The sequence below is a fragment of the Proteus sp. PR00208 genome, from assembly GCF_016238545.1.
Lineage (GTDB): Bacteria > Pseudomonadota > Gammaproteobacteria > Enterobacterales > Enterobacteriaceae > Proteus.
In genome coordinates, this window is the sequence record NZ_JAEHQE010000017.1 from 55,862 (window position 1) to 97,365 (window position 41,504).

At 39.0% G+C, this 41,504-nt stretch carries 32 protein-coding genes and 1 pseudogene (1 of these 33 cut by a window edge); 14 read left to right on the forward strand and 19 right to left on the reverse strand.

What is annotated here, in order from left to right:
- Window positions 1–141: the beginning of a tyrosine-type recombinase/integrase gene (locus JEP36_RS12565; protein WP_109402803.1), read on the reverse strand. It extends 942 nt beyond the left edge of the window; the window shows 141 of its 1,083 coding nt (coding positions 1–141); the start codon lies at window positions 139–141; the stop codon falls past the left edge of the window.
- Window positions 142–237: 96 nt separating this feature from the next.
- Between JEP36_RS12565 and dusA the strand changes: the two genes are divergently transcribed.
- A complete protein-coding gene (gene dusA, locus JEP36_RS12570; protein ID WP_198630292.1) occupies window positions 238–1,272 on the forward strand; it encodes a tRNA dihydrouridine(20/20a) synthase DusA in 1,035 nt (344 codons plus the stop codon).
- Between the two features lie 46 nt (window positions 1,273–1,318).
- On the opposite strand, the gene JEP36_RS12575 is transcribed toward dusA, so the two are convergent.
- Together JEP36_RS12575 and JEP36_RS12580 are read right to left on the reverse strand one after the other, a co-directional pair.
- A complete protein-coding gene (locus JEP36_RS12575; RefSeq protein ID WP_109373166.1) occupies window positions 1,319–1,633 on the reverse strand; it encodes a hypothetical protein in 315 nt (104 codons plus the stop codon).
- 191 nt (window positions 1,634–1,824) lie between these two features.
- Window positions 1,825–2,808, reverse strand: a complete 984-nt coding sequence (locus tag JEP36_RS12580; RefSeq protein ID WP_198630293.1) for a quinone oxidoreductase — start codon at window positions 2,806–2,808, stop codon at window positions 1,825–1,827.
- Between the two features lie 155 nt (window positions 2,809–2,963).
- Between JEP36_RS12580 and dnaB the strand changes: the two genes are divergently transcribed.
- From dnaB to JEP36_RS12595, 3 genes are read left to right on the forward strand one after another with little or no spacing between them, the layout of a single operon-like run.
- Window positions 2,964–4,373, forward strand: coding sequence for a replicative DNA helicase (gene dnaB / locus JEP36_RS12585; RefSeq protein ID WP_023583065.1), 1,410 nt, complete (start codon window positions 2,964–2,966; stop codon window positions 4,371–4,373).
- A gap of 40 nt (window positions 4,374–4,413) precedes the next feature.
- Window positions 4,414–5,505, forward strand: coding sequence for an alanine racemase (gene alr, locus JEP36_RS12590; protein ID WP_198620612.1), 1,092 nt, complete (start codon window positions 4,414–4,416; stop codon window positions 5,503–5,505).
- A 53-nt stretch (window positions 5,506–5,558) separates the two neighbouring features.
- Window positions 5,559–6,755 carry an amino acid aminotransferase gene (locus JEP36_RS12595; RefSeq protein WP_198630294.1) on the forward strand — a complete coding sequence of 399 codons (1,197 nt, stop codon included), beginning with the start codon at window positions 5,559–5,561 and terminating at the stop codon, window positions 6,753–6,755.
- A gap of 105 nt (window positions 6,756–6,860) precedes the next feature.
- On the opposite strand, the gene JEP36_RS12600 is transcribed toward JEP36_RS12595, so the two are convergent.
- The 3 genes from JEP36_RS12600 to uvrA all read right to left on the reverse strand — a co-directional run bounded on the left by JEP36_RS12600 (window position 6,861) and on the right by uvrA (window position 13,109).
- A complete protein-coding gene (locus JEP36_RS12600) occupies window positions 6,861–8,210 on the reverse strand; it encodes an L-cysteine desulfidase family protein (protein WP_198630295.1) in 1,350 nt (449 codons plus the stop codon).
- A 64-nt stretch (window positions 8,211–8,274) separates the two neighbouring features.
- Window positions 8,275–9,606, reverse strand: a complete 1,332-nt coding sequence (locus JEP36_RS12605) for an amino acid permease (RefSeq protein ID WP_109373160.1) — start codon at window positions 9,604–9,606, stop codon at window positions 8,275–8,277.
- A gap of 668 nt (window positions 9,607–10,274) precedes the next feature.
- Window positions 10,275–13,109, reverse strand: coding sequence for an excinuclease ABC subunit UvrA (uvrA, locus tag JEP36_RS12610; protein ID WP_198620615.1), 2,835 nt, complete (start codon window positions 13,107–13,109; stop codon window positions 10,275–10,277).
- Between the two features lie 252 nt (window positions 13,110–13,361).
- Between uvrA and ssb1 the strand changes: the two genes are divergently transcribed.
- Both ssb1 and zur read left to right on the forward strand, forming a co-directional pair.
- Entirely contained in the window at window positions 13,362–13,889 is a 528-nt protein-coding gene (gene ssb1, locus JEP36_RS12615) for a single-stranded DNA-binding protein SSB1 (RefSeq protein WP_088494417.1), read from the forward strand.
- Between the two features lie 204 nt (window positions 13,890–14,093).
- Complete coding sequence (gene zur / locus JEP36_RS12620; RefSeq protein WP_109373158.1) at window positions 14,094–14,624, forward strand: zinc uptake transcriptional repressor Zur; 531 nt, start codon at window positions 14,094–14,096, stop codon at window positions 14,622–14,624.
- A gap of 46 nt (window positions 14,625–14,670) precedes the next feature.
- On the opposite strand, the pseudogene JEP36_RS12625 reads toward zur, so the two are convergent.
- From JEP36_RS12625 to JEP36_RS12640, 4 genes and pseudogenes are all read right to left on the reverse strand, one after another.
- A pseudogene (locus JEP36_RS12625) lies at window positions 14,671–14,968 on the reverse strand (type II toxin-antitoxin system RelE family toxin).
- On the reverse strand, window positions 14,958–15,212 hold the full coding sequence (locus JEP36_RS12630; RefSeq protein WP_023583073.1) for a type II toxin-antitoxin system RelB/DinJ family antitoxin: 255 nt from the start codon (window positions 15,210–15,212) through the stop codon (window positions 14,958–14,960). Before JEP36_RS12630 ends, JEP36_RS12625 begins: the two are co-directional and overlap by 11 nt.
- Window positions 15,213–15,373: 161 nt before the next feature.
- Window positions 15,374–15,985: a transcriptional repressor LexA gene (gene lexA / locus JEP36_RS12635; protein WP_109373157.1), complete on the reverse strand. Its 612-nt coding sequence runs from the start codon at window positions 15,983–15,985 to the stop codon at window positions 15,374–15,376.
- A 127-nt stretch (window positions 15,986–16,112) separates the two neighbouring features.
- Entirely contained in the window at window positions 16,113–16,484 is a 372-nt protein-coding gene (locus tag JEP36_RS12640; protein ID WP_006536373.1) for a diacylglycerol kinase, read from the reverse strand.
- A gap of 130 nt (window positions 16,485–16,614) precedes the next feature.
- Between JEP36_RS12640 and plsB the strand changes: the two genes are divergently transcribed.
- The gene (gene plsB, locus JEP36_RS12645) at window positions 16,615–19,098 is read left to right on the forward strand and encodes a glycerol-3-phosphate 1-O-acyltransferase PlsB (RefSeq protein ID WP_109373156.1); all 2,484 of its coding nucleotides are present in this window, start codon (window positions 16,615–16,617) and stop codon (window positions 19,096–19,098) included.
- A 103-nt stretch (window positions 19,099–19,201) separates the two neighbouring features.
- Here plsB and ubiA read toward each other — a convergent pair whose 3' ends face one another.
- The 3 genes from ubiA to pgi all read right to left on the reverse strand — a co-directional run bounded on the left by ubiA (window position 19,202) and on the right by pgi (window position 22,462).
- Complete coding sequence (gene ubiA, locus JEP36_RS12650; RefSeq protein ID WP_088494414.1) at window positions 19,202–20,056, reverse strand: 4-hydroxybenzoate octaprenyltransferase; 855 nt, start codon at window positions 20,054–20,056, stop codon at window positions 19,202–19,204.
- A gap of 28 nt (window positions 20,057–20,084) precedes the next feature.
- Window positions 20,085–20,594, reverse strand: a complete 510-nt coding sequence (gene ubiC / locus JEP36_RS12655; RefSeq protein ID WP_023583078.1) for a chorismate lyase — start codon at window positions 20,592–20,594, stop codon at window positions 20,085–20,087.
- Between the two features lie 221 nt (window positions 20,595–20,815).
- A complete protein-coding gene (gene pgi / locus JEP36_RS12660) occupies window positions 20,816–22,462 on the reverse strand; it encodes a glucose-6-phosphate isomerase (protein ID WP_198630296.1) in 1,647 nt (548 codons plus the stop codon).
- A gap of 265 nt (window positions 22,463–22,727) precedes the next feature.
- On the opposite strand from pgi, the gene lysC reads away from it, so the two are divergent.
- Together lysC and JEP36_RS12670 are read left to right on the forward strand one after the other, a co-directional pair.
- Entirely contained in the window at window positions 22,728–24,107 is a 1,380-nt protein-coding gene (gene lysC, locus JEP36_RS12665; RefSeq protein ID WP_198630297.1) for a lysine-sensitive aspartokinase 3, read from the forward strand.
- 155 nt (window positions 24,108–24,262) lie between these two features.
- Window positions 24,263–24,907: a hypothetical protein gene (locus JEP36_RS12670; RefSeq protein ID WP_198630298.1), complete on the forward strand. Its 645-nt coding sequence runs from the start codon at window positions 24,263–24,265 to the stop codon at window positions 24,905–24,907.
- A 40-nt stretch (window positions 24,908–24,947) separates the two neighbouring features.
- Here the strand turns inward: JEP36_RS12670 and JEP36_RS12675 are convergent, their stop codons facing one another.
- Together JEP36_RS12675 and metH are read right to left on the reverse strand one after the other, a co-directional pair.
- A complete protein-coding gene (locus JEP36_RS12675; RefSeq protein WP_232797642.1) occupies window positions 24,948–25,526 on the reverse strand; it encodes a hypothetical protein in 579 nt (192 codons plus the stop codon).
- A gap of 133 nt (window positions 25,527–25,659) precedes the next feature.
- Window positions 25,660–29,337 (reverse strand): methionine synthase, encoded by a 3,678-nt coding sequence (gene metH / locus JEP36_RS12680; RefSeq protein ID WP_198630299.1) that lies wholly within the window; start codon window positions 29,335–29,337, stop codon window positions 25,660–25,662.
- A gap of 255 nt (window positions 29,338–29,592) precedes the next feature.
- On the opposite strand from metH, the gene iclR reads away from it, so the two are divergent.
- The 3 genes from iclR (at window position 29,593) to JEP36_RS12695 (ending at window position 33,314) form a co-directional block, all read left to right on the forward strand.
- Complete coding sequence (iclR, locus tag JEP36_RS12685; protein ID WP_075673076.1) at window positions 29,593–30,429, forward strand: glyoxylate bypass operon transcriptional repressor IclR; 837 nt, start codon at window positions 29,593–29,595, stop codon at window positions 30,427–30,429.
- Window positions 30,430–30,738: 309 nt separating this feature from the next.
- Window positions 30,739–32,595 (forward strand): phosphogluconate dehydratase, encoded by a 1,857-nt coding sequence (edd, locus tag JEP36_RS12690; protein WP_198620620.1) that lies wholly within the window; start codon window positions 30,739–30,741, stop codon window positions 32,593–32,595.
- 77 nt (window positions 32,596–32,672) lie between these two features.
- Window positions 32,673–33,314, forward strand: a complete 642-nt coding sequence (locus tag JEP36_RS12695) for a bifunctional 4-hydroxy-2-oxoglutarate aldolase/2-dehydro-3-deoxy-phosphogluconate aldolase (protein ID WP_198620621.1) — start codon at window positions 32,673–32,675, stop codon at window positions 33,312–33,314.
- Between the two features lie 89 nt (window positions 33,315–33,403).
- Here the strand turns inward: JEP36_RS12695 and aceK are convergent, their stop codons facing one another.
- The 3 genes from aceK to aceB form a co-directional block, all read right to left on the reverse strand.
- Window positions 33,404–35,113 carry a bifunctional isocitrate dehydrogenase kinase/phosphatase gene (gene aceK, locus JEP36_RS12700; RefSeq protein WP_409281908.1) on the reverse strand — a complete coding sequence of 570 codons (1,710 nt, stop codon included), beginning with the start codon at window positions 35,111–35,113 and terminating at the stop codon, window positions 33,404–33,406.
- 87 nt (window positions 35,114–35,200) lie between these two features.
- Window positions 35,201–36,508, reverse strand: coding sequence for an isocitrate lyase (gene aceA, locus JEP36_RS12705; RefSeq protein ID WP_109373146.1), 1,308 nt, complete (start codon window positions 36,506–36,508; stop codon window positions 35,201–35,203).
- A 69-nt stretch (window positions 36,509–36,577) separates the two neighbouring features.
- A complete protein-coding gene (aceB, locus tag JEP36_RS12710; RefSeq protein WP_198630300.1) occupies window positions 36,578–38,170 on the reverse strand; it encodes a malate synthase A in 1,593 nt (530 codons plus the stop codon).
- A 338-nt stretch (window positions 38,171–38,508) separates the two neighbouring features.
- Between aceB and metA the strand changes: the two genes are divergently transcribed.
- On the forward strand, window positions 38,509–39,438 hold the full coding sequence (gene metA, locus JEP36_RS12715; protein ID WP_198630306.1) for a homoserine O-acetyltransferase MetA: 930 nt from the start codon (window positions 38,509–38,511) through the stop codon (window positions 39,436–39,438).
- Window positions 39,439–39,493: 55 nt separating this feature from the next.
- Here metA and JEP36_RS12720 read toward each other — a convergent pair whose 3' ends face one another.
- Entirely contained in the window at window positions 39,494–40,597 is a 1,104-nt protein-coding gene (locus tag JEP36_RS12720; RefSeq protein WP_109373143.1) for a glycerol dehydrogenase, read from the reverse strand.
- 322 nt (window positions 40,598–40,919) lie between these two features.
- Here JEP36_RS12720 and idi point away from each other — a divergent pair, with 322 nt between their 5' ends.
- On the forward strand, window positions 40,920–41,456 hold the full coding sequence (gene idi, locus JEP36_RS12725; RefSeq protein WP_198620624.1) for an isopentenyl-diphosphate Delta-isomerase: 537 nt from the start codon (window positions 40,920–40,922) through the stop codon (window positions 41,454–41,456).
- Window positions 41,457–41,504: the final 48 nt, after the last annotated feature.

Sequence of the window (41,504 nt, forward strand, 5' to 3'; positions counted from 1 at the left end):
CCATGTTTTTGCATGAGCCTGTTTGGTGAACGTTCTGCTTTCATTATAAATTCTCTTTCCACCAGCTTTCACAGAAACGGAACATCTGTATCGAGCAGTGCCGTCTGCTCTATCGCGTTTTGATATGGTATAGTAAGCCATCTCTATATAAATCCTCTCTCACTCTCAGCAGGACACCAAATTTTGGTGTCCTCACTGGTGTCCTGATAAAGAGAAAATACACTAAAATGGGTTATAATGCACGAAAATACACCAACCGATAAAACACTAGAAAACAAGCAAACACAGGGCACTCAAGGGAATTACCCGTTGAACCGCTTCTCTGTTGCGCCGATGCTCGATTGGACTGATCGTCATTGTCGTTATTTCTTTCGTCAGCTCAGTAAAAATACACTGCTTTATACTGAAATGGTCACAACAGGTGCCATCATTCACGGTAAAGGCGACTATCTAAAATACAGTGAAGAAGAACATCCAGTCTCTTTGCAGTTAGGTGGAAGCGATCCTCAAGCTTTAGCGCAATGTGCAAAATTGGCACAAGAGCGTGGCTATGATGAAATCAATTTAAATGTGGGCTGCCCTTCAGATCGCGTACAAAATGGGCGTTTTGGTGCTTGTTTAATGGGAGATGCACAACTCGTTGCAGATTGTGTGAAAGCCATGCGTGATGTCGTTGATATTCCTGTTACGGTAAAAACCCGTATTGGTATTGACGAGCTAGATAGCTACGAATTTCTATGTGATTTTATTGATACTGTTAGCCGTGATAATAACTGTGATACCTTTATTATTCATGCCCGTAAAGCATGGTTATCGGGTTTAAGTCCAAAAGAGAACCGTGAAGTTCCACCTTTAGATTATCCTCGTGTTTATCAATTAAAACGCGATTTCTCGCATCTCACTATGGCAATTAACGGTGGTATTAAGTCACTAGAAGAAGCCAAAGAGCACTTAAAATATATGGATGGCGTTATGGTAGGTCGTGAGGCTTATCAAAACCCGTCAATTCTAACGCATGTTGATCATGAGCTTTTTGACAACCAGCTACCTATTGCCAATGCAGTCACTGCGGTAAGAGCAATGTATCCTTATATTGAGAAAGAGCTCTCACAAGGTACTTATTTAGGTCATGTTACACGTCATATGTTGGGGATTTTCCAAGGTATTCCAGGCGCTAGACAATGGCGACGTCATTTAAGTGAAAATGCCCATAAACAGGGCGCTGATTTATCTGTTTTAGAAAATGCACTTAAATTTGTAACTGAAAAATAACGATATTAAAAATAAAACCAGCCACATTGGGCTGGTTTTACTTTCATTAAAGTAATGAGAAGAAGCGATTATAATTGGCAACTAAATAAGCAATTTGAAATTCAAATGCTTCTTTAACTTCACGTTTACCTTCTTCTGTTCCTTCTTTCTTTTTAATATCAAAAAAAGCATTTTGCATTAATTGAACTGATACATCCATTGATTTTTGGAATGCAGATAAATTATTATTTTCACCAAGGCGTTTAAATAATGCTTCTGTTTTTTCATCTGCGACATCACGAATAAATTGTAATTCAACATTACTGACTTTATTATCTTCATAAATAAAATCAATAAAATCCTTTAATTCATCTTTTTGCATAAACACTCCATATTCTATTAATAAAAATCACGAAAACGTAAATTAAAAGAGATAGAGTTAAAAATAAATCTAAAATAAAAATAAGGCTTTTTTTTGATAATCAAACTTGAAATTATTTATATTTATTAATAATAAATATTAAAAACCTATTTAATTTATTTTAAATAGGTTTTAGTTTTTATAAATAATAATTAAGGAATAAGTAAACTCGATCCTTGAGATTGTCTACTTTCAAGATAACGATGAGCATCTTTCGCATCTGCTAAAGCAAATTTCTGATTATCTGGCACACTTACATCAATTTTACCGCTACCAATTAATGCAAATAGCGCTTCACTTGCAGCATCTAGCTCTTCACGCGTTGTGATATAACCCGAAATAGATGGGCGCGTCACATATAGAGAACCTTTTTTATTAAGAATACCTAAATCGACACCTGTTACGGCACCTGATGCATTACCAAAACTCACCATTAAGCCACGGCGCTGCAAGCAGTCTAACGAATCTAACCACGTTGCTTTACCAACAGAGTCGTAAACAACAGGCACTTTTTGGTTATTAGTTAGCGCCAAAACACGTTCCACAATCGACTCAGTCTGGTAATTAATCACTTCCCATGCACCTGCGGCTTTTGCTTTGGCAATTTTTTCATCACTACCTGCTGTACCAATCATTTTTGCACCAATGGCCTTCGCCCATTGGCTAGCAATTAAACCAACACCACCAGCTGCTGCGTGGAATAAGAAGGTTTCACCCGCTTGTAATTTATAAGTTTCATTGAAGAGATAATAAACCGTTAATCCTTTTAAGAAAGAGGCTGCGGCTTGTTCAAAAGAGATATTATCAGGCAGACGTGCTACTTTATTTTCTGGTACATTATGCGTATCGCTATAAGCCCCTAGCGGAGATTGCGCATACACAACTCTGTCCCCTTCTTTTAGTGAAGTCACTTTAGCGCCTGTTTTGATAATAATGCCCGCAGCTTCAGTGCCTAATCCACTTGGGAATTGGCTTACAGGATATAATCCGCTACGTACATAAGTATCAATATAGTTAATACCAATTGCCTTATTGGCAACTTGAACTTCATGATCGCCAAGAGGAGCGGGTGTAAATGTTGCTAACTCAAGAACATCTGCATCGCCATGAGTTGCAAATTGAATACGATTAGCCATTACTATCTCCTTTGTAGGATGAGAGGTTAAATAAGCGAGCGCAAAAAGACCTTTGGAGATAATGACAAAGGATAGCTATTTCTACAAGGCACAGATAATTGGGTTAGCGTATACTAATACGCTGACTGACACTTTTTCGATTTTATGCAGGATTTATGGCCAGAAACAAGACCACTGACAAGCTGATGTCTGATATTAAAGACCGACAAATGGAGGGATTAAAGCTACCTCCCCATTCGCTGGAAGCAGAGCAGTCCGTGTTAGGCGGTCTGATGATAGATAATGAACGTTGGGATAATGTTTCTGAACGCGTCACCGCCGAAGATTTTTATAGCCGACCTCATCGTACTATCTTCTCGCAAATGCAACGTTTGTTGGAATTAGGCAAACCTATCGACCTGATTACGCTATCCGAAGCATTAGAACAAAATGCCGAGTTAGACAGTGTAGGTGGTTTTGCCTATTTAGCAGAACTTTCAAAAAATACGCCAAGTGCGGCGAACATCAACGCTTATGCGGATATTGTCCGAGAGCGTGCGGTTGTTCGCGATATGATAAAAGTTGCCAACGAAATTGCAGATGCGGGTTTTGATCCTCAAGGACGCACCAGTGAAGATCTGCTCGACTTTGCTGAATCAAGAGTGTTCCAAATTGCTGAAACACGCGCCAATAAAGACGAAGGCCCTAAAGCAATAGATGCAATTTTAGAAGAGACTGTTGAAAAAATAGAACAGCTCTATCAAAAACCTCATGATGGTGTCACAGGGGTTTCAAGTGGTTATCAAGACCTTGATAAAAAAACCGCAGGATTACAAAAGTCAGATTTAATTATTGTTGCTGCACGTCCTTCTATGGGTAAAACCACATTTGCCATGAACTTATGTGAAAATGCAGCAATGACGGAAGAAAAACCCGTACTTATCTTCAGCTTAGAGATGCCCGGCAACCAAATCATGATGCGTATGTTGGCATCATTATCTCGTGTCGATCAGACAAGAATTCGTACAGGCCAGCTTGATGATGAGGATTGGGCACGTATTTCAAGCACCATGGGTATTTTGCTTGAAAAACGCAATATGTATATCGATGACTCATCGGGTTTAACACCAACAGAAGTACGCTCTCGTGCTCGCCGCATCTATCGTGAACATGGCGGTTTAAGCCTTATCATGATTGACTACTTACAGTTAATGAGAGTACCTTCATTATCTGAAAACAGAACACTAGAAATTGCTGAAATTTCTCGTTCTTTAAAAGCGTTAGCTAAAGAATTACAAGTTCCTGTGGTTGCTCTATCACAGTTAAACCGTAGTTTGGAACAACGTGCTGATAAACGCCCTGTTAACTCCGACTTACGTGAATCAGGCTCTATTGAGCAAGATGCTGACCTTATCATGTTTATTTATCGTGATGAGGTTTACCACGAAAGTAGTGATTTAAAAGGGGTTGCAGAAATCATCATCGGTAAACAACGTAACGGTCCAATTGGTACAGTAAGGCTTACCTTTAACGGCCAATGGTCACGCTTTGATAACTATGCGGGCCCTGCTTACGACGATGAATAATCACTAACCTTGACTTAATGAAAGGAAGTATTGGAATAATATGAAAGCGGCAACCGCAGTGATAGATCGCCGCGCTCTGCGTCACAATTTTCAGCATGTGAGAGACTATGCCCCACATAGCCACCTGATAGCTGTCGTGAAAGCAAACGCTTATGGTCATGGGTTATTAGAAACAGCATATACCTTAATGGACAATGCTGATTGTTTTGGTGTTGCACGTATTGGTGAAGCATTAACCTTACGAAGTGGGGGTATTGTAAAGCCCATTCTTCTGTTAGAGGGCTTTTTTGATATCGTTGACCTACCTATTTTAGTCGTCAACCACATTGAAACGGTTGTTCATAGCCAAGAACAATTAGAAGCATTAGAACAGGCCGACTTAGATGAACCCGTCAAAGTATGGATGAAAATCGATACGGGGATGCACCGTTTAGGCGTGCGTCCTGAAGATGCGCAAGCCTTCTATTTACGACTTTCCGCCTGCAAAAATGTACAACAACCTGTCAATATTGTGAGCCATTTTAGTCGCGCTGATGAGCCTGATGTTCCTGAAGCAACACAAAAACAAATCACATTATTTCAAAATTTTATTCAAGATAAAGCCGGTGATAAGTCTATCGCAGCGTCTGCGGGTATTTTATTTTGGCCTCAAGTTCATTATCAGTGGGTTCGCCCCGGTATTATTACTTATGGTATCTCCCCCACTGGTGATGAAAGAACAGGTAAAGATTTTGGCTTAACCCCTGCAATGACACTGAAAACAAGCCTGATTGCTGTTCGTAAACATAAAGCGGGTGAACCTGTTGGTTATGGTGGAACATGGGTAAGTGAAAAAGACACTTATCTTGGTGTGATCGCTATTGGTTATGGCGATGGTTATCCTCGTAGTGCACCTTCAGGTACTCCTGTGTGGATCAATGGTCGAAAAGTGCCTATTGTTGGCAGAGTTTCGATGGATATGATCAGCGTCGATTTGGGGACTGAACTGATTGATAGTGTTGGTGATGAAGCTATTTTATGGGGAGATGTGTTGCCCGTAGAAGAAATTGCCAAATATAGTGGTATTAGCGCCTATGAGTTGATTACAAAATTAACCTCGCGCGTCATCATGGAATACCTAGACGAACAATAATACACACGATATTGTATCCCTATGACACACTAAAAGTGATTGGAGAAGAAGCCGTGTTTCAACAGGTTGAAGCGTTTCCGGGAGATCCGATTCTCTCATTGATGGATGTTTATAACAAAGACCCACGTCAGGATAAAATTAATTTAAGCATTGGTCTTTATTATGACGAAGAAGGCAAGACCCCTATTTTAGGAACAGTTTCAGTTGCGCGTCAGCAACTTAATGCCATGACCCCCACCGCAACACTTTATTTACCAATGGAAGGGCTGGCGCCTTATCGCAGCGAAATTCAAGATCTCCTTTTCGGTGCAGATAATCCTCTAATTGCAGAAAAGAAAATTGCCACAATCCAAACATTAGGTGGATCAGGCGCATTAAAAGTAGGTGCTGATTTTCTCCATCGCTATTTCCCAAGATCAGAAGTGTGGATAAGTGATCCGACTTGGGATAATCATGCTTCTATTTTTGCGGGCTCGGGTTTCAAGGTAAATTATTACCCATACTTTGATCCTGAAACCAAAGGCGTAAAATTTGAAGCACTACTCGATTGCTTTAAAAAACTGCCTGAAAAAAGCATCGTATTGATGCACCCATGTTGCCACAACCCAACAGGCTCTGATCTGACTAAAGATCAATGGGATCAAGTCACTGAAGTATTAAAAGCTCGCCAAGCAATTCCATTCTTAGATATTGCTTATCAAGGCTTTGCTGAAAATTTAGATGAAGATGCTTACGCTATTCGTACTATGGCAAAAGCAGGATTACCGATACTTACCAGTAACTCTTTTTCAAAAATATTTGGGATCTACGGTGAACGTGCTGGTGGCTTATCAATTGTGTGTGAAAATGCCACTGAATGCGAACATGTATTAGGTCAGTTGAAAGCAGGTGTACGTCGTATCTACTCAAGCCCTGCAAACTATGGTGCGCAAATTGTCAATAAAGTGCTATCAGACCAAGTTTTAACTGCACAATGGCAAAAAGAAGTCGCGCATATGCGTGATCGCATTAAAGAGATGCGCGTTACTTTAGTCGAAGCTTTAAAAGTTGCTCTACCTGAAAAGAATTTTGATCATCTATTAACTCAACGCGGTATGTTCAGCTATACCGGCTTTACACAAGCGCAAGTTGATAGATTACGTGACGAATTTGGTATTTATCTTGTCGGTACTGGCCGTGTTTGTATGGCAGGTGTTAATACAAGTAATGTTCAGCGCATTGCGCAAGCCTTTGCGGCTGTGAGTATTTAATCTAATCAACGCAATTCCATGATAAAAAAATACCTGCCTATTTTTATAAGCAGGTATTTCTTTTTACTGCATCACAACATCACTGCCGCTTTAGGTTTTCGCCTTTTATATATTGACAGCTTGCTTCTTTTCCCCAGCATTACGACGCGCTTTTTCTTCCATAATCTCAATGATTTGAATATCTGTATGTTGCATTGCACGACTGGCTAATGCACAGAGATTCGCTATTGAACTATCGACATCGTCACTGACAATACCATCAGTACCCGCAACACTTTGATTTTGCATCGCCATTAATACTGCTTTATAGGCACTCGCTGCACTACTTGATACTTTCATTGCACAGCTATTCGATGCGCCATCACAGATAATGCCACTGATATCACCAATCATACTGTTGATAGACATACTGACAGTGGTGAAATCTTTTGTGAGTAACCATGCCATTCCTGCGGCTGCTCCCATTGAAGCGGTTGTTGCAGCACAAAGGGCGGAAAGTGGTGGAAAATGGCTATGAACATAAATTGCCATTAAGTGAGATAAAACCAATGCACGCAGTAAGGTTTCATCATCGGCTTTAATAAATTCAGCAACCACCATTACAGGCAATGTTGCGGCAATACCCTGATTACCTGAGCCTGAATTACTCATTGCAGGTAATACCGCCCCACCCATACGAGCATCAGATGCAGCTGATGCTCTGATCATGATTTCATTAAGTAAGTCTTTACCTAACAAACCTTTCTCTTGTTGCAGAATTAAGGTACGACCAATGGCTAATCCATAGGTGTTTTGTAGTCCCTCTTCTGATAAAGCGCCATTTAAACGAGCGGCATTGAGCATAAATTCAATTTCACTCACTGGTACGTTAAGTGCGAAATTATAGATATCTTCAGCACAAACATCAGTAAAAGGTTTTTCATCAGTAGATTCACAATTATTGGTAAGCGCTGATTTATCTTCCTCAAAAACAACGTTACCGTTACATTCACAACGAACAACATGTGTATGCTCTCTTGCGATACTGACGATGGCATAACCAGATTGGCTATACACTTTCGCTTCAGAGTAAAGAACATCTTCACAAGGTGCTTTTACACCCACAGTGACTTTACCTTGAGCAACCAGTGTCTTAGCTTGAGCAACTGCATCAGCGGATGCTTTTAACAAGACCTCCAACCCAGCATCAGGATCTCCTCCTGTCGCACCTAATGCTGCTGCAATAGGTAGCCCAGCCATTCCCGTTCCCGGCACTGTTACGCCCATTCCGTTTTTCATCAAGTTTGGTGAAACCCAAGCTTCGACACGAACAACAGGCTCGCCTAAAAGCGCAGTTGCTTTCGTTGCTGCCAATGCTAATGAAATTGGCTCAGTACAACCCACTGCTGGCTTAACACCTTCACGTAACTGACGAACAAACTGTGACCATAAATGAGAATTTTTGTTCTGGCTCATAATCTAACACCTTGGATTAATTTAGTTTTTAAAAACAATGCCTAACTAGAACCGAAGTCGGCGACTATGAGAATGCCAAGAACGGAGAGATAACGAGCAGTAAACCGGTAAAAATAATCAGGTAGAGCGATGCACCTTTGTATTTGTGTAACATTGGTACTTTGTACACTAAGTATGCAGGGATAAGACAACCCACCATACCGAAGATTGGGCTACAAATTGAGGTAAAACTCAGTACTGGTGCATTCAGAATGATTGCACCCCATGCTAAAAGCACGGCGAAAATCATGATGCCGTTTTGTACCCATTTTTGGTTGATTTTTTCTGCTGGAATATAGCGTTGCAGAATATTCATAACGATCCCTTGTGTCGCTTCACGGAAACCTAGGTAGACACCAAAGAATGCAGTCATTACGGCGAAGATATTTAGCATAACGCTTACAACAGTTACCCAACCACCAGGGAAGAATTTTGCAGCAATCGCTAATGCAGAGATATTTTGTTCATACGCTTTAACTGCTTCATCATGACCCATTGCTAATGTGAATGAGATTGCATAGAAGAAAACAGTACAGAACAACACACCGAACGCGATGTTCATTGCACGTAACGCTTTGTGACGAGCAACTTCACGGTTTTTATTACGACCACGGTAAGAGATAACCATTGGACTTAATGTTTGGATAAACAGAATTGAAGTCAGGGTAAAAGGTAATGTAATGATTGCTTCTTTGATTAAACGTCCAGCGGGTGGTAATGCTCCCACGTTATAAAGATGCCACATACCAATCATGGAGATCCCTAACGCAGCAACAACAAACAGTTTAGTTAGTACCATAAAGCTTGATACTTTAAACAGTAATTGTTCACCACGAGAAGAGATAGCGACTAAAGCACAAATCAAGATCAAACCATAGAATGGGTTTTCTGACAGTAAACCTTCCGTAACACCAAATGTTTGTAAGTAAGAAGCGCTGTCATTGGTGATTGCCGTTGAGTAAACAAACATCCAAATGACTAGCATCACAAAGTAGAGTGCTCCTAATAAAATACCCCAGTTTTTACCGAGATAACCAGTGATAACACTTGGGTAGTCTTTACACTCTGGAGATTCAGCCAACGTATTAATAAATAGGCGTTGGAAAAGGTACATCGCAGGATAACCAATGATCGAGGATAGTAGGAAAACCCATAATCCCATCAGACCTACCTGCACAGGTAAAAACACAATACCTGCACCGATAGCCATACCGATACTCATGATAACCCAGCCCACATCATTGCCGTCGAATTTAATTGCAGCACGCCATTCTTGTTCTGTCATACCTGCGCGGCGAGCGCCAGCACTAGTTGCGGGATAGCTTGTTGTCTCTATTTTTGAGGAAGCCGTTTCCATATTAGTACTCACTTTTTATATTGTAATTGTTAATAGCAAAACGAATTTTTGGGGGTAAAAAAAGTCTATCTAACATTGCGATGTCGAAATAGCCTTACTCTTTGCAGGTATTATTTATTATGGGTAAATGATAGGGAATATTACGGAGAAAAAAGTTGTTATAAATCGTGATAGCCCGAAATGATTTGGAAAAAAATTCTATCGTAAGGAGAAAAATAGGATTATCTGTTCAAAGAGCATAGTAAATAATAACCTTCCCTCTATTGCAACCTTTATAAACAAATAAATAATTGATTAATAATGAAAAATAACTATTGTTATACAATAATAGTCAAGTATAACAATTGAAACAAATCACCAAATAAACTGTGCTGTCTATCACGATATACTATGATAATCCTTTCTATTTAGCTTTGTTATCTCGTATTTGGTTAAAATACTGTTACTAAACAGCACAATTAACCATTTGATCTGTTTTTTATAAAAATAGGTGGCTAATAAGATAAAAATAGATAAGGAAGTGTATAACCCAAAGAGAATACTTTTTTCGATAGAATTAAATTCTATCATATCCCATGGATTTACTTTTCTTGAAGAAAGTGCGCTACAAACCGTAAAGGGTTTATTGTTCGTAGCGCTTAGATCATAAGGGAATAAGCGGTGTGCTCTTAATAACCGCGCTCTAAGATTGGTTTTAAGAATCTTGCAGTATGTGAGCCTTCAAACTCTGCGACTTGCTCTGGTGTGCCTGACACTAAAATTTGACCGCCACCACTTCCGCCTTCAGGGCCAAGATCCACAATCCAGTCCGCTGTTTTGATCACATCAAGATTGTGCTCAATAACAACAATGGTATTACCTTGGTCACGTAATTGATGAAGTACTTCAAGTAACAACTCAATATCAGCAAAGTGAAGCCCTGTTGTAGGCTCATCAAGAATATAAAGCGTCTGTCCCGTACCACGTTTTGACAACTCTTTTGCTAACTTAACTCGCTGTGCTTCACCACCCGATAAAGTCGTTGCTGATTGCCCCAAGCGAATATAAGAAAGACCAACATCAATCAATGTTTGTAACTTACGAGCCAGCGCTGGCACAGCATCAAAGAACTCCCTCGCCTCTTCAATGGTCATATCCAACGCTTCGTGAATGTTTTTCCCTTTATATTTTATTTCAAGGGTTTCACGGTTATAACGCTGACCTTTACATTGATCGCAAGGTACATAAACATCTGGCAAAAAGTGCATCTCAACTTTTATTACGCCATCACCTTGGCAAGCCTCACAACGACCACCTTTTACGTTGAAACTAAAACGACCTGGCGTATAACCACGAGTACGCGATTCAGGTACACCCGCAAATAACTCACGAATAGGTGTAAATACCCCTGTATAAGTTGCTGGATTTGAACGAGGTGTTCGACCAATCGGGCTTTGGTTAATATCAATGACTTTATCGAAATGCTCTAAACCTTCAACGTCTAAATAAGGTGCAGGAACACTATTTGTAGCACCATTTAATTGGCGTTGTGCAATAGGGAATAACGTATCGTTAATCAACGTTGATTTACCTGAGCCTGAAACGCCCGTAATGCAGGTAAATAAACCCACGGGTAATTTCAGATTTACGTTTCTTAGGTTATTACCTTTAGCACCTAAAATCGTCAGCATTTTCTCACGATCAACTGGAACGCGTTGCTCTGGAATAGCAATACGACGTTCACCACTTAAGAATTTGCCTGTTAATGAATTCGGATTATTGATGATATCTTCAAGCGTACCTTGAGCAACAATTTCACCACCGTGAACGCCCGCGCCTGGGCCAATATCGATAACATGATCTGCTGCACGAATAGCATCTTCATCATGTTCAACAACGATCACCGTATTACCCAAATTACGTAAGTGGATCAGTGTTTCAAGTAGACGATCGTTATCTCGTTGATGTAACCCAATTGAAGGTTCATCCAAGACATACATTACGCCAACTAATCCAGCACCAATCTGGCTGGCTAAGCGGATACGTTGCGCTTCACCGCCTGACAAGGTTTCAGCCGAGCGAGAAAGTGTGAGGTAATTTAAGCCTACATTGACCAAAAATTTAAGTCGATCACCAATCTCTTTTAAGACTTTTTCTGCGATCTTTGCTCTTTGACCACTGAGCTTGAGATTTTGGAAAAAGGTCATCGCATGACCAATGCTGTAATCTGCAATTTCAGGTAATGTAGTATTTTCAACATACACATGGCGCGCTTCACGGCGTAAACGCGTACCACCACAAGAAGCACAAGGACGATTACTAATATACTTAGAAAGTTCTTCACGTACCGCGCTTGATTCTGTCTCGCGGTAACGGCGTTCCATATTATTTAATACGCCTTCAAAAGGATGATGACGAACAACAACATCACCACGATCGTTTGTGTATTTAAATTCAATATTCTCTTTGCCTGAACCCGTTAAAATGACTTTTTGAATATTATCTGGTAACGAATCAAACGGCGCTTCAACATCAAAATGGTAATGTTCACCCAATGAGCGAAGCATTTGGAAATAATAGAAGTTACGGCGATCCCATCCTTTAATTGCACCACCAGCAAGAGAAATCTCTCTATTTTGGATCACTAATTCAGGATCAAAAAATTGCTGAACACCTAAACCATCACAAGTTGGGCAAGCCCCAGCAGGGTTATTAAAAGAGAATAAACGAGGCTCTAGCTCGCTCATGCTATAACCACAAACAGGACAGGCAAAGTTTGCAGAAAAAATAATATCATCTGCATTGTTATCATCCATATCAGAGATAACAGCAGTACCACCAGAAAGTTCTAATGCTGTTTCAAAAGATTCTGCTAAACGTTGGGCGAGATCGTCACGCACTTTAAAACGGTCAATCACCACCTCAATGGTATGTTTTTTCTGTAATTCTAATGTCGGCGGATCAGAAAGATCACACACTTCGCCATCAATACGCGCACGAATATAACCTTGGGCAGCAAGATTATTGAGTAACTTAATATGCTCGCCTTTACGCTCTTTCACCACAGGCGCTAACAGCATTAAGCGCTTGCCTTCTGGCTGCTCAAGTACATTATCAACCATTTGGCTAACTGTTTGAGCGGCTAATGGAATATCGTGATCAGGACAGCGAGGTTCACCAACGCGTGCAAATAAGAGCCGTAGGTAGTCATGAATTTCTGTAATCGTTCCCACAGTCGAACGCGGGTTATGCGACGTAGATTTCTGCTCAATCGAAATAGCGGGAGACAAACCTTCGATGTGATCAACGTCAGGCTTTTCCATTAACGAAAGAAACTGACGAGCATAGGCAGAAAGCGATTCAACATAGCGTCGCTGTCCTTCTGCATAAAGCGTATCAAAGGCTAAAGAGGATTTACCAGAGCCAGAAAGTCCCGTAATAACAATAAGTTTATCGCGGGGAATGACCAAATTGATATTTTTTAGATTATGGGTGCGAGCGCCCCGTACTTCGATTTTATCCATGAACATATCCCGGATTGAGAGAGTCGCCGAAAAAGAAAGAATCGGATAATTATGACACAAAGTTAACTGAATGGATATACAGTATATATAGTGAAATTGAATGACGATGAAAACCTGTCATTTTGAGACAAAAAAATTTCGACAATGTTCACAAATGAGAAATTCATCACGCGTCATATTCAAATTTTAGCGTACGTGATAAACTTATTCGCTTATGATTTCAAAAAATTTACTTTCGCAGGAGTACCGCACATGGCGAGCAGAGGCGTAAACAAAGTTATTCTTATCGGTAATTTAGGGCAGGATCCAGAAATCCGTTATATGCCAAGTGGTGGTGCAGTTGCAAACCTGACACTGGCAACATCAGAAAGCTGGCGCGATAAACAAACCGGTGAAATGAAAGAAAAAACCGAGTGGCACCGTGTGGTAATTTTCGGCAAACTGGCAGAAATTGCAGGCGAATATCTGCGTAAAGGTTCACAAGTGTATATCGAAGGTCAATTACAGACACGTAAATGGCAAGACCAAAGCGGTCAAGACAGATATAGCACTGAAGTTGTGGTCAATATCGGTGGCTCAATGCAGATGTTAGGCGGCCGTGGTGGTCAAGATGGCGCACCTTCACAAGGTGGCCAAGGCGGTTGGGGTCAACCACAACAGCCACAAGCATCACAACAATTTAGCGGTGGCGCACAATCTCGTCCTGCACAACAACCTGCAGCAGCACCAGCGCCAAACAATGAACCACCAATGGATTTTGATGACGATATTCCGTTTTAACGGTCACCTGAAACCTAGTTTCAGAAAAAATTATCTTAAAACCATCTAAAAAATTAACCCAGCTTAGGCTGGGTTTTTTGTTGATGATCATGCAGAACACTATGAAAAGTTATTTTCACAAAACCCCACTTTACACAAAGGTTTGCTTTCAAAAAATATGGTAAGATCTGCGCCATTAACAACGTCTGAGAGCATCTGATCCCCATGAATGAAGAGAAATTGCTCGCTCAGGCAGAAAAGATCTGCCAGAAACGAGGTGTTCGCCTGACTTCACAACGTCTGGCAGTATTGCGTCTGATAGTGCAGCAACCTTCTGCTATCAGCGCATACGACTTATTGGATTTACTACGCCAAGTTGAACCACAAGCAAAACCGCCAACGGTTTATCGTGGATTAGAATTTTTACTTGAGCAAGGATTTATCCATAAAATAGAATCCACCAACAGCTATGTACTTTGTCATCATTTTGATGATGTTGAACACACATCAGTAATGCTAATTTGTGACCGTTGTTTATCTGTCACTGAAAAAAATAGCCATAAAATCGAAAATTCTATTTCATTACTGGCACAAGAGAGTGGATTTCATTTACGACATAGCGTAATCGAAATTCATGGATTATGTTCACAGTGCCACGAAGCACAAGAGTGTACTCATCCTGAAGGTTGTCATCATGATCACAGTATGGATGATAATCTTAAGCAGAAAAAAACCGGTGACTATAAGCCTCGTTAAGCTTATAAAATACAAAAAGCCAGCTAAATGCTGGCTAATACGTGTTCTACTTTTGAATTCTCATTTCAGCTAATGAATACGCTTTACTTTCTTCACGCTTACCAATAGCAATAACTAAAATAACGACTTCTGAATCAATGATTTGGTAAACCAATCGAAAACCAGATGCTCGTAATTTAATCTTATAGCAACCCGAGAGATAACCTTTTAAGCGAGCAGACTCACTCTATATAAGGGTTTTCCTGTAATTTTTTTAATTTCTTTTTAAATTGTTCTTTAATGCTTTGATCGAGTTTCTACCATTCTTTTAATGCACGCTTATCAAACTCAATATTAAAGATCATCAATATTTACTCTTATACGTTTACATGGTTTCTTCAAACGCTCACGTACAACAGCTAAAATATCCTCATCTTCATCTTGTTCACCAACAACGACAGAAACTTCAGAGAAAGGTAACTTTTCATTTTCAGAAACATAACGTAGAAACAATCTTATAGCATCTGAAGGAGACAGGTTCATTTTTTCAAATACTTGATAAGCTTCTTTTTTTAGCTCATCGTCTACTCTAACTTGTATTGTTGTCATAAACACCTCCATAATTAAAACTCATCATATTGTAATTACATTTGTAGTGCAGTGGTGTTTTTTTATACAAATTAAAAAATAAAAAATGCAGATGATTTTGTGCTTTTACACATCATCTGCATCTTTATAAAATAAGTTGTGTTGACTTACTTTGGTACAAATTACAGCCATTCACCGTTACGAATAACCCCGACTGCTAAACCTTCCACAGTAAAGTTTTGTTCGCGTAAATCGACGATAATAGGTGAAAATTCTGGGTTTTCTGCATGAAGTTCAATTTTATTACCGCTTTTCTTAAGGCGCTTTACTGTCACTTCATCTTCAATACGAGCCACAATAACTTGCCCGTTGTGAACATCTTGCGTTTTATGCACGGCAAGTAAATCGCCATCCATAATACCGATATCTTTCATTGACATACCATTAACGCGCAATAAAAAATCTGCACTTGGTTTAAATAGCATTGGGTCAACTTGATAATGGCTTTCAATATGCTCTTGCGCTAAAAGTGGTTCACCAGCTGCGACTCGCCCAATTAATGGCAATCCTTCTGGCTCTTCTTCCATTAGCAAACGGATACCTCTGGATGCACCAGAGACAATTTCTATCACACCTTTACGAGCAAGAGCTTTTAAGTGCTCTTCTGCCGCATTTGGTGAGCGAAACCCAAGTTGGGAAGCTATTTCAGCCCGTGTTGGTGGCATACCCGTTTGCGAAATGTGATCACGAACCAAATCGTAAACCTGCTGCTGCCTTGCAGTTAATGCTTTCATTCCGCCCCCTGTTTGTTTATACAGTCAGACTGTGAGTATATACAGGTATATGACGATTTGAAACCTCAAATGAATATAAAACACGCATCTTTGGATTATTTTTCGACAAAAATCGAATTTTTTAACTTTATGCGAAGAAATGCCCCCAAAGAATGGTTACCCAAGTAAATAATCCCAATATAATAGCAATCAGAACGGCGGCAGAACCCATATCTTTTGCACGTCCAGATAATTCGTGGTATTCAGATCCAATTCGATCGACAACGGCTTCTATTGCACTATTTACCAGTTCCAAGATCACAACCAACACAACGGAACCAATGAGTAAAATGCGCTCTAGACCACTGACATCGATGAAAAATGAAAGGATAATTGCAACCAAGGTCACAATAGCTTCTTGTCTAAAAGCGGCTTCATTAATCCAAGCGGCACGAATGCCTTTGTATGAATAGCCACCAGCTTTAATGATTCGGGTAAGACCTTTATTTTGATTAGCCATAATAAACTCTATCGAAAACAAACGATTATTTTGCCACTTTTCTCTATTAATATTGTCACAGCACCACAGATCTACGAAAGACTTTCTGTTATGCTTTCGAAGTATTGCTAATAAGAGGCTACAACTATTTATGTCAGCTTGGCGTAAACTATATTATAACACATTGAATTTACCACTAAAATTACTGGTAAAAAGCAAACGAGTTCCGACTAACCCTATCACTGAATTAGGATTAGATACGTCGCGATCTTTTCTTTATGTTCTGCCTTATCATTCCAAGGCGGACTTACTGACTTTAAGACAGCAATGTCTATCATTAGGATTGCCAGATCCACTGCAACCTATTGAAATAGGCGGAACAAAACTTCCTGCATACGTCTTTATTGATGACGGCCCAAGAGTATTCCGTTACTACTCGCCCGATCCTCGAAAAGATTCCGTGAAGACATTCCACGCTTATCTTGATGCACATCGTAATAACCCACATCTTGATATTGAGATGTTGCCAGTTTCTGTGATGTTTGGACGCTCTCCAGGTCGTGAAGGCCATAATGGTGTTCCACATTTACGTGTGCTTAACGGTATCCAAAAATTTATCGCTATCCTCTGGTTAGGTCGTGATAGTTTTGTTCGTTTTTCACCCACTGTATCAATGCGTGAAATGGCGAACGAACACGGCACTGACACCAGTATAGCTCGAAAACTCGCTCGCGTTGCGCGTATCCATTTTTCACGTCAGCGTTTAGCGGCAGTTGGCCCTAAATTGCCAGCACGCCAAGATCTCTTCAATAAATTGCTTTCATCGAAAGCCATTGAAAAAGCAATTGAAGATGAATCAAAAGCGAAGAAAATCTCACTTGATAAAGCACGTAAAAATGCCACTGATATCATGGAAGAAATTGCAGCTAATTTCTCATATGAAGCGGTGCGTATTAGTGATCGTGTATTAAGTTGGACATGGAATAAGCTCTACCAAGGTATTAACGTTTATAATGCCGAACGCGTGCGTAAACTCGCGCAAGATGGGCATGAAATCGTTTATGTTCCTTGTCACCGTAGCCACATGGACTACTTGCTGCTTTCTTATGTGCTTTATCACCAAGGTTTAGTACCCCCACATATTGCGGCAGGTATTAACCTCAACTTCTGGCCAGCAGGTCCGATTTTCCGCCGTTTAGGGGCATTCTTTATCCGAAGAACCTTTAAAGGTAACAAGCTTTACTCCACCATTTTCCGCGAATATTTAGGTGAGCTATTTACACGAGGCTACTCCATTGAATATTTTGTTGAAGGTGGACGCTCTCGCACAGGTCGATTGTTAGATCCTAAAACAGGGACACTTTCAATGACGGTACAAGCCATGTTACGCGGTGAAACACGCCCTATCTCTGTTGTTCCAATTTACATTGGGTATGAGCACGTAATGGAAGTGGCAACCTATGCCAAAGAGTTACGTGGAGCAACAAAAGAGAAAGAAGGTTTTATGCAGATGGTCAGAGGATTACGTAAATTACGTAACCTTGGTCAAGGCTATGTGAACTTTGGTGAGCCGATTTCTGTTGTACAATACTTAAATCAGGCTGTACCACAATGGCGTGATGATATTGATCCCATTGAGCCACAGCGTCCAAGTTGGTTGAACCCAGCAGTAAGCGCACTAGCTGATAACATTATGGTTCATATCAATAATGCAGCATCGATTAATGCGATCAACCTTGTTTCAACAGCCTTGCTGGCATCACGTCAGCGCGCACTCACAAGAGAGCAACTGTTAGAGCAAGTCGATTGTTATCTGCAATTATTACGCAATGTGCCTTATTCGACAGATATGATTGTGTCTGATAAAAATGCTGAAACCTTATTAGAACACGCTCTACAATCAGATAAATTCCAAGTCGAAAAAGACAGTCTGGGTGATATTGTGGTACTTCCTCGTGAAAGCGCGGTATTAATGACTTATTACCGTAATAACACAATCCACTTAATGGTCACTCCGTCATTAATTGCCAGCATCATCTTACATCATGAAAAAATCCATCGTGATGATTTAATGAAACAAGTTGAGCTAATCTTCCCTCTTATTAAAGCGGAACTATTTATTCGTTATGAGAAAGAAGAACTCCCTGAAGTCATTAATACTTTGATTGCAGAATTGTGCCGTCAACGCCTGATTTGTTCTGATAGTGATGGCTTACTACGTATCAACCCAGCGCGTATTCGTCCATTACAGCTTTTAGCCGCCAGCGTCAGAGAAACATTACAACGCTATGGTATTACACTCTCCTTACTCAATTTTGCACCCGAAATTAGTCGTGCATTATTGGAGAAAGAGAGCCGTATCTTGGCACAACGTCTTTCAGTCTTGCATGGTATCAACGCACCTGAGTTCTTTGATAAAGCGGTATTCTCTACTTTAGTTTCAACGCTACGTGAAGAAGGGTATCTCAATGATAATGAAGATATCCTAAAAGCAGATGCATCTGCTCTTTACCAAGTGATTGCAAAATTAATGTCACCAGAAATTCGCTTAACCATTGAAAGCGTGGGGATCACTGAAGATAACAATTCAGTACAAACTATTGACGAAAAAAGTGAGCCTAAAGCTGATGAATAATCAGTAAATAGAGCCATAACCGAAATAGAAAAGGGATAAGCGCATTGCTTATCCCTTTTTGTTTCTACTCGATTGTAGAGAACCATTTAGCACTTATGATCCGTTAAAAATAACTAAATAAAATGCCCGCAAATAAAACAAAACCAACATAGTTATTATTCATAAAAGCTTGGAAACACGGCGCTCTTTCACGCTCTGCAATAAGTTTCTGCTGATAAATAAACAGCGCTGTTACTAACAATAGCGACCAGTAGTAGATACCTTTCAGATTCAGCAAAATACCGATACCCACTAATAATGCCAACATCACCAGTTGTAAAATACCGATAATAATTTTGTCATAACGACCGAATAAAATGGCGGTAGATTTAACCCCAATTTTTATATCATCATTACGATCAACCATGGCATATTGTGTATCGTAAACTACAGACCAGACAATATTGACAAGAAATAATAGCCAACACACTAATGGCAAACTTTCAGAAACAGCAGCAAATCCCATAGGGATTGACCAGCCAAAAGCCATACCTAAAATAAGCTGGGGTAAATTACTAAACCGTTTAACGAAAGGATAAAACCACGCCAGCGCAAGCCCTGCCACAGAGAGCCAAATAGTCATAGTATTAAGTGTTAAAACTAATGCAAAGGACAAGAGTACCAAAACGATAAATAGAATTTTGCTCTCTTTTTCTGTCACAGCTCCACTAGGTAATGGTCGATTTTTAGTTCGTTCAACACTGCCATCAATTTTCCGGTCAGCAAAGTCGTTTATTACACACCCAGCGGCACGCATAGAGAACACGCCAATAGTAAAGACAATCAGAATATGCCAATCAGGAAAACCTTTAGCGGCAATCCATAAAGCCCAATAAGTTGGCCAAAGTAATAATAGCGCTCCGATAGGTTTATCTATACGCATTAAACGGCTATATGCTTGCCATTTACTTTGCGTCATACTTCCCTCCAATTTTAGCTCCCCCTAATTACTTCTCATACACTGGTGATGCAGGTAGAAACATCTCGGTTAATAATAAAGGTTTATCTGAAAGCTGGAAACGAGAACGGCGTAGCCAATACCCATTTTGTTGCCCGATATGAATAAAATCACGGCTTAATGTTGTTTCCTGAAACAGATAACGCCCAAGTGGAACGGTTCTTAGATTGACCAGTTTTCTGTCTTCGCCTGTCAATGTTTCTTCTGGTACTAACGTCCGCCCTAATAACCAAGGAATATCGTCACCACACAATACCACTTCTCTTAACCAATAACGCTGACTTTTGGGTAAACACGCTCTTTCGTCAGCGGGCTCAATAATGTCAATAAACCCTTCTTGATAAGGCATTACGGTGACTTTTTGGCAATATTGTTCAAATCGCCGTGTCATTGAGCCTAATTCCATTAACCAACTTAATGTACTTTCTTGAATACTTGCATGTTCCTCACTAGGTAGCCAATGGATAGGTGCAGGGGTAATTATTGATTTTTTGAACATTTATTCATCATCACGCTTTGATGATCCTAACTAGTATGAGTCATGATGCGTAAGGATATCATGATGTGACTAAGGGAAGTTAAAAGCTGATAACATTTCGCATAAATAATCTAAAAAAGCGTTAAAAGAAAATCAGATTGAATACTAACTAATCAAAAAACAAAGGAGGTTATAAAAACCTCCTTTCTATCTAACCAACTACTTATATTCAGTTTATTCGATTAACGCCATGCTTTATAACGATTAATCAGATTATTTGTTGAGCTATCATGGCTGTTAACACTTTCCTTACCTTTTAATTCAGGAAGAATACGATTAGCCAGTTGTTTGCCTAATTCAACACCCCATTGGTCAAAGGTGAAGATATTGAAAATAACACCTTGTACAAAGATTTTATGTTCATACATTGCAATCAATGCACCTAATGAATAAGGCGTAATTTCTTTTAACAGAATAGAGTTAGTTGGGCGGTTACCTTCGAACACTTTAAAAGGGGCAACATATCCCATAGTCTTAGGATCTTTTCCTGCTGTGGCAAATTCAGCATCAACTTGCTCACGCGTTTTACCAAAAGCGAGGGCTTCGGTTTGTGCAAAAAAGTTAGACATCAATTTTGCGTGATGATCGGATAGTGGGTTATGACTAATTGCAGGCGCAATAAAATCACAAGGGATAATTTTTGTACCTTGGTGGATCAGTTGGTAAAACGCATGTTGTCCGTTTGTACCCGGTTCCCCCCAAATGATAGGGCCCGTTTGATAACTCACTTTGTTTCCATCACGATCAATATACTTACCATTCGATTCCATATTGCCTTGTTGGAAGTAAGCCGCAAAGCGATGCATGTATTGATCGTATGGCAGAATCGCTTCAGTTTCTGTGCCAAAAAAATTGTTATACCAAATGCCAATCAGAGCGAGGATCATTGGGATGTTATTTTCAGCATCTGTTGTTCTAAAGTGATTATCCATTGCATGAGCACCTTCCAGCAATTGCTCAAAATTGTCATAACCAACAGATAATGCGATAGATAAACCAATTGCTGACCATAATGAATAACGACCACCAACCCAATCCCAAAACTCAAACATATTGGCAGTATCAATACCAAATTTAGCTACTTCTGTGCTGTTTGTGGATAACGCCACAAAGTGTTTAGCGACAAATGCACTTTCTTTAGCTGAGGCTAAGAACCAATCTCTTGCTGAATGCGCATTTGTCATGGTTTCTTGTGTAGTAAAGGTTTTTGATGCAATAAGGAATAGCGTCGTTTCAGGATCACATTTTTTCAGTGTTTCTGCGATATGCGTACCATCAACATTAGAAACAAAATGCATAGTAAGATGGTTTTTATATGGACGTAATGCTTCTGTCACCATATAAGGGCCAAGATCAGAACCACCGATACCAATATTCACAACATCAGTAATTGCCTTGCCTGTATAACCTTTCCATTCACCACTAATAATGCGCTCACTGAATGTTTTCATTTTATTCAGTACAGCATTAACTTCAGGCATAACATCTTTGCCATCAACGATGACGGGAGTATTGCTACGATTACGTAATGCAGTATGCAATACAGCACGATCTTCAGTACGGTTGATTTTTTCACCCGTAAACATGCTATTTATCGCACCTTTAACGTCACATTCCTTAGCCAAAGCCTGCAATTTTTCTAATGTTTCTTTCGTAATACGGTTTTTTGAAAAATCCACTAGAATTTGGTCTGAAAACGTTTTTGAAAATTGCTCAAAGCGTGATGGTTCCTGAGCAAACAGTGTTTTCATCTCGGTATTTTTGATCACCGAGAAATGGTTTTCTAATGCCTTCCAGGCTAGGGTTTGGGTTGGGTTTACATTTTTCATTCACAATACTCTCTTAAGATTACAATCCAATATTCTCAGATTGTAGCCTGACATTTAATAGTTACAGTCAATTCTTTCTCATTTGATGATATTGGTCAAAACCATTCAATAAATCTAGTACTAATTACTTACATAGGTAAAACCGATAATGTGGAGCTGATTATTAATTAAATTGATTATTCTTCACTCTGCATTGACTCTCTACTTAATAACCGATATTCCTAAGTGTGTCCAACATCTCATTTTTGCCTAAAGGAATACGACAATGACTGATAATACTGCTACGCCTTCATCTGCATCATCGCCATACACTATCGCTAAATTTGGTGGCACCAGTGTTGCTAACTTTTCAGCAATGGAAAAATGTGCAGATATTATCCTGAAACAAAAGTCAGTTCGTGTTGTGGTTCTTTCGGCATCTGCCGGCATTACTAATTTGTTAATTGAGCTTGCAGCAGGTACAGAGCCTTCACAACGAGAAGCTTTGCTCTCACAAGTTCGTGATATTGAGTATGCAATTATCAACCAGCTTTCTCAGCCAGAAATTATTTCTCAAGAAATAAATCGTCTGCTTGAGAATATTGAGATGCTCTCTGAAGCTGCTTCACTTGCCACATCTGATGCCTTGACAGACGAATTAGTCAGCCACGGTGAATTAATGTCAACCTTGCTATTTGTTGAATTATTGCGTGAAAAAGGCATACAGGCAGATTGGTTTGATGTCAGAAAAGTGATGAAAACGAATGATCTATTTTGTCATGCAGAGCCCGATATGGTGCAGTTAACAACACTAACACAAAGCCTTATTCAGCCTCGTTTGGAAGAAACTGTCATCGTCACACAAGGTTTTATTGGTCAAGAGCCTAAAGGGAGAACCACAACACTCGGTCGTGGTGGTAGTGACTATACGGCTGCACTTATTGGTGAAGCACTCGAAATGTCTCGTGTGGATATTTGGACGGATGTACCCGGCATTTACAGTACCGATCCAAGAATAGTGCCAGAGGCACATCGTATTGATCAAATCGCCTTTAATGAAGCGGCTGAAATGGCCACCTTTGGCGCTAAAATTTTACACCCTGCCACATTATTACCAGCTGTACGTAGTGGTATTCCCGTGTTTGTGGGGTCTAGCAAAGCCCCCGAAGAAGGCGGTACATTAGTTTGTGCTCAAACAGAAAATCCACCTGTATTCCGCGCAATTGCACTACGTAGAAAACAAACTTTACTCACATTACACAGCCTGAAAATGCTTCATGCACGAGGTTTTTTAGCAGAGATATTTACTATTTTATCGCGCCATCATATCTCTGTTGATGTGATAACCACATCAGAAGTGAGCATTGCGTTAACACTTGATACAACTGGCACTACCAACGCATCGGGGAGTTTATTAACCAATGCACTCTTAACTGAATTATCCGCATTATGCCGTGTTGAAGTAGAAGAAGATCTAGCATTAGTTGCTGTGATTGGTAATTCACTTTCACAGGTGAATGGTTTAGGTATTAAAATTTTCGGCACATTAGAAAATTATAATATTCGTATGATAAGCCATGGTGCAAGTACTCACAATTTATGTTTATTAGTTGATGGCAAAGATGCGGATAATATTGTGCGTAAATTACATGATACATTGTTTTAATTAATAACGAATTATCAATATATAAAAGAGAGATAAGAAATTATTTCTCTTTTATATTTCATACTCTTTATTAAAAATGCTTTATCTATTAAAGATACTCCATTTATATTTTTTTAAACTACAACCTCACTTTATTAAAAAATATGGATATCTCAATGAAAAAAATAGGTAGTTTTAATCACTTAAGGATCACCCAAACAAATTTCATTCCTTATATAAAAGAAGTAAATAATGACTTAAATGGAAGTATAACATCAACCCAAAACACGAATAACACAATGTTACAAAGCGCTAAACAGAAAAACGAAAAATCAATATATCATGTGAATTCTTTGAATAAGAAAATACAATCAGATACTGAATTGACTAATTTCATACAAAATACTAAAAATAATGAATATTTAATTAAAGAAACAATAGAACAGATATCTTTAAATTTTGAAAGATTAATTAGTTCAGATAACATTATTAATGAAGAAATAAAAAAAACATATCAAGAAAAAAAAGATAATATTTTAAATTATATTAATAAAAATAACATTGAAAAATTAATTAGTCTTAATGAGAATAACATTGAAAAATTAATTAGTCTTAATGAAAATAACATTGAAAAATTAATTAGTCTTAATGAAAATACCGAAATAGCAAAATATTCTGAAAACCTTAAGAATATAAAGGAAAGTTTTATAGAAATTATTCAAGAATACCTATCGCCAAATTTCAAACAAACACCGACTACATCGTTAAGAATAGATAAGCACCTAGCATTAATTAATAAGACCAGCCATTATACTCAATAATTTTATTTTAAAGAGCTTCTTACTAAGAAGCTCTTTATTTTTAATACACCCGATAACCACCATATTTCTTAGCAAATTGATTAAACTTACCAAAATCAATTAAGGCAATTTCTAAAGAACGATGCGCAATATGAGACATCTTTGCAATTTTTTCAACAAAAAGCCGGTTATCTTCCAACAAGTTAGCAGTAAGTGTAGAAGCAATAATCTCACACTCTTTCGGTGTGACAATCCAACCATCATTAGTAGCGAATTTATGAATAGGGATATTCCCTTCTTTTTTACTCTCTTGAGCAAGCAACGCTTCTTCTTCTTTCATTGCCTGCTTAAATAATGCTATTTCTTCTTCAACAGGCTCTGGGGAAGTCGGAGTTTTATGATAAATATAGTCCCCGACTTCTTCGATTCGTGCAGGCGTCATTTCTGCTTTTAGCCAAATTTTATCAAATGCTTTTTCATCTAAAACAGCATCAGTATCTAAGTTTCCTGTTAGTTGCATCAGATTTAAAAAAGCATTAATTAAAACTTCACTTAATGGATAATTTCCTTTTGCTAAAGAAGGAAACGGCACCTCAGCGCCAGCAGGTGGTGTTTTCTGAAGGTACAAAGTATAGCTCATTGTAATGTCCTTTTTTCTGATACAAGCTTATAGCTTAAACATCTTTAATGAGAACGGCTAGAGGAAATAACAAGGAGATATTGCTATCCCCTCACTATTTATTACATTATTGAGATCTGAAAACAAAAATAAACTAAGACTCATACCCTAAATTAGGCGCTAACCAACGTTCAACTTCACTCACACTCATTTCTCGGCGTTTTGCGTAATCTTCAACCTGATCTTTTTGAATTTGAGCAACAGCGAAATATTTACTGTCAGGATGGCTAAAATACCAGCCCGATACTGAAGCACCAGGCCACATGGCATAAGCATCTGTCAGTTTCATTCCAATGCGATTTTCAACATCAAGTAATTGCCAAATTTTTGCTTTTTCTGTGTGCTCAGGACAAGCAGGATACCCCGGCGCAGGTCGAGTTCCTTGATATTTCTCTCGAATAAGTTCGTCATTAGAGAGGTTTTCATCCGCGCTATAACCCCAAATCTTTGTTCTGACCCGTTGGTGAAGATATTCAGCAAAGGCCTCTGCTAATCTATCTGATAACGCTTTTACCATGATTTTATTGTAGTCATCATGGGCATTATCATAAACATTCGCAAGAGTATCTTCTTCTAATCCGCCCGTGACTGCGAAAGCACCAAAATAGTCAGCAACACCACTTTCAACAGGAGCAATAAAATCGGCTAAGCAGTAATTAGGAAAATCATTTTTCTCCGTTTGTTGACGTAAATGACAGCTTTTCAAAAGTACTTGTTGGCGGCTTTCATCTTGATAAATCACAATATCATCACCCAGACGATTTGCAGGGAATAGCCCCATAATCCCTTTAGGTGTTAATAATTTTTCACGACTTAATTTGTCCAGCATCGCATTTGCATCGGCAAATACACGCTTTGCTTCTTCACCAACCACATCATCTTCTAAAATTCGCGGATATTTCCCCGCTAAAGACCACGTCATAAAGAAAGGCGTCCAATCGATATATTCACGCAAGGTTTCAATACTTGCCGTGATCTCTTGCACTCCTAATTGATTGGGCTTTGGTGGTGTGTAATTTTGCCAATCAATTTGTAGTGCATTTTTTCGCGCAACCTCTAAAGAAACAGGAGGAGTACGAGGTTTTTTTCTGGCGTATTGCTGGCGTACAACGTCATATTCACGACGCGTTCTAGCAACAAAATCGGCTTTTTGTGTTTCAGATAATAGTGCAGCAACAACACCTACAGTTCTTGAAGCATTTTGAACATAAACAGTAGGATGACTATAATTAGGTTCTATTTTTACTGCAGTATGCGCTTTAGACGTTGTTGCTCCACCAATCATTAATGGTAAAGAAAAACCGCGCCTTTCCATCTCTTTAGCAACATTCACCATCTCATCAAGTGAAGGTGTGATCAGCCCTGAAAGACCAATAATATCGACTTTTTCATCAATCGCTGTTTGCAAAATTTTATCGCAAGGCACCATTACACCTAAGTCGATAATTTCATAGTTATTGCACTGCAAAACCACACCGACAATATTTTTACCAATATCGTGAACATCACCTTTCACTGTGGCGAGTAAAATTTTACCTGCGGAAGTTCCTGCCTGTTTTGTCGCTTGGATATAAGGCTCAAGATAAGCAACGGCTTGTTTCATCACTCTTGCTGATTTCACAACTTGAGGCAAAAACATTTTGCCTTCACCGAATAAATCACCGACGGTATTCATACCATTCATCAATGGCCCTTCAATCACTTCAATAGGGCTTGATGCTTGTTGGCGACAAGCTTCTGTATCTTCAACAATAAACTCGGTGATCCCTTTAATTAAGGCGTATTCTAAACGTTTCTCAACATTCCACTGCCTCCATTCGGCAAGCTGATGATTTTGCTCATCACTTTTAGTGCCACGATAACGCTCTGCCAATGCTAATAAATTATCTGTGCTCTCTTCATGACGATTTAAAATGACATCTTCAACTGCGTTACGCAGTTCATCAGGTAGTGAGTCATAAATGGCGAGTTGTCCCGCATTGACAATCCCCATATCCATACCATTTTTTACTGCGTAATAGAGAAAAACAGAGTGAATAGCCTCACGAACAGGATCGTTACCTCTAAATGAGAATGAAACGTTAGATACCCCACCAGAAATTAAGGCATAAGGCAGTTGAGATTTAATATCCGCACAGACTTCAATAAAATCAACGGCATAATTATTATGTTCTGCGATACCTGTTGCGACGGCAAATATATTAGGATCAAAAATAATATCTTCAGGAGGAAAACCCGCTTGCTCGGTCAATAACTGATAAGCTCGACGACAAATTTCAATTTTGCGTTCTCGGGTATCCGCTTGCCCTACTTCATCAAACGCCATAACGACAACAGCAGCACCATATTTACGCACCAATCTAGCATGCTCAAGAAAAGGAACTTCACCCTCTTTCATCGAAATTGAGTTAACAATACCTTTGCCTTGAATACACTTTAGACCTTCTTCGATCACTTCCCATTTGGAGGAGTCAATCATCACAGGCACTTTGGCAATATCAGGCTCACCCGCAATGAGATTAAGAAAACGTGTCATTGCTTCGACGGCATCTAGCATGCCTTCATCCATGTTGATATCAATGATTTGAGCACCGTTTTCAACTTGATGACGTGCAACATCTAACGCTTCTTGGTAATTACCTTCTTTTATCAAGCGCTTAAATTTAGCAGAACCTGTAACGTTGGTTCTTTCGCCCACATTCACAAACAGTGAATTTTCATCAATGACTAATGGTTCAAGACCTGAAAGACGACATGCTTTTTTCAAGGAAGGTAATACTCTTGGTGCAATGCCTTCTACCGCTTGTGAAATGGCGAGAATATGCGCAGGAGTGGTTCCACAACAACCTCCTACAATATTGAGAAAACCAGCTTGTGCCCACTCTTTAATTTGCTCAGCCATCTCTTGGGCATCTAAATCATAGCCTCCAAAGGCGTTAGGCAAACCAGCATTAGGGTGAGCACTGACATAGGTTTCAGAAATTTGTGAAAGTGTTTGAATATATTGGCGTAATTCTTTAGGGCCTAAAGCACAATTTAAGCCAAATGAAAGCGCATCCGCATGGCGTAAAGAGTGATAGAACGCTTCTGTTGTTTGACCTGTTAATGTTCTTCCTGATGCATCCGTAATGGTGCCGGAGATCATCACAGGTAACTCAATATTGAGTGATTCAAATTCACATTTAATGGCGAAAATAGCCGCTTTCGCATTTAGTGTGTCGAAAATAGTTTCGACCATAATTAGATCAACACCGCCTGTAATTAATCCGCGCGTTGCTTCTCGATAAGCTTCCACCAGCTTATCAAATGAAACGTTACGAAAAGCTGGATCGTTAACATCTGGGGATATTGAGGCAGTTCTATTGGTTGGCCCCAAAACACCCGCGACATAGCGAGGTTTATCTGGTGTTAAGGCACTCCATTTATCTGCACAGGCTTTAGCTAATTTTGCCGCTTCTTCATTAAGTTCGAAACAAAGCGACTCCATCTGATAATCCGCCATCGCGATAGATGTCGAGTTAAAGGTGTTGGTTTCAACAATATCAGCGCCTGCTTGAAAATAAGCATTATGAATATCGGCAATAATTTGCGGTTGAGTTAAAACTAAAAGATCATTATTCCCTTTGACATCACAACGCCAATCAGCAAAACGCTCACCTCGATAATCGGCTTCTGTCAGTTGATATTGTTGGATCATTGTACCCATTGCACCATCAAGTACTAAGATACGTTTTGCTAATGCTTCCGTCAGTTGTTGCTTTATGTTTGCCACGTTGTTCCCTCTTAATAGAGAATGTTTTTGTTCTTGTTTTCTTTATTGTTATTTCGTTGTTTTTTTATCCTACCATATCTTTTTATAAAGATTTCTAAGACGAAGATGAGAGATTTTCACTTAGCGATAAATCCCATTACAGTAATATTTCTTATCACACATTTTGTTTTGAAAAATGCGGTGATCGGAGGAGTTTTATTACACGAGATAGTTCATAATAGATATTAATATGGATAGCATTTCTGGAGTGTATGCATGACAGTTTCCCCTACAAATAAAAAAGTGCGTAAGACGAAAACAACTGCCACTCAAAGCACCGCACAAGGAGGCCCTGTTCAGTCATTAAGTCGTGGACTGACATTATTGGAATATATTTCCGAATCTCCAGGTGGTATCGCCCTAACTGATTTAGCCTTTCAAGCTGGGTTACCCAATTCCACAACACACCGCCTACTCACTACACTTCAACAGCATGGTTTTGTTCGCCAAGTTGGAGATTTAGGCTTATGGGTTGTAGGTACACACGCCTTTATTGTCGGCAGTAGTTTTCTGCAAACCCGTAACTTACTTGTTATGGTTCACCCCATCTTACGTCAATTAATGGAAGACTCAGGTGAAACGGTAAATTTGGCAATTCTTGACCAAATTGAATTTGATGCGGTGATTGTCGATCAAGTGCAATGTAATGCGTTAATGCGAATGTCTGCACCTATTGGCGGTAAATTACCCATGCACGCATCGGGTGCGGGTAAAGCGTTTCTTTCCACTTTACCAGAAAATAAATTACTGCCTTTGCTCCAGAAAAAAGGCCTAATGGCTTATACCCCTCATACACGAACACTTCCTTCATCCTTAAAAGAAAATTTAGAACAAGCCCGCAAACAAGGCTTCTCTTTCGATGATGAAGAGCATGCTTTAGGTTTACGCTGTATTGGTGCCTGTATTTATGATGAACACCACCAGCCTTTTGCCGCAATTTCGCTTTCAGGTCCTGTGTCTAGAATGACGGATTCTCGTATCACTGAATTGGGTGCGATGGTGATAAAAGCAGCAAAACAAATTAGCCGTGAATATGGTGGCGTAAAAAGTTAATTCGCCCTCTTTCACCTTCCTCATTGCAAAGTAATGAGGAAGGTATCTCCGCAATTAAACCGATTCAGCATTTTTAAAATGACCGCTTTTACACTTTATTTCCGTTAAATATTAAAAAACTGTTATTTCTCCCCTTAAAAAATTGATGCTGATCACAGATGTTGTTTAAGGTGCATTAAGAGTATTGCAACTCTTCTTGTTACCCGTAACAATGTTACCGGTAACAAATACTATAGCTAATACTTATATTCTCTTTTTATAGCCAATAGTAAAGCTCATCACCCTTGTGTGAATAAAGGAAGCATCATTATGAACCCTAAAGATCATGACCATTTTCAGAACGATTTTGCACCTCTAAATGAAACAGTAAAACAGGTTACAGAGCGTATTGTCGCTCGTTCACAATCGACTCGTCGTGCTTATCTGAAAAAAATTGAAGCCGCAAAAAGCCAAACAGTACATCGTGCTCAACTTGCTTGTGGTAATTTGGCTCATGGTTTCGCGGCTTGTCAGACCGATGATAAAAATCGCCTGAAAAATATGGTTCATAATGATATTGCCATTATCACTGCTTACAATGATATGTTGTCAGCTCATCAGCCGTATGAAGATTATCCTCAAAAAATTAAAAAAGCATTACATGCTGTTGGTGCCGTGGGACAAGTGGCAGGCGGTGTTCCTGCAATGTGCGATGGTGTCACTCAGGGTCAAGATGGCATGGAGTTATCACTCCTTAGTCGTGATGTGATTGCAATGTCAGCGGCAGTGGGTTTATCCCATAATATGTTTGATGGTGCGCTGTATTTAGGGATCTGCGATAAAATCGTTCCCGGATTAGCGATGGCTGCACTCTCTTTTGGTCATCTTCCTGCTATTTTTGTTCCTGCGGGCCCTATGACTAGCGGCTTACCCAATAAAGAAAAAGTCCGTATTCGCCAGCTTTATGCTGAAGGTAAAGTAGATCGTAATGCCTTGTTAGAAGCGGAAGCTGCTTCTTATCATAGTATTGGGACTTGTACCTTTTATGGCACAGCAAATTCCAACCAAATGGTGATGGAAATAATGGGGTTACATTTACCTGGCGCTTCTTTTGTGCATCCTAATACGCCATTGCGTGATGCATTGACTGACGCAGCCGCTAGCCAAATTGTGCGTCTCACAGAAAACGCTGGTAACTATCTCCCTATAGGTCAATTAGTTGATGAGAAAGTGATTGTAAATGGTATTATTGCCCTGTTAACAACAGGCGGTTCCACTAATCTCACTATGCACTTAGTCGCAATGGCTCGTGCAGCAGGTATTATTATTAATTGGGATGATTTCTCTGAACTTTCGCAAGTTGTGCCACTTATTGCTCGCATTTATCCTAATGGTCCTGCTGATATTAACCAATTCCAAGCGGCTGGAGGGGTTGCTCTCATCATTCGTGAATTACTGAAAAAAGGCTTAATTCATCGTGATGTAAACACTGTTGCTGGATTTGGTATTGAACGCTATACCTTAGAGCCTTGGTTAAATGACGGCAAACTTGATTGGCGTGAAGGTGCGATAAGCTCTTTAGATAAAGATGTGATTGCTGATATCAATACACCATTCTCATCACACGGTGGTACACAAGTAATGCAAGGTAACTTAGGTAGAGCTGTAATGAAAACCTCTGCGGTACCTGATGAGAATAAAATTATCGAAGCGCCTGCTGTTATTTTTAATAGCCAACATGATATTGCCGCTAAATTTGAAGCTGGTGAGTTAAATAAAGATTGTGTGGTCGTTGTGCGTTATCAAGGGCCACAAGCCAATGGGATGCCTGAATTACATAAACTAATGCCGCCGTTAGGGGTGTTAATGGATAAAGGATACAAAGTCGCATTAGTTACAGATGGTCGACTTTCAGGCGCATCAGGTAAAGTTCCCGCCGCAATTCATGTTACACCAGAAGCTGTAAATGGTGGTTTATTATCCAAAGTACGTGATGGTGATATCATTCGTGTTAATGGTAAAACAGGTGAGTTAACGTTGCTTGTCGATGAGCAAACATTAAATGCTCGCCAAGATGAAATCCCTGATTTAAGTGCCAATAATACAGGCTGTGGTCGTGAGTTATTCATTAATTTACGCCGTCATTTATCAGGTGCTGAACAAGGTGCTTGTTGCATTGATTTTTAATGTAGACAAGTTTTGAGGCTTAACGAGGAGCAAATTAAATTTATTTGCTCACCACTTTCTGATTAGGAAATACAATCATGGATCATTGGAATACAAGTGCAGAGTCTGTACTAAAATCAGGGCCTGTTGTTCCGGTTATTGTTATCAACCATATTGATGATGCAGTCCCTATTGCAAAAGCTTTAGTCGCTGGTGGTGTAAAAGTCTTAGAAGTGACATTACGTACAGAATGTGCAATTGAAGCTATCCGCCGTATTGCAAAAGAAGTTCCTGAAGCTATTGTAGGCGCGGGAACGGTAATTAATCCTCAACAATTAGCGCAAGTTACTGAAGCGGGTGCTCAATTTGCTATTAGCCCAGGATTAACAGAAGCATTACTCAAAGCGGCTGTTGCGGGAACTATTCCTTTAATTCCAGGGATTTCAACAGTTTCCGAATTAATGCTGGGAATGAGCTACGGTTTAAATGAATTTAAATTTTTCCCAGCGGAAGCTAATGGTGGTGTTAAGGCATTAAAAGCAATTGCAGGGCCATTCTCAACAATTCGCTTCTGCCCAACTGGCGGTATTTCACCAGAAAACTACCGTAACTACCTTGCACTTGAGAGTGTACTTTGTATTGGTGGTTCTTGGTTAGTGCCTAATGATGCAGTGAAAGCAGGTGATTTCCAACGCATTACTGAATTAGCTAAAGAAGCTGTTGCGGGTACTCAGCGTTAATTATCTCTGTACAAAAATAGGTTTTATCCAATAAAGGTAGGTATCCCCTTGTACCTATCTTTATTTTTATCTTTTCCTAGGGCAATTTATTAAGTAAATCGCTTAGTTTGGGAATAGGCATAAACATCTTCGATATACCCTTCTTTAATTTTTTGCTGTTGCTGTTGCCAATATTCTGGTGATAAAAGCTCACGATGTTGAGCTTCAAAATAGTGACAAACTCGCTTATCACTACATAGAAAATAGCGAAATTCTTCAGGAAATACATCATTGAGTGCAACGCTATACCAAGGCTCGCTCGCTAATTCATCTTCAGGGTAGCGAGCAGGAGGGATCGCCCGAAAATTCATATCTGTCATATAACTAATTTCATCATAGTCATAGAAAATCACACGATGATGCCGAGTTACACCAAAGTTTTTAAACAGCATATCACCGGGAAAAATATTCGCTGCAATAAGCTCTTTCAACGCTTGCCCGTAATCTTCAACAACAGCTTTAAGTTGATTGTCATCGCACTGTTCCATATAGATATTGAGCGGTATCATTCTCCGTTCCATATAAAGGTGACGGATCAGTATTTTATCACCTAGATCTTCTAGCTTATTTGGGATCTCTTGTTCAAAAACAGCCATTAATTCAGGGCTAATTCTTTTCTTATCGATCATAAAATTCTCAAACTCTTGGGTATCTGCCATTCGTCCGACACGATCGTGCTCTTTAACTAATTGATAGCACTCTTTTACACGCTCCGCAGTGATCGTTTTTTGTGGTGCAAACTTGTCTTTGATCACTTTAAAAACACGATCATAAGTGGGTAATGTAAATACCAACATCACCATACCTTTCACACCAGGAGCTTCAATAAATTGCTCCGATGAAAAATTCATAAAGGCGAGGTATTCACGATAGTATTCTGTTTTACCGTGTTTTTGACACCCTATTGACATATAAAGCTCAGCGATAGATTTGCTTGGTAATATATCTCTTAACCATGCAACTAATGCCGCAGGAAATGGGGCATAAACCATAAAATAAGAACGGGCAAAACCAAAGACAATACTCGCTTCATCTGCTGAGATAAGGCAGGTATCAATCAGTAATTGCTGCTCAACATTATGAATAGGCAATAAGAATGGAATATATTGATTATTAATCACTATTTTGCCAATCAACCAAGCTGCTTTATTACGATAAAAGAGTTCGTTTGCGATATGAAATACCGCACTCTGCAATTGTTCAGAAGAGAATTGAGCGATAAGTACACTACAAATAGAGTGAATGTCGCGTTGTTTATTTTGCCACGGTAGTCGCAAAGGTAAGCGTGATAAAATGTCTTGCAGTAATGTGGGTAAATCACTCTGAATAACAAACTGTTTTGATAACGGTCGAGGTGCTTGTGTAAAGCGATAAGCGGGTTGGGATGAAAAAACAAATAGGTTTTTTTTATTCAATTCACGATGGTAAAACAGACGACAATAAACAGAATTAAAAAAGCTCTCTGCGATCTCAAACCGAGGGTAATTGGGCAATAATTGCGTATAGTTTTCTTTCACCCTTTGTAGAAAAAGACTTTCTTTATCAATATCATGCCGAATACACTTAAGTTGCTCAACCACTAATCCAACATGATTATCGTATAAACGGATGCGCTCTTTCATCGCGATTTGAACACCATGCCAATCCGCTTGCTCAAAACGATATTGTGCCCCCGAGGTTATCTCAAGGAAGCGACCATATTGGGCATCAAAGCCTTGTAAAATTGTTTGAGCAATTAAATCTTCTGGCGTCATTAACAACCTCACGAAAAAGAGGAGCATCCTGCTCCTGAATTATCACCACAAAAATAGATAATGATATTTTTAAAACTTGTGGTTCGCTGAAACCTAAAACTGTTGTTCTTCTGTTGAGCCCGTTAGTGCCGTCACTGAAGACATACCACCTTGAATAATCGTGGTCACTTTATCGAAATACCCTGTTCCCACTTCTTGCTGATGCGAGGAGAAGGTGTAGCCTTGATTAAGTGCAGCAAACTCTTTTTCTTGCACCTTCTCAACGTAATGTTTCATACCTTCACCCTTGGCATAATCATGTGCCAGATCGAACATGTTAAACCACATGCTGTGAATACCCGCTAAAGTAATAAACTGGAATTTATATCCCATCGCGGAAAGCTCATCTTGGAAATGCGCGATCGTGCGATCATCAAGGTTCTTTTTCCAGTTAAAAGAAGGCGAGCAGTTATAAGCCAGCATTTTTCCCGGATATTTATCGTGAATAGCTTCTGCAAACTTAGCTGCCATTTTCAGATCAGGGAGTGATGTTTCACACCACACCAGATCAGCGTAAGGTGCATAAGCAAGTCCACGACTAATAGCTTGATCAATACCCGCATGGGTACAGAAGAAACCTTCAGGAGTACGTTTTCCTGTTAAGAATGGACTATCGTAAGGATCACAATCTGAAGTTAAGAGATCGGCAGCATCAGCATCTGTTCTGGCAACAAGTAATGTTGGCACATCAGACACATCAGCGGCCAAACGTGCAGCAACAAGCTTTTGTACAGCCTCTTGAGTCGGAACTAATACTTTTCCTCCCATATGACCGCATTTTTTCACTGCTGCTAATTGATCTTCAAAGTGAACACCTGCCGCTCCAGCTTCAATCATTGCTTTCATTAATTCAAAGGCATTTAATACTCCACCAAAACCTGCTTCCGCATCAGCCACAATAGGAAGGAAAAAATCAATATAATCTTTATGTTGAGGACCAATACCATTTGACCACTGAATTTGATCAGCTCGTCTAAACGTATTATTAATACGTTGAACAACATTAGGAACAGAATCAACTGGATATAGCGACTGATCAGGATACATGCTTGCTGCGGTGTTAGCATCAGCAGCCACTTGCCATCCTGAAAGGTAAACAGCTTCTAACCCTGCTTTTGCTTGTTGCAACGCTTGCCCACCAGTTAAAGCACCTAATGCGTTAACATAACCCTTTTTCGATTTTCCATTTAATGATGACCAAAGCCTTTGAGCGCCACGTCTTGCTAAGGTATGTTCTGGGTTAACCGAACCTCTTAATTTAATGACATCTTCAGCGCTATAAGGACGGGTAATGCCTTTCCAGCGAGGTTGTTCCCACTCTTTCTCTAATTGGGCGATTTGCTCTGATCTACTAATAGTCATAAAAACAGCTCCTATAAATACGGTAGTGATGATGTTTGCAGTTTATAAATACGCTTTGACGTATCTTTTTTAATTTAAAAGTTGGTAACCAGGTAAAGTCAGAAAATCGACTAATTCATCTTGGGTTGTAATCTTATCCATCAAAGAAGCCGCTTCTTTAAAACGCCCTTCTTTAAAACGAGTATCACCGACTTCTTGGTGTATCACTTCAAGCTCTTCTTTCAGCATTTTACGAAAGAGATCTTTAGTCACGACTTGCCCATCAGACAGTGTTTTTTGATGACGGATCCATTGCCAAATAGAGGTACGCGATATTTCCGCTGTTGCTGCATCTTCCATTAATCCATAGATAGGTACGCAACCATTACCAGAAATCCACGCTTCGATATATTGCACAGCAACACGGATATTCGCTCTCATGCCCTTTTCTGTACGTTCACCTGTACAAGGTGCTAATAACATTTCTGCCGTAATTTTTTCATTACGTTGAACATCAAGTTGGTTTTTTCGAGATCCTAAAATAGGATCAAAAGCAGCTAATACTGTTTCAGCAAGACCAGGGTGAGCAATCCAGGTACCATCATGGCCATTTGTTGCTTCAAACTCTTTATCGTCAAATACCTTTTTCAAAATAATGCCATTTTGCTCAGGATCTCTACTTGGGATAAATGCAGACATTCCTCCCATCGCAAACGCACCTCGTTTATGGCAAGTCTGGATCAGTAAACGTGAATAAGCACTTAAGAAAGGTTGAGTCATCGTGATCCCTTGTCTATCAGGTAATACACGATCAGGATAATTTTTTAATGTCTTGATATAGCTAAAAATATAATCCCAACGACCACAATTGAGTCCAACGATATGCTCTTTCATATGAAAAAGAATTTCTTCCATTTGAAAAACAGCGGGTAAGGTTTCAATTAATACTGTGGCTTTAATAGTTCCTGTTGCTAAACCAAAGCGCTTTTCAGTGAAATGAAAAACATCACTCCACCATTTAGCTTCTTGCCATGTTTGCAATTTAGGAATGTAAAAATAAGGGCCACTCCCTTTTTCTAATAAGGCTTTGTGGTTATGGTAAAAATACAAAGCAAAATCAAATAATCCCCCTGCAATAGGCTTCCCTTGCCATAGCACATGCTTCTCAGGAAGATGGAGTCCTCTTACTCTTGCAATCAATACCGCAGGTGACGCTTTAAGTTGATAACATTTACCTTGTTCATTGGTATAAGAAATAGTGCCTTTGACGGCATCACGCAAATTGATCTGGCCATCAATTACTTTGTCCCATGTAGGCGCTAAGGAGTCTTCAAAATCCGCCATAAAGACTTTCACATTAGCATTTAGTGCATTGATAACCATTTTGCGATCAACAGGCCCTGTTATTTCCACTCGACGGTCTTGAAGATCTTTAGGTATTGGATTAACTTTCCATTCTGATTTTATAATGGAATCTGATTCCGAAATAAAATTAGGAAGTTCACCATTATCAACTCTGTGTTTCCAGTTATCTCTTTCAACTAATAAAGCATGGCGTCTATCTGAGAAATGATTTACTAAATCAGTTAAAAAACACTTAACATCATGATTTAATATATCCTTTTCCTGTTTACCAAAAGATTGCGTAAAATTTAATTCTTCTGTTGTTAACGATTGTGACATTCTGCATTCCCCTAAAAGCTTTTACACACCTGATTAAGATTAATGCAGTTTTCACAAAAATCAAAAATGAATTCCATTTTTATTTAAATAATTTTTAACAATGTGATTACATCGGTGTTTTTTTATTGTACAAAAATCAGAATTTCAAAATAATTCGAGGGATCTGGAAGAGATCGATAATAGACGGAAAAAAGAATGTTAATGTTTGATGATTTTAGCTATATAGCTTTTTCTTATATGAATATTCTTCATACACCACATGAAGACCTCGACATTTAAAAGGTTATTAGATAAATTCAGGCTTCTAGATGTCTAGATGTATTTTAGAGGTTATTGAAATGCCAATTAGAGTGCCCGATGAGCTACCCGCAGTCCGTTGTTTACAAAAAGAGAATGTCTTTGTTATGACATCCAGTAGAGCGAGTATTCAAGATATTCGCCCATTAAAAGTGCTTATCCTTAATTTAATGCCCAAAAAAATAGAAACAGAAAATCAATTTCTGCGATTGCTTTCTAATAGCCCTCTTCAAATTGATATTCAATTATTGCGTATTGACTCTCGTGTTCCTAAAAATACCCCGATAGAGCATCTCGATACTTTCTATTGTGATTTTGACCAAATTAAAGAACAAAATTTCGATGGGCTTATTGTCACGGGTGCGCCATTAGGGCTAGTTGAATTTGAAGATGTGGCTTATTGGGATGAAATAAAAGAAGTCATTACGTGGGCTAAAGAGCATGTGACTTCTACACTCTTTATTTGTTGGGCTGCTCAAGCTGGATTGAATATCTTATACGACCTACCTAAATACACGCTAGAACAAAAAATTTCAGGCGTATATAGTCATAACACTTGCTCACCATTTTCACTGTTAACACGCGGATTTGATGAGACTTTCTTTGCTCCGCATTCTCGCTATGCTGGTTTTCCTATCGAGTTTATTCAAAACAATACTGATTTAGAGATCCTTGCAACATCAGAAGAAGCTGGCGCTTATTTATTTGCATCAAAAGATAAAAGAGTTGTTTTTGCAACTGGGCATCCAGAATACGATCCCAATACACTAGCAGATGAATATCATCGTGATGTTAAAGCGGGGCTAGATCCTAAATTACCCGAAAACTATTTTCCTAATAATGATCCGAGTAAAAAACCTATCGCTTCTTGGCGTAGTCATGGACATTTATTGTTTGCTAATTGGTTGAACTACTATGTTTATCAGATAACACCGTTCGATCTTACCCAAATGAATCCAACATTAGAGTAAAGAAAAACCCCAAAATCAATTTGGGGTTTTAAGATAATCATTACTAAACTAAGAATTATTTATAACGATGAGCCAATGCGTTAGCTGCGATCATTGCATTATAAACATCTTCTTCAGTCACTTTCATTGGCATATTACCCATCGTGTCGCCTTCAGCACAGGCGATTTTAGCAACAGTGCGCCATTCGCTTTCAATGAATTCTTTCATGCCCATATCTTCAAGTGTCAGTGGTAATTCTGCCGCTTTAATAATACGGATCACTTCATCAATTTCTTCTTGTGGTGCATTTTCTAACACTAATTGAGTTAATAAACCGAATACCACTTTTTCACCATGTTGAACTCGGTGTAAAGACTCAACAGCAGACATACCATTATTTACTGCGTGAGCAGCTGCTAAACCACCGGCTTCAGCACCAACACCACTTAGGTAGATTGTTGCTTCAATAGTTTGCTCTAATGCAGGAGTGGTAATTTTGTGGCGAATAGCATCCATTGCTTTATCAATGTTTTCACTTAACATTTCAAAGCAAAGTTGTGCTAAACCAAGGCCTGTACGTGATGGACGTTGATTGACTAAATTTAAGCCGTCTGCTTGATAGCAAGCTCGTGCTTCAAAGTAAGTTGCTAAGGCGTCGCCAACACCTGCTGAGAAAAAGCGTTGTGGGGCTGATGCAATAATAGCGGTATCAGCAATAACAACATCTGGGTTTTGTGGTAAGAATAAATATTTATCAAACTCACCATTTTCTTTGTATAAAACAGATAATGCAGTACAAGGTGCATCAGTTGAAGCGATAGTTGGGAATAAAATAACAGGAATGTGCTGATAATAAGCAACGGCTTTAGACACATCTAATGTCTTACCTCCTCCAATCCCAATAATAACGTTTGCTTTATTTTCAACCGCGATTTTACCAAGGCGATTAACTTCTGCCTCAGTACATTCGTAATTAAATTTTTCAACCAGTGAAACAATACCATTTTCTTTTAGAGAAGGAGCCGCTTCTTTAGTTACTTTTTCTAAAAAAAACTCATCACTAATAATAAATGCATTATCACCAAAATCTTTTACATATTTACCGACAGAAGACAGTAATTGGCTACCAATAAAGAATTTTTTTGGCGAGGTTACAGAGCGAGGTAATATAGATGACATAACTAAATTCCTTTATTTTAGATTTTGCTACAAACAGTAGCAGAATTAGTATTTCATCTTACCTCTCATCATAATATGAATCTAGTAAACTCTCTGATAGTCATTACCTAAATCATTTAAATTCATTATTTTTAATTTATATAAAACAAATAGTTATTTTTAGATAATTTTAAAAAAGCAGATTATCTACGTATTTATTACTATAATAAAGGCATCATCACTGTGATGCCATAAAAAGGACAACACAATAAATCGTTATTTGATATACAGTCATGTTATATTCACGCTATAACAATATATTATTTTATTAAGGTGATTTCTTGTGGAAGACGCTGTTATTCTCGTAGATAAAAATGATAATGAGCTAGGAACAATGCCAAAGCTTGAAGCTCATATTGTAGGCGCCTTACATCGAGCCTTTTCAATATTTATTTTTAATTCAAAACAACAATTACTTATTCAGCAACGTGCAATATCTAAATATCACTCTGGTGGTTTATGGGCAAATACATGTTGTAGTCATCCGCTTCCAAACGAATTACTTTCAGATGCTATTCATCGTCGTTTAGATGAAGAATTAGGTATGCAATGTGATATGCAGTCTATTGGAACTATTCTGTATAACGAAAAAGTGACAGATGATCTGATAGAGCATGAATTTGATCATCTATTTCTTGGGTTTAGTAACGAATTACCACATAGCAATCCAGATGAAGTGATGAATTATCGTTGGGTTTCTTTAGATACACTCTATCAAGACACTGAAAAAAACCCACAAAATTACAGTGTTTGGTTTCGTTATATATTAAATAGGATGGGGATTGAGCAATTTTCTCGTTGGAGCCAAGGCATTATTTAGCAATTATCTTATTAACAACCTAAATATAAAATCAATTGCTTATTTTTT

What these genes read in the sequence shown, in the direction of transcription:
- JEP36_RS12630 (WP_023583073.1), bottom strand. Translation starts at nt 15,212, where the DNA reads ATGACAACAATACAAGTTAGAGTAGACGATGAGCTAAAAAAAGAAGCT.
- dnaB (WP_023583065.1), top strand. Translation starts at nt 2,964, where the DNA reads ATGGCCAGAAACAAGACCACTGACAAGCTGATGTCTGATATTAAAGAC.
- JEP36_RS12605 (WP_109373160.1), bottom strand. Translation starts at nt 9,606, where the DNA reads ATGGAAACGGCTTCCTCAAAAATAGAGACAACAAGCTATCCCGCAACT.
- pgi (WP_198630296.1), bottom strand. Translation starts at nt 22,462, where the DNA reads ATGAAAAATGTAAACCCAACCCAAACCCTAGCCTGGAAGGCATTAGAA.
- iclR (WP_075673076.1), top strand. Translation starts at nt 29,593, where the DNA reads ATGACAGTTTCCCCTACAAATAAAAAAGTGCGTAAGACGAAAACAACT.
- JEP36_RS12675 (WP_232797642.1), bottom strand. Translation starts at nt 25,526, where the DNA reads ATGAGCTATACTTTGTACCTTCAGAAAACACCACCTGCTGGCGCTGAG.
- metA (WP_198630306.1), top strand. Translation starts at nt 38,509, where the DNA reads ATGCCAATTAGAGTGCCCGATGAGCTACCCGCAGTCCGTTGTTTACAA.
- aceA (WP_109373146.1), bottom strand. Translation starts at nt 36,508, where the DNA reads ATGACTATTAGTAGATCAGAGCAAATCGCCCAATTAGAGAAAGAGTGG.
- aceB (WP_198630300.1), bottom strand. Translation starts at nt 38,170, where the DNA reads ATGTCACAATCGTTAACAACAGAAGAATTAAATTTTACGCAATCTTTT.
- ssb1 (WP_088494417.1), top strand. Translation starts at nt 13,362, where the DNA reads ATGGCGAGCAGAGGCGTAAACAAAGTTATTCTTATCGGTAATTTAGGG.
- JEP36_RS12580 (WP_198630293.1), bottom strand. Translation starts at nt 2,808, where the DNA reads ATGGCTAATCGTATTCAATTTGCAACTCATGGCGATGCAGATGTTCTT.
- dusA (WP_198630292.1), top strand. Translation starts at nt 238, where the DNA reads ATGCACGAAAATACACCAACCGATAAAACACTAGAAAACAAGCAAACA.
- lysC (WP_198630297.1), top strand. Translation starts at nt 22,728, where the DNA reads ATGACTGATAATACTGCTACGCCTTCATCTGCATCATCGCCATACACT.
- ubiC (WP_023583078.1), bottom strand. Translation starts at nt 20,594, where the DNA reads ATGTTCAAAAAATCAATAATTACCCCTGCACCTATCCATTGGCTACCT.
- JEP36_RS12600 (WP_198630295.1), bottom strand. Translation starts at nt 8,210, where the DNA reads ATGAGCCAGAACAAAAATTCTCATTTATGGTCACAGTTTGTTCGTCAG.
- uvrA (WP_198620615.1), bottom strand. Translation starts at nt 13,109, where the DNA reads ATGGATAAAATCGAAGTACGGGGCGCTCGCACCCATAATCTAAAAAAT.
- plsB (WP_109373156.1), top strand. Translation starts at nt 16,615, where the DNA reads ATGTCAGCTTGGCGTAAACTATATTATAACACATTGAATTTACCACTA.
- lexA (WP_109373157.1), bottom strand. Translation starts at nt 15,985, where the DNA reads ATGAAAGCATTAACTGCAAGGCAGCAGCAGGTTTACGATTTGGTTCGT.
- zur (WP_109373158.1), top strand. Translation starts at nt 14,094, where the DNA reads ATGAATGAAGAGAAATTGCTCGCTCAGGCAGAAAAGATCTGCCAGAAA.
- edd (WP_198620620.1), top strand. Translation starts at nt 30,739, where the DNA reads ATGAACCCTAAAGATCATGACCATTTTCAGAACGATTTTGCACCTCTA.
- JEP36_RS12670 (WP_198630298.1), top strand. Translation starts at nt 24,263, where the DNA reads ATGAAAAAAATAGGTAGTTTTAATCACTTAAGGATCACCCAAACAAAT.
- JEP36_RS12640 (WP_006536373.1), bottom strand. Translation starts at nt 16,484, where the DNA reads ATGGCTAATCAAAATAAAGGTCTTACCCGAATCATTAAAGCTGGTGGC.
- alr (WP_198620612.1), top strand. Translation starts at nt 4,414, where the DNA reads ATGAAAGCGGCAACCGCAGTGATAGATCGCCGCGCTCTGCGTCACAAT.
- JEP36_RS12720 (WP_109373143.1), bottom strand. Translation starts at nt 40,597, where the DNA reads ATGTCATCTATATTACCTCGCTCTGTAACCTCGCCAAAAAAATTCTTT.
- ubiA (WP_088494414.1), bottom strand. Translation starts at nt 20,056, where the DNA reads ATGACGCAAAGTAAATGGCAAGCATATAGCCGTTTAATGCGTATAGAT.
- JEP36_RS12575 (WP_109373166.1), bottom strand. Translation starts at nt 1,633, where the DNA reads ATGCAAAAAGATGAATTAAAGGATTTTATTGATTTTATTTATGAAGAT.
- JEP36_RS12695 (WP_198620621.1), top strand. Translation starts at nt 32,673, where the DNA reads ATGGATCATTGGAATACAAGTGCAGAGTCTGTACTAAAATCAGGGCCT.